Consider the following 57671-nt stretch of genomic DNA (forward strand, 5'->3'; position numbering starts at 1 on the left):
GAAGTTTTAGCACAAACCATTTGCGGTAAAACAATGGCTTACAACCCGGGGCATTGGTTTAATTCTGCGAAATTTTTGGATATAGAATACCAAACGTATGGCTGGGTGAATAGTGATAAAAATAAACCTGACTACGAGAACCATTTCCATTGGAAACACAACGATGATACTAAATGTATAACGGTATCTTACCATAAAGAGACTCAAGAATTTCTGGGCATAAACACGTTTGGAATACGTATGAAACACGAGGTTTTCGATCGCTGGCTCACCGAAAAAAGAGCTATTGATTATGTAATTCACCATTTACACGACGCTAATTTTGATCCTGAATTCTTCAAAAGATTCGAAAAAGAAATCTTAAAAATGTTTCAGAACAAATTCCAAAACGCCTAACACATAGCTTTATGAGTAGTAAAATAGACCAAAACTTATCTTTAGCAAATTCAAAACAGCTATCCACCCAACAAAAATTAGCTTCCGGTATTGGTATCCTTGGGCTTTTTATTCTCGTTTTAGCCATGTTTAATGTCAACTTCCCTAATCGCGCTATTACATTAACTCTAGCGTTAGGTCTTATGGCAACCGGTGCCATTTGGTTTGCAAACAATGCGTATTTAACAAAAAGTAAAGGCATTAAAAATGATGGCGTTTACTTTAAATCGATATCCTCGCGCGGATTGGTAGGTTGGATAACAGGTATTGCATTGACGTCGTTCTATATTGTTTTATATTTTAAACCCGTGTGGTTAGGTTTGGGTGTTGACGGCGCTTCAAACACCGGTTTGGTGGCACTTTTCGATCCATTAAGTAAATTATTAAGTGGTAACCCAGCGAGTCAATGGTTTGTTTACGGTACGCTTTACACCTTAGCCATTTTAATATTTGGCTATAAATTTCTTTTAAAGTATCGCCATAATAAATACGAACAATTGCGCACCGGATCGGTAATGTTTTTTCAACTGGCTTTTGCCTTTTTAATTCCAGAATTTATGGCGCGACTAAATTCTGATACTTTTTCGCTTCCCTATTACGATTTAAAAAACATCTGGCCGCTTAACTATTATAATTTTGAGCAGTATCGTGTCGATAATTTAATAAGTGCCGGAGATGTTGGTGTTGGCTTACTAATTTTCGGCCTTGTTTCTATTTTTGTAATCACTCCTATTTTAACTTATAAATACGGCAAACGCTGGTATTGCTCTTGGGTTTGTGGTTGTGGCGGATTAGCAGAAACAGCGGGCGATTCTTTTAGACAGTTAAGTGACAAAAGCACGTTCGCCTGGAAAGTGGAACGTTGGGTAGTACATAGTGTTCTCGTCTTTGTGGTGTTAATGACCACCGCTGTGGTCTATTCCTATTTGGGTGATGATTCCAGTAGATATTGGCTAACAAAAAATGTCTTTTTATATAGTGTCGCCGGCCTACTAACTTTGGTTTTTGCCAGTGTAATGCTCTTTAAACATAAAGAATTAGGCAAGGACGCAAAACTTGGTGCTATTGGTTATTTTGCTATTATTATCACACTGATTGCAATGCATCAATTTGGAATGCGTCTGTTCTATTTTGAAGCTGAAACATTGCGTTCTTCCTATGGATTTTTAATCGGTTCTATTTTTTCTGGGGTTATTGGCACAGGCTTCTATCCTATCTTTGGTAATCGTGTGTGGTGCCGTTTTGGGTGCCCAATGGCGGCTATTTTAGGGTTTCAACAGCGCTTATTCTCAAAATTTAGAATTACCACTAATGGCGGACAATGTATTTCTTGTGGTAATTGTTCTACGTATTGCGAAATGGGAATAGATGTTAGGGCCTACGCGCAAAAAGGAGAAAATATTGTGCGTTCAAGTTGTGTTGGTTGCGGTGTTTGCAGTGCTGTTTGTCCGCGTGGCGTTCTAAAATTAGAAAACGATTCTATGGAAGGCCGTATCAATCCTAAGACCATTTTATTAGGTAACGATGTGGATTTAATGGATTTATTAAATCAGAAATAAAATCTTAAAAACAATTGTACTTTTGCAATCCCTAATTAAAATTAAATGACCAATATAAAAGTCATCATTCCTGCTTTTAACGAGCAAGATTCGATAGCACATGTTATTAACGATATCCCGAAAACGGTGAGCGAAGTGATTGTTGTAAATAACAACTCTACAGACCAAACGGTGTTTAATGCAGAGCAAGCTGGGGCAACCGTGTTAACCGAAACCAACAAAGGCTACGGTTACGCGTGCTTAAAAGGAATGGACTATATTGCAAAGCAAGAGCAACAGCCCGATATTATCGTTTTTATGGATGGGGATTACAGCGATTACCCCGAAGAACTTATCAAACTCGTGGCACCTATTATTAATGACAATATAGATTTTGTTGTTGGTGCTCGTGTAAAAACACATAGAGAACCTAATGCAATGACTCCTCAGCAAGTTTTTGGTAATTGGCTTGCCACCAGTTTAATGTCATTGTTTTTTGGAGCTACGTTTACCGACTTGGGACCATTTAGAGCAATTAAATACACTAAACTTCTCGCTTTAAATATGGAAGATAAGACGTATGGTTGGACCGTAGAAATGCAACTTAAAGTACTAAAACAAAAGTTATCTTATATAGAGATACCGGTGCGTTACAAAGAACGTATTGGCACTTCTAAAGTATCAGGAACCTTAAAAGGAACCATTCTTGCTGGTTATAAAATACTCGGTTGGATTTTTAAATACAGTTTAAAAAAATGATAGTAAACATAATAATTATTGTTATTTATTCTATCGCTTTGCTACTTATTTTTATGTATGCCTTGGCGCAACTCAACCTATTATTCAATTACATTTCTGCGAAAAAGAAGCAAACCAAGAGTCCCAAATTAAACCTCTCTAATCCTGACGAAGTTCCTTTTGTTACCATACAATTACCCGTGTTTAATGAGTTGTATGTTATGGAACGTTTATTGAAAAACATAGCGTTAATCGACTACCCTAAAGACAAATTAGAAATACAAGTTTTAGACGACTCGACCGATGAAACGGTGGCATCCACAGCCCTTAGAATACAAATATTAAAAGATCAAGGTTTAGATATTTCACATATTACGCGAACGAGTAGACACGGTTTTAAGGCAGGTGCTTTAAAAGAAGGTTTAACAATAGCCAAAGGTGAATTAATTGCCATTTTCGATGCCGATTTCCTTCCGAAAAAAGATTGGTTAAAACGGACTATTCCCTATTTTAAAGACGCAGATATTGGCGTGGTGCAAACCCGCTGGGCACACCTTAATCGCAACTATTCCATTTTAACAAAAATTCAAGCCTTTGCTTTAGATGCGCATTTCACCTTAGAACAAGTGGGTAGAAACAGCAAAGGTCATTTTATTAATTTTAATGGAACCGCTGGTGTATGGCGTAAAACCTGCATTATAGATGCCGGGAATTGGGAAGGCGACACCCTAACCGAAGACCTTGATTTAAGTTACAGAGCGCAACTAAAAAACTGGAAATTCAAATATTTAGAAAACGTAGAAACGCTTGCCGAATTACCCGTAGTTATTAGTGCTGCGCGATCACAACAATTTCGATGGAATAAAGGCGGCGCGGAGAACTTTAGAAAAATGATGTGGAAAGTTTTAAAAAGTAAAAACATATCTTCAAAAACGAAACTTCACGGTCTACTCCATTTATTAAATAGCACGATGTTTTTAAACGTCTTTATTGTGGCTGTTTTAAGCATCCCGATGCTGTATATTAAAAACGAATACGAACACCTAAAACCCTATTTTTATGTGATGAGCTTTTTTGTAGTAAGTACCATCATCTTTTTTGTATGCTATTGGGTAATGTACAAAAACACGTATGGCAAGAGCTTTAAAAACTTTATACAATATACCGTCTTATTTTTCACGTTTTTCTCGATAGCTATGGGGTTTTCATTACATAATTCTATAGCTGTAATCGAAGGCCATTTGGGAAAAAGAAGCGACTTTGTGCGTACTCCAAAATTTAATATTAGCACGATAACAGAGACTTGGAAAGGCAACAAATACCTTAAAAAGAACCTCTCCGTTAATATCATTTTCGAGGGATTATTGATGCTGTATTTCGCTTTTGGAATGTATAGCGCCTTCGTGGTTGGAGATGGAGTTGGAGATTTTGGATTATTTCCTTTTCATTTAATGCTGTTTTTAGGATTTGGTTTTGTATTTTTTAAATCCCTAATATCTAAAGTTTAACCTAAAAGCACAAAAAACTAAGAGTAAAAAAAAGTCTATTTTGGGCGTTACCTAAAGGTCGCGCTTGCACTACTCGCTTCCCGATTACTATCGGGAGAGCTCAAACACACCGCTTAATCACTAACGCTTATGTTTCAGGATTTAAAATTACACGAGTATAAAATCCCAATTTTATTTATAGTAATAAGTACACTTTTCTATTCTACTTTCGCGTATAGTTTAGAGCGATCAGATTACTTAAAGCTCTTTACGCTCTATTCTGCTTTATTTGTGCTCTTTTATAAGTTAACCCAAATAAGTAAACGCCATTTTAAACTGTTAGTAATCGCCGCGATTGCCTTCCGTGTTATTTTTATCATTGCCATCCCCAACTTATCACAAGATTTTTATCGATTTATTTGGGATGGCCGGATGCTATTGGGCGGTTTAAACCCTTATCTATATACCCCAGAATCATTTGTAAGCATCGAGAAATTTCCTGTGGCGCAAGCGCAAGAACTTATGGCCGGAATGGGTGCTCTAAGCGCCAGCCATTTCACTAACTACCCGCCTATAAATCAGTTATGTTTTGCTATTGCGGCCCTGTTTTCTGGTAAAAGCATTTTGGGCTCGGTAGTTGTACTGAGGATACTAATAATAGCGGCAGACATAGGCGCCTTGTATTTTGGTGTTAAGCTACTAAAACGTCTTAAAATACCTATTAGTAACATCTTCTGGTATATTTTAAATCCTTTTATAATAATAGAATTAACTGGTAATTTGCATTTTGAAGGTATTATGGTTTTTTTCTTGGTATGGAGTTTATACCTATTGCATAAAAACCATTGGAAATTTGCTGCCGTTGTGATAGCCTTATCCATTTCAGTTAAATTAATGCCCCTATTATTTTTGCCTTTATTTTTTAAATGGTTTAATACCAATGAACAGTTCACTAAATTAAGTTTTTGGAAACTAATGAGTTTTTATAGTATAATTGGAGGTGTCATAGCTCTTATTTTTGTTCCTTTTTTATCTGTGGAGTTTATCTCAAATTATTCTAAAACAGTAGGGCTTTGGTTTAATAATTTTGAATTTAATGCCAGTATCTATTATTTATTTAGAGAGATTGGGTATTGGTACTCTGGTTATAATCAAATTGCTGTAATAGGGAAGCTTTTACCGGTTCTCGTATTTAGTTATGTACTGTATCTGGCTTTATTCAAAAAAAATAAATCGTTTAAAAACTTTATAAAAACGATGCTTTTTGCATTTACCGCGTACTTATTTTTAAGTACTACTGTGCATCCCTGGTATTTAACAACACTCTTATTTTTAAGTATTTTTACTAATTACAAATTTCCTTTAGTATGGAGTTTTGTTATTATCTTTAGCTATATGGCTTACGCGTCTCCTACAACTAGTGAGAATTTATGGTTAATCGGTCTGGAATATGGGGTCGTATTTTGTGCCATCCTCTGGGAGGTTTCGGCCAAAAAGAGACATATTCTTTTTAATTAAGAACAGCTTAAAATAAAGACAGATTGACTTTCGCAAATCTGTCTTTATCGCCTATATAAAAAATTAAAGCGCTTTTAAAGCTGTAATGGTTTTGGTTTCCAATCCCTCTTCATCCCCGTTTTCATCTAAAACAGTTTCGTAATCCACAGTATAAAAAACCTCAAAAGATTTCCCCACTAAAGCCTGCGATTCTAAATCGAATATGTTTAAAACGGCTTCATCAACTTTTTGAAATGTTAGCGTTCTTTCATCTCCGTCGCCATTAACAACAATAAAATTATACCCATACTCCTCGTGTCCATCGAAATCGCCTTTTACAGAATTAGTATCTTGAACACGCACTTCGTTTAAAACAAGGCTCTGTTTGTAAGTGGCAAAACTTGTTAATCCAAAAAAAGAAAGACCTAAAACTGCAAATAATAAAATGTGTTTTGTTTTCATAATTGATACATATTTAAAAGATTAAAATAAATATCGGATAGCGATTCTACCTTAAGTTCCGACAGACTTAAAACCATTTCAATCCCAGAAACAGCTGGTAAGTTAAGACTAACTATATATACGTTGTAATAATTTTTTTAGATTACATCACTTTTGTAATAAACATATCGAATACTTCAATAACGATTAGGATGATAATAATCCATGCTAATCGGCTACTTTCTTTCTGATCCAAAATGTCTTTAAAGCGTTCCAAATTTTATTTTATAATCTCAATACGATCATAAATTAAACGGTAGCGGTCTTTTAAATCAAACACTTGCTTCAAGCCCTGATTTAACTTATTTAAATCTTCATTATCCCAAGTTATATCTGGTAAATCGAAGCTATATAAGTTTTCAGAAATTTTATTTTTGATATTGAGCATTCTTCCAATAAAGCGTTTTAGCGTATTGCCAGAAATAAGGAGTTTTCCTTTTCTTTCTAAATACGAGGTGTGCGCATCTGTTTCAATTAACAAGTCTTCGGTAATCTGTGAATAGCGGTCTAGAGCCACCGTTTGCGAAATATTAAGCATTACTAAACCAATCATTTCTTTCTTTAGTTGCGGCAAAAATAAGTGATGGTAGGTCACCATCATTTTATTTGGCGTGATAAAAACGGCTATGCGTTCTTGTAGTTTATCGGCAATAGGGGTGTTATAAAATCGTTGTAAAGTTCGAAAAATAGTTTCAATCTCTTCCGTTTTGAAATTAAAAAAACGAACCATACCGTAATGAAACATATAAACATAAGCAGCGCGAGACACTGTGTAGAATAATTCGTCACTATCTTAAAAAAGCAACTGCCACGACAGCTGCTTTTTACGCTCTTTAATATTGATAGTGTTTGCTACTTGATAAGCAACAACAGTGTGCATTTTAAAATGTAAACATACGTTTCGCGGTCTTTAACTATTAATGATTTAGAAACGGACTACTCAAAGTCGTCTTCTGACTCCTCAATTATTTCAGGGTCTTGTACAGCTTCTGGATCGTTATCATCGAAGTCTTCATAATCATCCTCATCATAATTCTCCATAGTTTTAACAAGTTTAGTACTTACTTTAACTAGGTATTTTGTGTCTTCGGTAGTTACCTCTACGGCTTCAACTAATTCATTTTTAGCATTTTTAAACGAAATGATATGATCTTCGTCGTAACCATAAGGATACTTCTCTACTAATAAAGCTAAAATCTCTGGAGTTAGCTTTTTAAAGTCGACTATAACGCGTTTCAAATTGTCTCTTTTCTTTTCCATAATTACATATCTAATAAGTAGGCAAATATAAGAGGTGCGACAATTGTGGCATCACTTTCTATTATAAATTTTGGAGTATTAATATCTAATTTACCCCACGTTATTTTTTCGTTTGGAACGGCTCCAGAGTACGAACCGTAGCTTGTTGTCGAGTCACTAATCTGACAGAAATAACTCCAAAATGGTGTTTCTGGGCGCTCCATATCTTGGTATAACATTGGTACCACACAAATAGGAAAATCGCCTGCAATTCCTCCTCCAATTTGGAAGAAGCCAATCCCTTTTTGAGAATTGTTGGTGTACCACTCTGCGAGAAAAGTCATATACTCAATTCCAGATTTCACTGTACTTGCTTTTAACTCTCCTTTTAAAACGTAGCTTGCAAAAATATTCCCCATTGTACTATCTTCCCATCCTGGGCAAATAATAGGTAAATTTTTCTCGGCTGCAGCATACATCCAAGAGTCCTTTAAATCGATTTCGTAGTACTCTTCTAAAACGCCAGATAACAACATTTTATACATATACTCGTGCGGTAAGTAACGCTCTCCTTTAGCTTCGGCGTCTTTCCAGATTTTTACAATATGTTTTTGTAAACGTCTAAACGCTTCTTCTTCTGGAATACAAGTATCGGTAACACGGTTTAATCCTTTTTCTAATAAATCCCACTCGTCTTGAGGGGTTAAATCTCTATAATTTGGCACACGTTTGTAATGTGAGTGCGCAACCAAATTCATTATATCTTCTTCAAGATTTGCTCCAGTACAAGAAATAATTTGCACTTTATCTTGTCGAATCATTTCTGCAAAACTTTTACCTAATTCTGCAGTACTCATTGCGCCAGCTAGAGAAACTAGCATTTTTGCACCAGATGCTAACTGCGCTTCATACCCTTTTGCGGCATCTACTAAAGCGGCCGCATTAAAGTGTAAATAGTGTTTTTCTATAAATTGTGATATTGGTCCTTTAGTACTCATCGTCTTCGTTAAATTTTGAAGGATTATTTTTAGATTTTACTGTTTCGAATTGACTGTCATGAAAGTCGTCTAAATCATCATTTTGAAACTTATAACTTAGCATCTTATAATATAATTTTGCGGCTAAGAAATCTGAAGATTTCTCATTCTGATTAGGGCATAATTCTACAATATCGAAACCGACAACATTTTTCTCTTCGAACACTTGTTTTAAGAATTCTAACGTTTCGTACCATAATAAACCGCCTGGTTCTGGGGTTCCTGTACTTGGCATAATTGAAGGATCGAAAGCATCAAGATCGAAAGTAATAAACACATTCTCCGTCATTTGATCGATAGCCGATTCCATCCACGAATCGTTAATGGCCATTTCGTGCGCAAAGTATGTTTTTTCTTTGTCCATTACTGTGGTCTCAATATAATCCATAGAACGAATACCCACTTGAATTAAATTGGTAGTCTGACTGGCTTCATACACCGCACAGGCGTGATTGCAAGTGGAGCCTTCGTAGGTTTTACGCAAATCTGTATGGGCATCGATATGCAACACTGTTAAACTGTTATAAAAGTCTTTAAAGGCACGAATAGTACCAATAGATACAGAGTGCTCTCCGCCAAAAATAGTAACAAACTTATTTTTCTTTAAGTATTTTTTAGTTGCTTCGTGTACCGCTTCAACCATCGCTTCTGGCGAACTGTTTACCGTTACTGGTTTAGCAAGAAAAATGCCTTGTTTATAGACCTCAGTTTGCGTTTCTATGTCGTATAACTCCATATTTGCCGAAGCATCTAAAAAAGCTTCAGGACCTTTATCTGCTCCTTTTTGCCAAGTACTCGTCCCATCGTAGGGCACTGGTATTAAGACAATTTTTGCTGTTTCTAATTTTGAAAATTCTTCTGGAATTCCAGCATAAGTTTTACTTTGCATAACCTAAAATTTTAAGTAAGTCTTCACTTTTTTGTTGTTCACTAAATAACGATGTTGTAATGTTTCCATCGTCGTCTCTATCTATTAAAATGTGTTTTGGTGAAGGAATTAAACAGTGTTGTAATCCGCCAAAACCGCCTATAGATTCTTGGTAAGCTCCCGTATTAAAGAAGCCAATATATAATGGTTTTTCTTTATTGTATTTTGGTAAATAAATAGCATTCATATGTTGCTCGCTATTGTAATAATCGTCGCTATCGCAAGTTAAACCTCCTAGCAGAACGCGCTCGTAACCTTGATCCCAGCGATTAATAGGCAACATAATAAAACGTTTGTTAATTGCCCAAGTATCTGGAAGCGTGGTAATAAAAGAAGAATTAATCATATTCCATTTCTCTCTATCATTTTGCTGCTTTTGGTACAATACCTCGTAAATGGCACCACCGCTTTCACCTACAGTAAAACTACCAAACTCTGTAAATATATTGGGCACTTTAACCCCTTCTTCTGCACAAGTTAGCTTAATTTGGTTTAAAATTTCATCAATCATATACTCATAATCAAAGTCGAAGGCTAACGAGTTTTTAATAGGGAAACCACCACCAATATTTAAGCTATCTAAACTCGGACAAATCTTTTTAAGACTGGTGTACACTTTTAAACATTTCTGCAATTCGTTCCAATAATACGCGTTATCTCGTATTCCTGTATTAATAAAAAAGTGAAGCATTTTTAATTTCACTTTTTTATTGCCTTTAATCTGTTTATTGTAAAACGGAACAATATTTTTGTAACCTATCCCCAAACGCGACGTGTAAAACTCGAATTTCGGCTCTTCTTCCGAAGCAATACGGATACCAATATTATAGTTTCCTGTTACTTCTTGAGAAAGTAATTCGATTTCCTCGTAATTATCTATAATAGGAATGCAGTTTTTTTGTCCGCCGTTTATTAATCGCGCAATGTTAGTTACATATTGAGCCCTTTTAAACCCGTTACTAATAACAAATGTTTCGTCTGTAATTTTACCTTCCGCTTTAAGATTCTCGACAATATCAATATCGAAAGCCGAAGAGGTTTCTATATGTATATCGTTTTTAAGCGCCTCGTTTAAAACGTGTTTAAAGTGAGAGCTCTTTGTACAGTAACAATAGCTATATTTCCCTTTATACTCATTTTTTTCTATCGCATCGGCAAACCATTTTTTTGCCCGCTTAATATTAGTCGAGATTTGGGGTAAATAAGTGAATTTTAATGGCGTTCCATACTGTTCTACAAGTTCCATTAAATCAATATCGTGAAAACTAAGTTTGCTGTCGCTTAACGTAAATTCGTCCTGTGGAAAATCGAAGGTTTGACTTATTAAATCAATATATTTCGTGTTCATTAATTTTTTTTAAAAAATAGTTGAATTAGTTGTGTTGTGAGTTATAAAAGTATGACAATGAAGCTTCAATAAAAAGCAGAATGAGATCAAATTTTAATTTTATTTTCTGTAACAGGTACAAACGCATAATTGTGCTGGGGCGCAACAATAGAGATATGGGCAGAAGTTAGCTTTAGAATTCGGTTACTTAAACGATAAGCTGCTTTTGAATATGACTTCCTAATTTTCAAAAGCCCGAACATAGAAATACGATTCAATTTATTCAGCTAGATGCTATACAAAAGAAATACATTTTTTTCAAAAAAGAACATTTAACCATAACTTTTTTAAAAAAATTTGATCTCTGCAATATTCTATTAATCAGCTTATTAAATCAACAACTCTAAAATTAAAACTAAAATTATATCACAAAAAAAACCACAACGTTATGTTGTGGCTTTTTAGTGTATTATGCAAGAGTTTTACATCATCTTTAATGTATTTATTTCTTGTATTGTTAAGTGTTTCCAGTGACCTCTAGGAATATCTTTTTTAGTTAAATGTGCAATTTGAACACAATCAATTCTAACAATCTCATATTTTAAGCTATCGAAAATAGTATGTAAAATAGTATTTCCGGTATTTTTAATTTTTATACCAATTTCGTTTTTGTTTTTATTATCTACATAATCAACTTCTTCAACTGAAACTAATTTCCCCTCGACTTTAAAACCTTCTCTAATTTTTTTTAGATCCTCTAATTTTAGGGGCTTATCTAATTCAACTTGAAATAAACGTTCCACTCCTTTATTAGAGTTTGTAAAGCGACTCATAACGACATCATCGTTAGTAAATAACAATAACCCAGTAGAGTTTCGCCCTAAACGCCCAATAGGCTTTACGCGCGAAGCTGTTGCATTGGCTACTAAATCCATAACTGTACGCCCTTTATTCTCACTTACTGTCGTAGCAAACCCCTTAGGCTTGTTAAGTAACACGTAAGCTTTTGGCTCTGGGTTAATTCGCGCACCATCGTAACGCACTTCGTCGTCTAATTGCACTTTGTACCCCATTTCGATTACTACTTTTCCGTTTACCGAAACCAGTCCCGTAGAGATATGCATATCGGCCTCACGACGCGAGCATACTCCAGAATTTGCTATATATTTATTTAATCTAATTTCGCTAGGATTAGATGCTTTTTTTGATGGCGCTTTCGATGCCGCTTTAGGCGTTGGTTTAGCCGCTGTTTTTGACACTGGTTTAGTCGATGCTTTCTTATTTAAAGGGGCCTTTCCTCTTGTAAAACTTTTAGATTTACTCGTATTACTTCCTCGACCTGAAGCCTTTCCTTTATCATTCCCACCTTGTTTACTCATCTTGTGTTTTTTTTGCAAAGATATATTTAATAATTTTGATAACAGATTTTAAGATCTGATTATTTAAAATAGTCTATTTAAGACTAAATCTACGTCAATTAACAAAATACTAATAACGCCAGCCACAATAATTAGCTTTAACACATTATGAAGTATCACGTATTGCTTCTTTGATTGCGATCGCCACAATAAAATAAGAAATATAATAAGTAGCATTAGGCACGCATTAAAGTAGAAATACATATACCCCACTTCAAACTTATAAACCAACAAATACCCTGGAAATAAGGTTACCAAAACCAAAAAGCTTATAATATATTTTGCGATTTTCTCTCCATATTTAACGGGTACAGTGTGGTAACCCAAAGCTAAATCGCCTTTTATATTTTCTAAGTCTTTCGTGACCTCTCTAATTAAAATAATTAAAAACAAAAAGGTAGCGTGAACAAAAATTACTGTATCGAAATTTTTATAGTAGGTAAAAATGGCGAAGAATGGTGTAATTGTTAATATTGCTGAAGTAAGATTACCAATTACCGGCATCTTTTTAAGCTTATGAGAATAGAACCAAATGGCAAAAATATAAATCGAGAAAAATAGTACAGCGCGAAAAGACACGTAACTTGCCATTATTATGGCCGAAAAATTGAGCACAAAATAAAAAGACAATTTTGTATTTTGACTGACTAACTTATCTAACAGTGTTTTGTTAGGCTTATTAATTAAATCTTTTTCTGAATCGTAGAAGTTGTTTATAATATAACCACCAGCAATTACAGCCGAAGAGGCTAAAACCAACATTAATAAATTAACATCGAATAAAACAGTTTTTACGGGTATATTATGTGCAAAAATATACACTGATGCTAAGTACTGCGCTAAGACAACAATTAAAATATTATAACCACGAACAACAGAAAAAAGGCTGAAAAACTTAATTATAATGTGTTTATGCTTACGAGAAAACATACCGTAAATTTAGAAGTTATAAACCACTTCTAACTTGTAGTCTTTAAGTGCATTTTTTGCTTTTTGGATGTCTTCGGTAAAGCCTAAAATATAACCGCCACCGCCAGAACCACACAATTTCAAGTAGTAGTCATTGGTATCCAATCCCTTTTTCCAAAGGGCGTGAAATTGCTTAGGAATCATAGGTTTAAAATGGTTTAACACCACTTTAGAGAGTTGTTTTGTATTAGAAAACAAGGACTTGATATCGCCATTTAAAAAATCGTCTACACACGCATCGGTATGTTTTATAAACTGATTTTTTAACATATTACGAAACCCTTCTTGTTTCATGCTTTCCATAAAAATACTAACCATTGGCGCTGTTTCTCCAATAACACCACTATCTATTAAAAAGACCGCACCTTTACCAGACGTACTTTGTGTAGGAATACCAGTCGCTTCTATATTATCTTTAGAATTGATAAGTATTGGTAAGCTTAAGTAACTATTTAACGGGTCTAATCCTGAAGATTTTCCGTGGAAAAAAGATTCCATTTCCGAAAAGACCGTTTTCAAAATCAATAATTTTTCTCGAGTTAAATTCTCAAGAACTGTAATCTTTTTAATCGCATATTTATCATAAATAGCGGCCACTAGTGCACCACTACTTCCCACACCATAGCCTTGTGGAATAGACGAATCAAAATACATTCCTGCTTCAATATCGGCATTTAAAGCTTCAATTTCAAAAACCACTAATTCTGCATCAAGAGTAGAAAGATACGCTGCAAAACGTTTCAAATTTTTATTTGAAAGCAGTGCAACTTCAGACGTATTATGATCTGTTTTTAGCGCGCCATTATAAAAATTATAAGGTATTGACAGTCCTTTCGAATCTTTAATGATTCCGTATTCTCCGAAAAGAAGGATTTTTGAGTAAAAAAGAGGTCCTTTCATATGCTAACTAAAGATTTGGTATAGTGAATTTACAATTGTTTTGCACCAAATCCTATTTGGTCACAAATATAATGACCATTTTGACAATAAGCAACTAACTCTTTGTTAATGAATTCGTTAATTTTCACGGCCTCGTTCTCAGGGAAGAGTACGTGCACATTCGCTCCTGCATCCAAAGTAAAACCTATATTAAGGCCAGTTTCTGCTCTAAATTCCCAAATTTTATTAATAATTTCTAACGTATTCGGTTTCATCAAAATAAAGTAAGGTGTACTCGCCATCATCATAGCGTGCAGCGTTAAGGCTTCACTTTCCATTAAGGCTATAAACGCTTTTAAGTCTCCAGATTTTAAAATAGTTTTCATTGTTGTTATATTCTCCACCGCTTGTTTAAATCGGTTTTGAGCGAATGGATGATTGTGCATTAAGTTATGCCCAACCGTACTACTTACTTGTTTTTCACCTTTATCTACCAATAGAATCGTGTCGTGATAATTTTTAAATACAGAATGCACCTCCTCGGTATATTTTACGCCAAAAAGATCGGAACTTCCCTCAATTTCAGAATGTTGTCCCCAAACAACTATATCGCCCTCAATACTTCGGCAAGCACTACCAGAGCCTAAACGTGCTAAAAAAGAGGCTTTTTTATTACAATACGTTGTCGTTATCTTCGGGTTTAATAATTTCTCAACACTCATTAAGCATAACGCTAAGGCACTCATTCCTGAGGCAGAAGAAGCAATACCAGAACTATGCGGGAATGTATTTGACGTATTAATAATAAAATGATACTGTTTTAAAAACGGCACATAATCCTTAATACGTTTAAAAAACGTTTCAATTTTTGGTTTAAACGCCTCATTTTTTTCGCCTTCAAAAAACACCTCAAAAGAAAATGAGTCGTGAGTACCGTTTCTCGGTTCGAAAACAAGCTCAGTTTCGGTTTTACACGCCTCTAAAGTGAAGCTAATAGACGGATTTTCGGGTATTTGATTTTCCTTTTTACCCCAATATTTTACTAACGCAATATTACTTGGTGAGGCCCACGTCACTTTTCCTTTTTTTAAAATGGTTGGGCTATAATTGGAAATAAAATTTAATTCTATCATTAAAAAACGTTTTTGCAAATATAGTTTTTAATTCTATTTAATAATTTAGTACATTGCCTAAATAATTAAGGCTGACTTAGCTTTTACGCTATAAATAGTATAAATTTCTAATTCTCTTATCTGCGTTTTAAGTCCTTTTAATTGATAACAAATAGTTTACTAACTAGTTTACGAATCTCTCCTTAAGATTCGCACCCTCTTTTCTAGTTACGTTTTAAAAACCACTTTAATGGATAAAAAACAAAGAATTATTCTCACAATGTTAGAACTCGTTGTGGATCAAGGCGTACACGCCACACCAATGTCGCAAGTGGCTAGGGAAGCCAATGTTGCCGTAGGAACAATCTATCATTATTTTAAAAATAAAAATGAAATTATCGAAGAAATCTACTCGATGATTTGTAGGGATTTTGGTGTCGTACTAATAGCAAATATGCCTGATGAAGATTTTAAAAAGCAATACGAAGCGATATGGTTAAATATGTTTTATTACTTTACAGAAAACCCCCTTGCTTTTGAATTTATGGAACACGTAGCAGTGCCACCAATTATAACTCCGGAAATACGACTGAAAAACGTACAGCATTTTGTAAATATTAGAGATTTTATGCTTTCTGGTATTTTACAAAAAAAACTAAAAGACGTGCCTTTACGTTTAATAGTTCAGATGGCGTTTGGCACCGTCATTTCTGCGGCGCGTTTAAAATTTAAAAAGGAATTACCAATGTCGGATATTCAAGTGCGCGAGGCGCTAAAGATGTCTTGGGATTGTATTAAAATTTAAAGAAGTGCTAATAAAAAAAGAGACAACTATTCACAGCTCTAAAACAGCTCTTTTCAATAGGTAATTTATCTGCAGGGGTTTCTCTTATTATGGATGTAAAGGCGTAACTTGTTTTAACCATTATAGCAACATCCAAACCATAACCACTTAAAATAGCTTATTTAACAACTGCAGCAATGGTGCTTATTGCGCCTAGTGAACGTTCAAAAACAAGATTTTCATACTGTGTTAGCGACATACATTTTACATCCTAATTTTTCAATAGTACACCACCAATCGGCTCTATTTTTTTTAAACTTTCAAACATTTATCCTCGAAGTTAGGCAATACGCTTTTTTATAACGCTACAAGTTTTGAGCTAAAATATAGGCCCCCGTCCAAGCATTCTGAAAATTAAACCCGCCAGTAACCGCATCTATATTTAAAATCTCCCCCGAAAAGTAAAGATTAGGATGTAATTTACTTTCGTAGGTTTTAAAATCTATTTCTTTTAAATTTAAACCACCAGCGGTTACAAACTCCTCTTTAAACGTGCTTTTTCCGTCTACCATAAATTCAGCTTCGGTTAATTGATTCGTTAAAGCTTCTAATTGTTGTTTGTTTAAATCTGCCCAACGCATAACTTCGGTAATATCAGCCGCTAAAACTAACTGATACCAAAGACGTTTTGGCAAATCAAACTGAGGGAATTTATAGACTGTTTTTCTATTAAGCTCCTTTTTTATGGCTTTTAAACTCGCCATACAATCGGGAGAACTCTTACCAATAAAATTAATAGAGATAGCAAACTTATAGTCCATTTTTGCTAGTTCTAAAGCACCATAAGCAGACAATTTTAAAATAGAAGGCGCGCTCATTCCCCAATGGGTAATTAACAAAGGCCCACTAGACGCTAACGCGGTATTTTGCACCGTAATCTCTACATTTTTCACAACAACACCAGGGATGTTTTTTATCCGTTCGTCTTTAATATTAAACGTAAATAAAGACGGTACGGGAGCAGCCACGGTATGCCCTAAATATTCGAGAACTTTCCATATTTTAGGGTTACTACCCGTTGCTAAAACCACTTTCTTACAATGGTAAACGTCGTTTTTGGTTTGTATTTCCCAACCATTCTCGAGGGGCTTAAGGGTCGTTACAGGTTGATTTTTTAAGACCTCAACACCGTACTTTTCGACGTCATTTAAAAAACAATCGATTATGGTCTGTGAAGAATCGGAAACGGGAAACATTCTACCATCGTCTTCAATTTTAAGTTCTACACCTCGTTTTTCAAACCATTCTATCGTATCCCCTGTCATAAAAGTATGAAAAGGGCCTAACAGTTCTTTTTCACCTCTGGGATAATTTAAAACTAATTCTTGCGGAATAAATTCGGCGTGCGTGACATTACAACGACCACCACCAGAAATTTTAACCTTGGTTAGCACGTCTTTTCCACGCTCTAAAACGGCTATTTTTAAATGCGGATTTTTCTCTGCTGCATTTATCGCTGTAAAAAAACCAGCGGCTCCACCACCTACTATAATAATATCTTTTTCAATCATAATCTATCTGGAAAATCTCCTATAATACCATTTACTTTGTACAATTTCATTCGCGCTATCGATTCGGGTTCATTAACCGTCCATGTATTAATGGTGTAGCCTTCACCCTGCACTCGTTTTACATTATCCCTAGACAACAATGTAAAATTGGGATGTATAATTTTTGCTCCGACGGTGTTTGCAAACTCAATAGCTTCGTCTAAATTAGCTTTGGTTAAAACAGCAAGCGGAATCTTTTTATCTAATTCTGAAACGGTCTCTAATTCGTGTTTTTGAAAACTAGACACGATAAAATGTGAATAGCTCCAGTTATATTCGTGTATATATTTTTGAATGACACGAACCGTTTCGGCTGCAGTATTTTTACCTTTTAACTCAATATTGACGATACATTTTTTATCGATAACATCTAACACTTCAGTTAAACTGGAAATATAATGTTTGTCGAAAACAACCACCGATTGTAACTGTTTTAAAGTGCATTTTGAAACCTCTCCAGTAGCATTCGTATTTCTATCTAAAGTAAAATCGTGAAACACAATTAACTCACCCGAAGCGCACAAATGCACATCGAGTTCTATACCATCTACATTGCATTCTAATGCTTTTTTAAATGACGCTATGGTGTTTTCGGCAAGATAACCAGCAGCACCACGATGCCCGATTTTTAATAGTTTTGACATAATACATCCAAATTAATTGTAGGATTCTAGGTTTTTCAAAGTTAAAACTATAATAACAGTTAGATTAATAAAATGATAAAAGTTATAAGTAACACCATTTTCAACTCTTATTTTTAAAGTATAAAAAAACCGCTTTATCATTCCGTAAGAATAATAAAGAGGTTTTAAAGGCTACGATTTTTTGTTTTTAGAAGGCGATACCAAATCCAAATGAGAAGCGTAAGCCTTCTTCACTATTAAAGAAGTTGAAAGTACCCTGAACAGAATCTGCTGCAGACACCCAAAAACCACCGCCGTAATCGTTATGCCATTTATCTGAAATGTCGTTTTTAAGCCATACACGCCCCATATCTCCACCTACAAACACTCCCAATTGCAACGGTAAGGTGTTTGTTCTAAAAGAGTTGAAACTGTAACGCAAATCGGCACTACCAACTAACGAATTTTTACCCGTAAAACGCTCGGCTCTATACCCTCTTAACCCGTTTTTACTACCAATATTTGACGCTTGGTAAAACACGAGGTCGTCACCAAAACGCAGTTGTGATCGCACATCTGTTTTTAAAACTAATTTTCTGTTTTGTGAAATAGAATTATAAAACCCTAAGTCGGTGTTTAAGTACCCATACGTGTATTTTGTGTTATCTGGTTCGGTTTTAATACCTGAATTAATATTAAAAGTCATCCCACGTGTTGGTGTAATTTTATTATCGAAACTGGCATAATTATAGTTTCCTTCAAGCCCAGTAAAATAACGTCTTTCGTAGAACTCTCCAGTAGCGTCTTGCGGCATAAGAGCATCAATAAATCGATTTGATGACGTCCCGATCTCAACACCTTCAGCAATTAAATGCACGCCATAATCACTACCAAAACTCCCTCTTCTAAGCACACCAACGCTGACTTTATATATACTTTTCCTTACGCGGTTGTAATCCAAATCAAGATCATCGTCTAGATTCTCTGTTTCGTTTCCGTATCCAAAAAAGTTATTTGTAAAATTCTCGGAAGTTAATTGTCCTCCCACGTGTAAATTCCACTCCCCAAACACATTAGCATACTCACCCTCATAGTCTAAACTAAAGCCGCTAGTGGCAAAGAAATAACCACCATAAAAACGGTGCTGTTGCGCGTAGGGATTGCGTTGAAAACCTTTAACGGTGTACACATCCGAAATACCCAATAACACGCCGTCATCTGGGTTATACCCTACGTTTGGTGTAATGGTATTATTGCGGACGATATTTTTATTAAAATCGAATAAATTATTATTATAAATATCTGTAAAATTTATACGCGCCCCATTATTTTCTTCAATAGTATTAGGTTTCGATTTGTGGTCGTAAACACGCACGCGACTTCCATTTTTAATTTTGTAGACATCATTGTTTTGTCCGCCAATGATGCGTATAGGAATCAAATTATTTGCTTTTCCCGTCACTTCGAAAACATCATCATCGTCCAAACCATAAATCCATAATTCTTTCGTAATATTTTTATTAAAGGTTCTATCCAGTATTACTTCGCCCTTTTCACCACCAATAATTCTCGAAACTTTTACGTTTGTTTCTTTATTTCCACTTCTGGTGATTTCGAAATAATCATCTTTATCCGTTCCAGAAATAATAACCAATTCGTTTAAATAATCGGAATAACGTTCGGCAATATCTATAATATTATCCCGTCTTCCTTTTAAGTGCTTTTGCACGTCTAGCAACGTAGAGTCTCTAGCTTCTTCTGGAATATTTGTAAAAGCTTTGTCTATAACAGCGTCAGTAATATTTTCCTTAAGAAACTGTGCTTGCTTAATCCAAACGTCTCTATTTGATTGTTGAATAAGTACTTTATCGAGTTTAATTCCTGCGCTATTCATCCATTTGATATCTTTTAACTCCGAATCATACACTTGTAGCTGGCGTGAAGCGCCCGATAAAAAACGAACAATATCGAGCAATGCTCCGTCGAAATTTGAAAACACTTGATCTCTATCCCTAGGAATAGGTTTAAACACTTTATCACCATTTTCTTGATCGAACTGTGCCCAACGCCATTGGTCTTGGTGCCGGTCCCAATCTCCAATTAGCATATCGAATAAACGCGCTCTAATAAAGGCATTTTCGTCTATTTTATACTTTTCATCTTCCCTTACTTTTTCAATAATATCGTGAGTACTTTCAATATCGTCTGCATATCCAAAGTTACGTTCGTGGGTATAATTTTTTTCCGGACGTTCTTCAATCATATACAATTCACCACCATAATTGGTATTGTAATCACCCATGTATTTATGTTTCGGAATAAAAAACACTTTAGGGTTGGTATGGTAAATTTTTGCCGCATCAGATAAATCTGGAACTACCAAAAAGGCATACGGGTGTGCCGCAGTATAAAAGTCGAGTACTAGGTTCTCTACCTTTGTTTTCTCGAATTCATTGGCTACATACGTTTCTTTAAATAATACCGTTTGTAAATACTGCGTTGCACTTTTTCTTAACGCACGCATATTTAATTGGCGACCATCTTTAGTTTCTAACCGTAAAGATCGTGTTTGGTGCCCTCCACCAGCTCTTACAATATTTAATCCGCCATAAAGCGTATCTAAAGTGGCTACTGGAAACGCTACTTTTGTACTGTATAATTTTCTATATCTATCGCCCAAGACGGCTTTATACAACCCCGTCTTCTCAGTCTCGTCTGTAGAATACACCGATGTTTTAACGGTTTGAGGAAAAGTATCTGGCAAGGTTTCAACATCAAAAACAGCTCTTGATTTTGGTAACACTTCTTTATTAAATAATCCTACAGGCGCGCCGTTTTCTTCTTTATAGAAAGAAACCCAAACACTACCGTCTTTGTAAACCGTAAGCTTTGCAAATCCTTCTCTACCGTAAGAAAAAAGGCCATTATTACCCAATGCCACAGTTGATGCTTTCGAGCCTGCCCCAGAAACCACTTGTTTAATGCCCTCATTTTCTATGTATTGTAAATTGTGCTCGTGACCCGAAGCAAAAACAATATTATTATACTCTAAAGCCATTGTTTCAATTCTATTCATTAGCTCGTTATAACGTTCGTTAAAACGGTCTTGAATAGACACTCCTCCTTGGGTGCGCACCTGAGTTATTAACGAGGATAAAATGGGTAAAGGAAAATTACTTTGTGTAGGAAACAAATGCTTTCTAGCGCCGTAGTAGCCCCCGTGAATACCATTGGTATACATAGGGTGGTGCATTGCAAAAACAACCCGTTTATTTTGTGCTTTTTTAAGTTCGCCTTCTAACTCTTGAAAGAAACGTTCTCTAGTTTTTATCTCGCACTCGTCGTTAATAGTTGGATTCCGATTCCAGTTTTCTAAGTACCATTGCGTATCTATAACAATAAGTTGCACGTCTTCGTTAACCTCTATACTCTCCAACGGACAACCATTTTCCGGTTGAAAAGCATCTTTTCCGACGCTCTTTTCCACATACTTTTCTTCTTTTTTTAACCCCGCAACTCCACCGGCATACCAATCGTGATTTCCAGGAATAAAAATTTTAGTGCCTTTAAAATCCTCAATCGCTTTTGCCTGTGCATTTATAGCATTTTCGGCATTTTCTTCTTTGTATTTTTTTGTTTGGTCGAAACCATCTGGGTAAATATTATCGCCTAAAAACAAAACGTAATCGTCTTTAGTGTCTTTATTCTCTATCTGTTTTTTAAAAGCTTGTAGCCCAAGAGACATTCCGCCAATTGGAGATTTACCTGCATCACCAATAAGATAAAAAGCATTTTGAATTTCTTTACTAGGAAGTTGGACGTTTTTATTTTCGTCGTTTTTATATTTCACCTTTAAAGTAGCACAACCCGAAAGAACCGCTAAAGAGAGAAATGTTAGAATAAAGTTATTTTTTACCATATTATATTTTTAGTTTTCTTTTTTTAGTACTTTGGTTCAAATTTAATAATTATATATGTCGACACTAATTGAAAATACAGAAAAATTTGTATTAGAACTTTTTAAAAAAGAACTACCAAATACTTTTGTTTATCATAATTTCTCACATACGCATCGTGTCTTTAAAAGTACGAAAGAAATAATTGAAAATTCTGAAATAAATGTTAAGGACACCGAGATTTTAAAGCTTGCAGCCTTACTACATGACTGTGGCTACACAAAAACACGTGAAGGGCACGAAGAAGAAAGCGTTAAAATAGCGACCAATTATCTAAAATCTCAAGATGTCGATAGCGAAACTATTGAAGCCGTTAGCAAGTGCATAATGGCCACTAAATTTAAAGATTCTCCAAAAACAAAATTAGAAGAGATAATAAGAGATGCCGATGCTTCTCATTTTGGAAAAGATTATTTTCAAGAGGCTAGCGAATTTTTAAGAAAAGAACTCGAATTACAAAACGTAAAAAAATATACCCCTAGCGAATGGCTTGATGAAAATATAGAGGTGCTTTCTAAAAATCACCGGTATTATTCGGATTATGCTATAAGAAATTGGGCGCCTAAAAAGAATAAAAATCTAATTGATTTATTAGAAGCAAAAAACAAAAAAAAGCGCAAAGCAGACAAAGAAAAACTAAAAGCTAAATATAAAGCACAATTTAAAAATGAAAGTCCGGAGCGTGGTATACAAACGTTTTATCGCGTAGCTTTAAGAAACCATATTAAATTAAGTGATATTGCTGATACAAAAGCCAATATATTACTTTCGGTAAATGCCATTATTATTTCGGTGGTATTGGCTAATTTAATTTCAAAATTAGACTCAAATCCCTACTTAACGATTCCCACCGTAATTTTTACCTTGTTTAGTGTAACGTCTATGATACTTTCTATTATTGCAACACGCCCCAATGTAACAAGTGGAGAGTTCACAAAAGAAGATGTTGAAAATCAAGATGTAAACCTCACCTTTTTCGGTAATTTTCATAAAATGGGATTGAAAGAATTTGAATGGGCCATCTCCGAATTACTTAAGGACAAAAATTATGTGTATACCTCACTGACTAAAGATTTATATTTCTTAGGAAAAGTCTTAGATAGAAAATACCGTTTACTGCGAATTACCTATACGGTATTTATGGTCGGCATTATTGTGTCGCTCATCGCTTTTGGCATTGCCGTACAAGGAAATCCGGGCAAACGCATTCAAGATGTTTTAAAACCAGAGCAAGGTTCGGCACTAATTATTTCTAAAGATTCTACAACTAAAAGTTACTATTGGAGTTAAGCTGAAATCTCTTTCATAAGATCGTCGTACGTATAAAATATTTTATCATTTGCAGTTGTAGTACTGTATAGAATATTTACACGTATGGCTTTTAAACCTGTAACGCCTTGTAAATCTTCGAGCTCTACTATTTCTAGTTCCGTATCTAAAATAGTCTTAGACTGTAAAAATTTTATATATTCTAAATACTCATGTTCTACATCTTTTGTAGAATATACAATGGTTAATTTACCTTTTTGGGTCGCACGAATGTCTGTGCCTTTTATATTTGCTTTATCCACTCGTTTTTTTACGACCTCGTAACGCGCATTGTACGTACCATCGACATCAAACTGGCGTTCATCGGCTCTAAAACGTATAGACAAGGGCTGATTAAATACTAAAACCATTGAAGCCACATCTAAGGCAATTGGATATTTATGTTTCTTATTGTAGAAGGCATTTTCCATTTCGCACATCACTTGCAACTGCCAAAGCCTTAAATTCTTTAAATAAATTTCGTTAAAAGAATCGGTTTTGGTAATGGATTCGCCAATATACATATTGTGTTCTACCCCATCCGTTTTAAAACGCTCAAAATAATGAGGATACATTTTTTGGGCTTCTACTTGCTTTTTATCGATAATAGAAGACATATTCTTATTAATTAGCATAACGGTATCATCGTAGCTTTTTCGGTAATAATAAATAAGCCCTAAGCCGTAATCTATTTTACTAAAATAATCGGCAACATCGTCCTTCAAACTCTCATTGTTTTTTAATTGAAAACGGAATAATGGCGCTATATCATTGTTAAAGAAATCAGTTACCTCTTGCTCTGTATCGACTTTAAAATTACTTTTTAATTGTTTTTTGTATCCCTTAACTTGAAATAGCAACTGTTTATAAATGGGAAGACTTTCTACGGCATTGGCTTTTTCAATTACATTCTTAACTAAAGTTAATTGAAGCGATAAATCTTTTTGTGTCGCCAAATTTCTAGCTCCAGACGAGCCTTTTACATCAATCTGGCCATACAAAGGATATACCTGTTTAAACCTTATGGTTTTAAAAACGGCGTTCTCTTTTTTTGCATAACCATCAATTATGAATTGTCTTGCCGCTTCTTCAAATTTCCATTGTACACTAGGGTGTATCCCTGTACATTCTCGCTGAATAATGGCTTGAATTAAATTTTCCTCATCTAACTTAGAGCGTTTTACCGCCGATAAAATAAACGGCATCACATCGATAAGTTTATTAGCCGAAATACTATTTAAAACCTTAGGCTCTGGTGAGACAAGCTCTAAAACCCCCAACAGTTCTTCGCCATCGGCGATGGGTGCGAAAATAGCACTTTTAATACCTTGAGATTTTAAACTTGAAATTTGCGGTGCTTTACCTTCAGATTTTTCGTAGGCAGCATCAACATCTGAAATTGAATAATAGGTCTTGTCTTTTAATAATGCATTGAATGAATGATGACAGAATATGGTTTCGCAATCTACCTTTTTATTAGATTTTAAAAGATAACTACTAACGCTAGAGTCGTACACTTGAGTTAAAAAGCCATCTTCTTTATTATATATTGAAAAGCCTACGTTTAGATTATTCATATTAAAAAGCAATCTGAAAATAGACTGAAAATCGCCCATAAAACTGTTGCTTCTTCTTTTATTGGCACCAATTAAAGTCGATTTAATATTCGAAATGGATTGGTCTTCCGTAACATCGAAAATATTAGAAATCACAAACCCTTTGAAGATGTAACTTTGTACGGGAAACTTTTCTTTCCAAAGCGAGATATCATCAAAATTATCAAGGAGTTCATCAAAATCGGTTTGAGTTAATGGTGGTGCGCTGTCTGTTTTTAGTATTTCAGCAAAATCGGCATTATATAAAATTTTATAAATTCTTAAAACTCCATTTCGATCAGGAATTTCGTAGTACAACGGACGTTTAAAATTAATCTCATAGTGATAATATATTTTTAAAATGATTACACACGCTAAAATATAATTGTCGTTTTCAGGGTTGTTTTTTACATTCAACTTAAAATCATCTCCGGCATCTTCAACAATTTTTTTAAATCGATTGGAGGCATTAAAAATAAAATTATGCATCGGTAAAGACGCTGTTTTTATCTCGTTATTTGTAAGCACTTCACTAAAAGATTCCTGAAGAATAACACGCACCTCTTTTTGATGTGTTTTTAGTAAGCTCACATCGGTAAAACCTTCTCTTAATATAGGATATGGTTGTTGTTTTCTTAAAACGCGTTTAGCGTTTTCAGCAATGTGATAGTCCTTACTTTCTGCTAATTCTTCATAATGTTCTAGCAATTTGTTAAAACTAATTTTTAACAAAAAAGGTAACGTTATATTGTCGTTTAAATCTTTCATCTAAAAGTAAAGTTACTACTATTTTAAGTATAATTTTTTATCAGCCCCATCTTGTTTAGAAAATTCAAGGGTATGCCTTTGTCGGAATTTGTTTAACACATAACACTAAGCTCCAAAAAACACGCTTAAAATCACGGTGTCGAACCTTCGTTTAGCTTTTAGGTCGCATTAATCCCTCCTGCGCTACAGACGCGACTAATGTGCCCTCTCTAGTAAAAATATTCCCTTTCGTAAACGCTCTAGCATTGGAGGCACTCGGTGACTCTATAGAAAAGAGTAACCAATCGCTAAAATCGAAATCTCTAAAAAACCACATAGAATGATCTAAACTTGCCATTTGCGTGTTTCCAAAATGCGCCTTACTGGCGTGCGGGTTTATAGCTGTCGTTAACACACTATAATCGGAAATATAAGCGAGAATTTGCTGCTTTGTGGCGTAATCGAGATTGGTAACCTCTCCTTTTAGTTTAAACCATACATCGTTGTAAGGTGGTAAATCTTTTTTCTCTAATGGATTTAATAACACGGTAGGTTTAAATTCTATGGGGCGAACCACTTCAAGAAACTCTCGGGTTTTATTGGGCATATAACTACCGTACTGCTTCAATAATTCATTCCAACTTAACAGGTCTTCCGGTTGCTTGATATTACTTTTCATCTCTATTTGATGATTGTAACCCGATTCGGTTTTATGAAAAGAAAGAGCCATTATAAAAATAGTTTTACCATGCTGAATAGCCGTAACGCGACGCGTAGAAAAACTGCCACCATCTCTAACACGGTCTACGGTGTATTTAATAGGAACTGTTAAATCGCCAGCTTCTAAAAAATAAGCGTGTAACGAATGTAAATGCCTGTGCTCGACGGTATCGATAGCGGCATTTAATGCTTGAGCTATTACTTGACCTCCAAAAACATTGGGACTTCCCACCGTTTGGCTTACGCCTAAATAGTCGTTATTACTATCTTTTTTAAGATTTAAAAGTTCTAATAACTCGGGTAATGAATTCATAGGCTTTGTTATTTTTCCGTGCTAAGGTCTTAAAAGAAGGTTTAGTAAACAAAAATGTATAATTTTAATTTCAGTTTAATAACAACTTCGATTTAGACCAACTGATATTATTGTTCTTTGTTAAGTGCATCAGTAGATTTGTCGGCGGTAGTCTTCATCACAATAGTCCGGTATGGAAATGGTATTTCTATTCCTTCTAAATCAAAGCGTTTTTTAACACTTTCCAGCACATCGCACTTTAAATTAAACGAATCGGTATAGGTACTCGCCCACGCCCAAGCTCTAATGGTCATCGACGAATCGTTTAATTTAGTTAAGGCCACTCTAATTACAGGTTTGTCCTCCTTCTTATCTAAAAGTGTTCTATTATCAAAAATTAACGGATGATTCCCACATTCTTCTTGCAGTATTTTTTTGGCTAAATCGATATCACTATCGTAAGAAATACCAATTTCAATATGCTCGCAGCATTTAAGCTCGCCTAAATCGTAATTAATTAGTTTTTCTTTATTAATTATAGCGTTGGGAATAACAATCATTTTATTTTCATAATTTCTTATAATAGTATGTCGCAACGTTATATCGGTAACCGTACCTACCATTGTATCCGAAAGCCTTACAACATCACCTATTTTAAAAGGTTTAAATGAAATAATAAAAATTCCTCCAACTAAATTGGATAACGCTTCTTGAGATGCCACACCGGCAATTAAGGCAATAACACCTGCCCCTCCAAGAGCTGTTTGAGACACGCCTCGCAATGAAGGAAATACTAACATCACTAATAAAAAGCCTACAAAATACACACTAAATACCGCCACATACCTAATAAACTTAAAAGCTGTAGGATCCTCATTATAGAGTATTTTGTTTTTTATACTTCTCTTAAACCATAAGTTGGTGAGCGTACCTCCAATTATAGTTAACACGGCAACCATTCCTACATAAAGCACTAATTTAAAATTAGTTAAAATATAATCATAGTAATCATCACCCATAAAAACGAGACTTAATGCCAAGACGCCAAGCACAATCCAAAGGGTATTAAGAATATGTTTTATAAAAATAAACGGGCGTTCCGTTTCGCCGGGAAAGCGTTCTTTTTCCTTTTTTACCGACCATTTATGCAATACGTTCGTTATAACGCACAGCGTAATCACGCTAACAATAATGCCAATTATAGCGATAATATTGGTTTTAAATAGCTCTATTAATTCTCTCATTATTATGTATTCGTTATTTTTATTAAACCGCTCTAATCTCACGGCTAAGTTAAGTGGTTCTTACAACTTTATTCCACAAAAAAGAGCCTACAAATTAATGCAAGCTCTTTTTTTTTACTGTGTATAAGTTTTATTTCCAGCCGCCTCCTAAAGCTGTGTATAAATAGACTATAGACTGTAATTTATTATTTCTTGCATTGATTAAATCTAGTTTTGAATTTAAAGCATTTTCACGAGAACTTAAAACTTCTAAATAATTTACTAAGCCATTTTTAAGTAATTCATCTGAATAGTTAGTCGCTAAGTCGTATGCATCGAACTCTTTTTGTTTAATTTCAATCTTATCTACTGCATTTTGATACGAATACATAGCATCTGAGACTTCTTTACTCGCTTTCAAAATAGACTGTTTAAATAGAAGCCTTGACTGCTCTTGTTGTGCTTGAGCCACTTCGTGTTGTGTTTTTATCTTTCTACCATTAAAAATAGGCTGTGTTAAACCACCCACTAGAGATGCGAAAAGAGAGTTTGCATTAAATAACGTATCGAATTCTAAACTTTGCAGTCCGCCATTTGCAGATAATGTAAGCGACGGATAGAAGCTACTTCGTGCAACGTTTGTCATTTCGAAAGCACTTCGTAATTTAAACTCTGCAGCCATAACATCAGGTCTATTACTTAATAATTGCGTAGGCACTCCGGTAGCCAACTCGGTGTCTATAATTTGATCTTCTAAAGAGGAACGTTCAATATCCATAGGCATTTTACCTAAAAGAATAGCCATTGTATTTTCCAACAATCGACTTTGCGTTTTTAAATCTAACAAAATAGCTTGTGCAGTGTACAACTGTGCCTCCGTTTGCTTCACTCCAACTTCAGTAACGTTTCCAGCTTCTTTTAAAGCTTTTGTGGTTTCTAAACTACTGCTTCTATTCTCAATTGTCCTCTCGGTCACTTCAATTTGCTCGTCTAAGGCAAGCAAGCTGAAATAGGTAGACGATATATTCGAAATCAATCGTGTTTTTACGGCGTGATGTGCGGCGACTGTTTGCAAATAAGAGGCTTTAAACGACCGACTATTACTTCTTATTTTACCCCAAATATCGGCTTCCCAAGACACGTTTCCTGTAACCTCATATTGATCTTGAGAGCCACTTAAAAAAGAACCAAACTGACTATTGTTAGATAATTCTTGATGTGTGTATTTTAAATTTCCGGAAAGCGTTGGTAAAAAGCCCGCTTTTCCTTGCTTAACATAAGCTTCAGCCGCCACGATTTGCTGAATCGCCACTCTAATATCTATATTATGTGTTAGACCGCTCTCTATATAATGCGTTAACACAGGATCTGTAAACAACTCGTTCCAAGAGACGCTTGCCATAGAGACTGTATCTTGAGCTACAGCATCTATTCTATAATTTTCTTCAATATTTAACTCTGGTCGTTTGTAATCTTTGGCCACAAAACAAGATTGTAAAGTAAGCATTGTAAAAACGACAAGAGTTCCTTTTATAACTACTGTTTTCTTCATTTTAAAATTCTGTTTGGTATTAATGTGCGTCCACTTGTTGCTGCTCTGGCTTCGCCTTTGGCTTCACCACTTTTTCTTGTAACCATTGAAACAACATATATAGAATTGGGATAACGAATACCCCCAAAACGGTTCCTATTAATAATCCTCCTACGGCACCTGTACCAATCGCACGGTTACCTTCAGACCCCACACCCGAAGCAAAAACTAAGGGCATAAGACCAAATATAAAGGCCAATGATGTCATTAAAATAGGACGTAACCTCGCTTTTGCACCATCGACAGCTGAATCGAAAATTGACTCTCCGTTTTTACGGCGTTGTATCGCGAACTCAACGATTAATATGGCATTTTTGGCCAATAGTCCAATTAACATAATAAGAGCAATTTGGAAATAAATGTTATTTTCTAGCCCAGCGACTTTAGTCGTTATAAAAGCTCCAAATATCCCTAATGGTAATGATAAGATTACAGAGAATGGTAGGATAAAACTTTCGTATTGCGCACTTAAAATAAAATACACAAACACAATTACTAATATTAAAATAACCGTGGTTTGGTTTCCTGCATTTTGTTCCTCTCGTGTTAATCCAGAATACGCCGTACTAAAGTTACTTGGCAGCGACTGCGACACCTCTTCTACAGCAGCAATAGCATCTCCTGTACTAAATCCTGGATTTGTTGCACCAGTAATTTTTGTTGAATTAAACAGGTTGAAACGCGTTACCGATTGCGGACCAAAGACACGCTCTAACGATACAAATTGTGTTATTGGCGCCATCTCTCCCGAACTTGTTTTTACAAACATATTACTTAAATCCTGAACCTTAGAACGCTCGGAAGGCAATGATTGCACATACACTCTATATTGTTTTCCAAACCTTGAGAAATCGGCAGTATATATACCACCAATATACCCTTGAAGCGTATTAAAAATACTATTGATATCAACGCCGTTATTTTTCGCTAGCTCCATATTAATATCCAACTTATATTGTGGATATTTTGTACTGAACGACGATTGCGCGTATTGAAATTCTGGACGCTGCATTAAACTGGCAATAAATTCTTTATTCACTTTATCTAATCCGGCAAAGTTACCACCAGACTTGTCTAGTAAGTTAACTTCCACACCAGAAGATGTACCAAAACCGGGAATACTTGGTGGTGAGAAAAAGATAATATTTGCTTCAGGAATGGTTGAGGCAATACCAAATAAAGTTCTCGTTATGGCTTGAACAGACTCATTATCTTCGGTACGCTCACTCCAGTTCTTGAGTTTTATAAACCCTAATCCGTAGTTATTACCCGCACCGTTAATTAAACTAATACCGTTAATAGTGGTTACACTTTCTACTCCGGGAATATCTTTCACCTTTTGGTATAATAGATTATTTACTTCGGCAGTTCTATCAATGGAAGCGCCCGGAGGCAATTCCATATTAATAAATACTAATCCTCTGTCTTCATCTGGAACAAAGCCGCTTGGCGTTGTTTTTACAGCCCATAAAATACCGATTACTGACGCTATTAAAATAGCACCTGTAATCCATTTGTGTCTAAAGAGAAATCCTAAAGACTGACCGTAACGTTTTACCGTTACATCAAACCCTTTATTAAACGCAGAGTAAAAACGCTGCATAAAACCTTTCTTTTCTTCTTCTCCATGTGGTTTTAATAATAGCGCACATAACGCCGGACTTAACGTTAAAGCATTTACTGCTGAAATTAAAATGGCGACAATAAGCGTGACTCCAAACTGCTCGTAAAACACTCCCGTTGGTCCAGTAATAAAAGTTACTGGCACAAAAACTGCGGCCATTACTAAAGTAATAGATACAATAGCACCAGAAATTTCACTCATTGCCGTAATAGTAGCCTTTTGAATATCTTTTGCGCCCTCGTCAATTTTTGCGTGAACGGCTTCTACAACCACAATGGCATCATCCACTACAATACCAATCGCCAACACCAAGGCGAATAAGGTTAATAAGTTAATGGAATATCCAAATAAGTTTAAGAAGAAAAACGTACCTACAATAGACACTGGTACCGCAATTGCAGGGATAAGAGTCGATCTAAAATCTTGTAAAAAGAGAAATACTACAATAAATACCAGAATAAAAGCTTCTATTAATGTGTGTGTTACTTTTTCGACTGAAGCATTTAAAAACTCATTGGTATCGTAAGGAATAACAACATCGATTCCTTCTGGAAAATTTGTTTTTAAGTGTGCTAATTCTAATTTAACGTTTTCAATAATTTCTTGAGCATCCGATCCTTTTGTTTGATAAATCGCTAATGCCACACTCGGGTTACCATCGGTTTGAGCCGTTGTAGCATACGATTGTGCATCAAGTTCAACTTTTGCTACATCTTTTAAGCGTAAATATTCGCCGTTACCAAGTGCTTTAATAATAACGTTTTCGTATTGCGCTTCGGTTCTAAAACGACCGTCGTAACTAATTACATAAGAGAAAGCTTCCCCATTATTTTCACCAATTGTACCCGCTGCCGCCTCCTGACTTTGCTCGTTTAAAGCCTTAGAAACGTCTGAAGGTGCTAAACCATAAGCGGCCATTTTATTTGGCTGTAACCAAATACGCATCGCATAATCTTTACTACCAAATACGTTAACATTTCCGACACCGTTTACCCTTTGAAAGGCAGGAACGACATTAATTTTCAAGTAATTTTGTAAGAATACGTCGTCATAATCTTTAGAGGAACTATAAAAACTAAGGAACATTAAAGCACTAGTTTGTTGCTTTTCGGTTAAAACTCCTGTCTGTCTTACCGCTTGTGGTAATAATGGGTTTGCCCTAGCAACACGGTTCTGCACGTTTACCGCCGCAATATCTGGATCGACATCTTGACCAAAATATACCGTAATTTCGGCGGTACCGTTATTTGTTGCCGTAGACGTAATATACGTCATCCCTTCAACCCCATTAATTTGTTCTTCGATAGGAACAATAACACTCTCTAAAATCGTCGCCGCCGTTGCGCCTGGATAAGCAGCTGTTACTTTTATGGTTGGCGGTGCTATATCTGGATATTGCGTTACCGATAGAGAGGTTAGCCCTAGCACCCCCAAAATTAAAATAAGAATGGAAACTACCGCCGAAAGTACCGGTCGTGTTATAAATGTTTTTAACATTATTTCTACTTTTTTTATAATGAATTATTGAAACTCTTTTGTGATGGGTTTTGCTATGCTGTCAAAATTCACCATTTTTGGCTGTATAGGCATACCACTTCTTAGCTTACCAATACCTTTAACAACTATGGTTTCATTTGCTTTAATCCCAGAGTCTACAATGTATAAACTACCCGCTTTTGCTTTAATAGTAATCGCTTGCGCTGTAGCCGTATTATCATCTTCAACTTTATACACAAAAATGCCTTCTTGTTGTTCGAAAGTAGCCTCTTGCGGTACCACGACGACATCTTCAAAGACGGTGGGCACTTTAATAATTCCGCTATTACCATTGGTTAATAATCCATTGTCATTTTTAAATAGAGCACGGAAAGAAATAGTTCCTGAATTGGGATTAATTTGAGAGTTTATGGTTTCTATCGTTCCTTTTTGATCATATTCATATCCATTCGCCAAGATTAAAGTCACTTTTGGAAAGTTCTTTATTTTATCAGCTTTAGAGGCGCCTTCAGCACTTTGAAGAAAATTTAAATACGCTTTCTCATTCATAGAGTAATAAGCGTAAACATTACTAACATCAGACACCGTAGTTAACGGTTGTTGATCATTTGGACTGACCAAAGACCCTTTTCGCAATCTAACGCTACCTACATAACCATCTACCGGGCTTTTTATAGTACCATAACTAATAGTTGCTGCAATACCACTATAGCCGCTTTTTGCTTGTGCTAACTTTGCCTTTGCCGTTTCTAATTGTACTGCACTAATAATATTTTTTGCTACCAAAGGTTTTAACTTATCTACCTCTACCTGGGCCGCATTTACATTCGCTTTTGCTGCAGCAGCGTCTTGGTTCATAGATTGTGTTTCTAACTTAAAAAGCAGCTGTCCTTTTTTTACTTTCTGACCTTCGTCTACGAAAACGCCGGTGATATATCCTGATATTTTTGCACGCACTTCACTATTTGTAAGCCCCTCAATACTTGTGGGGTAGGATTTATAAGTGGTCACGGTTTGCAACGGCAATTTTACGACCGGTAACGACAGTGCTGGTCTTGATGCAGCAGCACCGCCTTTTGCAGCATCCTTCCCACAGGACATCACTAACAATAAAGCTATAAGTGGGATTGAATTTTTAAAGAGTGTTTTCATAATTTTATAATCTACAATTGATTTTTATACTGTTCTATTTCTTTTATTTTCTTTAAATATCCATCGCGTAAATGCGCTAAATACTCTTGATATATTCTAACTAATGATTCTTCTTTTTTAAATTTCTTAGGATTATTTATTTTGTTGTACGCTGTAACTTTATTAATGATGTATAACTCTTGTTCAAACAACTCTGTATGTCTTTCCATTGCTGTTTTTACATAAAACTCAGACATCCGGAAATAGCGTTTGCGTTCGCCAAATTTGGTATAATACGCTACGTAATGAAGATTTACCAAAATCTTAAGATTATTGGACACCGAACTTTTACTGGCTTGATGTACTCTAATAATATCTTCGAAGGTTAACCCTTCTTCTGACGATAAAAGTAAAGTGGTATAAATTCTAGCTGCTAATGGTGTAAGATGCAAGCGCTTTTCAATTAATAAACCAACCTCTTCGGTTAGTAAATCGTCTTTATTTAACACTTTTTTCATAATGCAATTCTTTATTTGAAATGCAAATATACTATTAGTTCGTAACAATACGAACTAATAGTGTTTAAAATTGTGTTATATTTTATTCCAGACTTTTAACTATACTTTTCTTTCAAAAAAAGGAGTACCTAATAATACTACGATTATCTCGGTACGAGCCGCGGTTCCTTCTTCTGTTCTCGAATTAAATAGATACCTATTAAGATTAATATCCCCCCGAAAACATACCACAAAGAGAATTCCTCACCATCTATTAACCCCCAAATAACAGCAACTATAGGTAACAAGTAGGTTACTGTGCTGGCAAATACTGGCGATGTATTCTGAATAAGCTTGTAATATAACAGCATTGCAACGGCAGTACCTAGAACGGTAAGTATCGCTAAGTAACCCATTGCCTCAGTCGATTCTGGGGTAATTTGGAAACGGGTAAAAAAGCCCGTTCCTAATAAAATTAGAAAAGAAGGCAGCATCCAAATAGTAAAAATGCCTCCAGAGAGCGGCATAGAAGGCACGTGTTGTAGTTTTTCTTTTATAATTAATGCTGCCAGCCCATAACAAGCCGTAGCTAAAACAACCAATAAGGCGTAACCTAATTGAGAATCGGCTGTACTAGATTCTGAGAAATACATTAACGTCGCAGCGCCCGAAAAACCAATAACGGCGCCAAGCACTTGTATTGTTTTACTGCGAATTCCAAAAAATAAAAAGCCTAAAACCAGTACGAAAACCGGCACTAAAGAATCTAAAATACCCGCTAGCGAACTACTTACTTGTGTTTGTGCCAACGGAAATAAAAACATTGGTAAAAAATTACCAAAAAAGCCAGCCGTAGCAATCCAAAACAGTGTGTTTTTATCCATTCTGCGTAATGCAGGAACTCCAATGACCGCCATAATTAACCCCGAAACGCCAACGCGAATAGCACCAATTTCGTATGGTGTAAACGCAATTAAAGATTTCTTTATTAAAATAAACGAACTGCCCCAAGTAAGTGCAATGATTATTAATAAAAACCAGCGATTTTCGAATGCTTTCCCCATAAATGTATTCTCAAGTATAGCTGTTTTAACAGACTTACAAATTAATTTATCTTTTTCCGTTGTGTAAAGACATCAAATTACTCCGTCGTTTTAAACTCTGCTATTTTAGCGATGGTTACAGCAACGAGATCTCTCATTTTCGTCAGATAATCTCGTGTAATTAATCCTAAAGATTCTTCGTTGACGAACTTTTCTTTTTGAAATTCTTTATTGTAATTATTTATTTTATCAACAAGGGTAATTTGTTTTTCAAGCGCATCCATATAGATTTCTAAAAATTTTATCTGAAAATATTTAGACACTTTAAAATAACGTTTCCTATCCCCTGGTTTGGTGTAATATTCTATATATCTTAACTGAAGAAGTACTTTTATATTTACCGAAATAGAACTCTTGCTAGCTTCAATGGATTCTTTTATCTCATCGAAAGTCAACCCGTCGTAAGACGTCATCGTTAGCAAGGCATAAATACGCGATGCTAACGGCGATAAGCCCGCCCGTTCTTCAATACCCATTCCGATATCTTCGATAAGTTCTTTATGTTGTATTGAGGCTGCTTTCATATTCAAATTTTTTACAAAGCTACAATTAGTTCACAACATAATGAACTCATTCTTAAAATACAAAATGCTAATAGGCTTTATTCCTATATATAAGATGAACCACAATGATTAATGCAGACAAAACAATCCCTAAAACAGAAACACCAACCCACGCGTAGTGCTGCCAAGCGAAAGCACCTAAGACCGTACCTAGAGCTCCGCCAATAAAAAACCCGACCATATAAATAGTGTTTACACGATTACGGGCTTCTGGGTTTTTTGAGAAAATGATGTTTTGATTGGTTATGTGTAACCCTTGTAAACCTAAATCGACCACAATAACACCAATGACTAGGCCAATTAAAGACTGAGCGGAAACCAAAAACACAAACCAAGAAACGAGAATTAAAATAGCACTAACCATTATAATTTTATTCTTACTGACTTTGTCATTCATTTTACCAACAACAGTTGCTCCTAAAGCACCGGCAATTCCAAACAGCCCAAAAACGCCTGTTACACCACTACCGTAACCAAAGGAATCCTCCATTAAAAATACGAGCGTTGTCCAAAAGGCACTTAACCCCGCAAAAGCTAAAGCACCTCTTAAGGCTGCTACGCGTAAAGCGGGTTCTGTTTTAAAATAAAACCAAAGTGATTTCATTAAGCTGGCATAACTATCTTTGTAGGTCGGCTTCATTTTTGGAAGTTTATAGGCTAGCAAAACGAATAAAACAACCATCAGTAGCGCTGCTGCATAGTACATAATGCGCCAACCAAATTGCGCTCCAACTAAGCCACTAATTACGCGACTTCCTAAAATCCCAATTAATAAACCACTCATTACGATACCTATTGCCCGCCCGCGACCTTTATCGTCTGATAATGCTGCTGCCATAGGCACAAATAACTGCGGAATAGCAGAGGTAAAACCAATTAAAAAACTACTCGCTATTAATAGAAATAACGTATTAGATAAACCTGCCGCGACTAAAGCCAGAACCATTACAAAAAAATCTACTCTTAATATTTTTTTATTAGATATTTTATCGCCGAGCGGAATAATAAACAACAACCCAAAGGCGTAACCCAATTGCGTAGATAATGCAACATTGCTAACCGCAGAATCAGAGACGTTGAATGTAACGGCCATTTGATGCAATAATGGTTGATTATAATACAAATTAGCAACGATTAACCCTGCCGATGTGCTCATTAAATATAAAACGGAATTCGTTAGTTTTGGTGACATTCTTAAAGTTGATGTTTACTATTTTTAACCTTAAAACAAAGGTGCAAAGTTATCAAAAAAAGGTGCATTTCGCTTAAATAATGCCCTATCGAAACAAAACATCCTTTTAATTGCAAGAATTAAAAGGATGCCTATACTATTTGCATCACGACATCTTTAGGATATCTGAGTGCTCTAGTTTCTATTTTGCCTATAGAGTGAACTTATAAACTTAAAATATCTGCATAGTGCTGTAAGTCTACTTCTACTGGTGTAATAGAATCAAACTCATTTGTACCGCTGTTATAAGTATAATCTGCAGACCATTCTTTTTGATTCGCTACCATCTCTTTAATAGACTCTACAACATAGGTAATTTCCTTGTTAGACATTGTTGGATGAATAGATAAACGTACCCAACCTGGCTTCTCGGTTAAATTTTTCGCTTCAATTTGTGCAATAATTTCGCTAGAACTAGCAGCGTTAATACCACATAAATAATGCGCATACGTACTAGCGCAAGACCAACCACCACGCACTTGAATTCCGAAACGGTCGTTTAATAAACGTACCGCTAAATTGTAATGCATATGGTCTATATTGAAAGACACACAACCAATTTGCTTTTGGTGTCTTGTCCCTAACACCGTTAATTCATTGATATCTTCAACCCCATCATAAAAAGACTTTAAAAGTTCGTCTTCACGTTCTTTCATTTTATCGACATTCATTTTCTCTTTTAGATTAATAACAAGAGCCGCTCTTATTACTTGAATAATACCTGGCGTCCCACCGTCTTCTCTAGTTTCTGGATCTTCCACATATTTAAATTCCCCTGAAGGTTTTGTCCACTTTACGTTTCCACCACCTGGATTATCAGGAATTTCTCTTTGGTGTATATTTTTATTGTATACTAAAACACCACAACTTCCCGGACCACCTAAAAATTTATGAGGAGAAAAGAAAATAGCATCTAGACACTCATCCTCATTTTCTGGGTGCATATTAATGTTTACATACGGCGCCGAGGCCGCAAAATCTACGAAACAAAGTCCGCCATACTCATGCATTATTTTAGCCAATTCTTGGTACGGAGAAATAATACCCGTAACATTAGAACACGCTGTAAACGCACCAATTAGATACTTACGATCGCTATATTTTTTGATTTCATTTTCTAAGACTTCGGTCGCTACCAATCCTTTATCGTCTGGAGGAAGGATAACAACATCGGCTTCTGTTTCAAACCAACACACTTGATTAGAGTGGTGTTCCATATGTGTTATAAATACTACTGGTCTATCCGCCTCTAAAACGGGTGCGCCGCTAAGGTTTGCTGGTAATAACTTAAGGATGCGTAGTAACTTATTTAAAGCACCCGTCATCCCTGTTCCTGTGGTTACTAATACATCCTCTTCTGAAGCGTTAACGTGTTGTTTAATCACGTTACGCGCTTCATGATATAAGTATGTTGTCGCCTTACCACTTTCACTTGAAAAAGAGTGTGTATTCGCCATCATTGGCCCCACTTTTTCACAGATTACATTTTCAATAGGTTGGTATAATCTTCCACTAGCAATCCAATCGGCATACAACATATTTTGTTTACCATACAGAGATTTAAACGTGGCATCGTTACCTATTACACCAGCTCTGAAGGGTTTAAAATAGGCTTCTAAATCTAACGTGGTGTCTTGTTTATTAAGTGTATCTGTTTTCATAATGTGTTATTCTGTAATTTTTAATAAGCGCAATAAAACTGCTGTATTTTATACTAAAAAGACCATTACCTATTTTGCTATAGGTAATAGTCTTGTAATTTGATTTAAAACTTACTGACTCCGTCTTGCAACCAAGCGTAATACTCATCGGCATCGAACATAAACCCTACAGGCTCATTAACAGTTTCGCCCTCGTGATCTATGATAGCATAGAAAGGTTGCGTATTTGTTTTAAACTTAATCGTTTGGAATTCGCTCCATTTTTGTCCGATGTACTTTAATTGTTTTCCCGGTTTTAATTGCGATTCCACAATTTCATCTTCTTCCAGTTTACGTTTATCATCAACGTACAATGAAATGAGTACTATCTCGTTTTTTAATACGTTGAGCACTCTATCGTCTACCCAAACGTTTTGTTCCATCTTACGACAGTTTACACAAGCCCATCCTGTAAAATCTAGCATAATTGGCTTGTTTACTTTCTTAGCATAAGCAACACCCTTATCGTAATCGTTAAATGCTAAAATTTGATGTGGTGCTAATAAATGGCCGCCTTCTGGTAACTCTTGTAATACCGCTGCCGCACCGCCACCAGTTTTAGAATTCCCTACACCGTAAGGAGACTCAGCATAATCTAATGGTGGTGGAAACGCACTAATAATTTTTAATGGCGCACCCCATAATCCAGGAATCATATAAATGGTAAAGGTTAAAACAATTAAACCTAAGCTTAAACGTCCTACTGATATGTGTGTTAAAGGTGAATCGTGAGGTAATTTAATTTTACCAAAAAGATATAAGGCTAACGTACCAAATACAGCGATCCAAATCGCAATAAAGACTTCACGCTCTAAAATATGAAGTTGTAACACTAAATCGGCTTGAGATAAAAATTTAAAAGCTAATGCTAACTCTAAAAATCCAAGTACCACTTTTACTGTATTTAACCAACCACCAGATTTTGGTAGTGAATTTAACCATCCTGGGAACGCTGCAAATAAAGCAAAGGGTAATGCTATAGCTAATGAAAAACCAAACATCCCAATAATAGGTGCTATACCTCCTTTTGAAGCCGCCTCGACTAATAAAGTCCCGACAATGGGTCCTGTACAAGAGAAGGATACAATTGCTAATGCTAAAGCCATAAAGAAAATACCAATTAAACCACCACGGCTCGCCTGAGCATCAACTTTATTCGCCCATTTGTTAGGTAACATAATTTCGAATGCGCCCAAGAATGATAATGCAAATACTATTAATAGGATGAAGAAAATAACATTAAACCACACATTGGTTGCCAATGCATTTAAAGACTCCGCACCAAAAATAGCCGTTACTGCCGTTCCTAATACTAAATAAATAACGATAATACACAGTCCGTATATAATTGCATTTTTAATTCCTTTTGCTTTGTTTTTACTCTGTTTCGTAAAGAAACTCACTGTCATAGGAATCATTGGGAACACACACGGGGTTAACAATGCCGCAAATCCTGATAGAAACGCGATAAAGAAAATACCAAATAACCCTTTAATTTTCCCATCGTTTGACTCCGTTTTCGCTGTTGTATCTTTTAGCGCTTTACTCTTTACTGCTGGCGTTAACGTTTCTGCTTTTAGAAAACTCTCAGTTACCGCAGTTGCGTTAGTAAGATCAAATTCTAAATCTAAATATTCAGGCGGTAAACAACGTGTATCGTCGCAAACCATAAACTCGACTTCTCCTTTAACAAGAGAAAGTTCTTTGTTTAGTATTTTTATGCGCTGTCTAAAAGACGCTTTATTCGCAAAGAATTTAATACGCATATTAAAAACAGGATCGTCTATAGTAACGCCTTCTTCTTCTAATACTTTATTTATTAATTCAAAAGAATCTTCTGTATCGAATGTAAATGTTGTTGGTATTGGTCCATCTTCAGGGACGTTTTGAGAATACAAATGCCAACCGCTCTCTATAGTTGCATTGGCCACCAAAAAGTACTCGGTATCAGAAATCTTCTCAACAGAAGTGTTCCATTTTACGGGATCGTAAATTTGTGAGAAGGCATTGAAGCCGATGGCTAATGCTAAAATTAAAATAAAGTGCTTCATTTTCTTTTGTTTTAAAATGCTGTTATTTTCAGCGCTATAAACATCTTTACTATACAACATTACCTTAATAAGCAATTTGGTAATGCGACATAAAGATGCGGTTATTATTAATTTTCTGGACTAAAGATGATTTCATAAGATTTTGCATTTTTAAGTGCTCTTTTCGTGAATTCCGTCACCTCTTTTGCCGTTATTTTGTTTGCTATATTTTCAAAGTTTTTCGGATTATCCATATTGTAACCTTCTCTGAAATAATTTAATAACAATCGCATATCGTGACTATTATAGTTTTCTTGCTGTTGCTTTTCTTTTAAATAATTCGTTACCGTTTTATCTAAATCCGACTGCGTAATAACACCGTTGGCAATTTTATTTAATTCTTCATAAACGATAGCTACCAGAGTTTCTACTTTATCCGGGTTACAATCAAATTGTATCGCGATTAAGATCTCTTCTTTTGGACGTTTAGACACGTTAGCATATAAACTAACGCCATACGTTCCACCTTCCGTTTCTCTTAAAGTGGCATTGTATCTTAAATTTAAAATCCCAACTAACGTTTTTGCTAGCAATTCATTTTTTAAAGAGTGTTTAAAATTATTCTTAAACGCAATTTTAACCGAACTTTTTGGATCTTCCATTTCTAATAACACTTCCTGCTTAATGGTGTTCGATTTCCATTCAGCTGTATTATCAATCCATTTTTCTTGTACTGCTGAAGTAGGAATACTTGCAACATAGTTTTCTAATAACGGTTTTAAAGCCGCTTTAGAAACATCTCCAACAATAAAGAACTCAAAATCTGAAGCATTTTTGTAACGCTCTAGATAAATATTTTTTATTTCATCAAAATTTAAATCCGCTACAAAGCTAGCATTTATCAATCGTTTTTTAGGATTATTTTCGCCATAAAGTGCAACAATTAAACGGTCTTGCATTTTAGAATTTAAATCTTCACTACGTCTTACAACATAATTCTCTAGCTGTCCTTTAAACACTTTGTAAGCATTTTCATCGAAACGCGGATTTACAAAACGCAAATATACCATTTGTAATAGAGTTTCCACATCTTTTGTGATTGCAGAACCGTAAATAGATTCTGATAAATCTAAAATCTCGATTCCTGTAGAGGCGGTTTTACCGGTAAGCACTTTATCTAAATCGGTTGCCGAATAGTCTCCTAACCCTGATTGTTGCACTACTGTATTTGCATATTTAGCAGAGGCCAAATGCGCGTCTTTTATTAATGACAATCCACCGTAGCTAATAGCTTCTAATTTAACGTCGTTTTTATTTTTATCGGCAAATTTATAGTGTACCGTTATACCGTTACTTAACTTAAAAGTTGTCGCGTCTATAGCATCGTTTCTTATTTCAGAAATAATAGATCCTGGTTTTATTTCGGCATCAGAAATTAAGGTCTTTCCTGAAAACGTATCCGAATACGCCGTTAACGTATTATCTTTCTCTACGCTACTTAAAATATCTAACGTTTGTTGTTTCGTTAAATTGTTGTCACCTTCAACACCTGTTACAATAATAAATCTATTGTTTTCAGTGTATAATGTTTTCATTTTAGTATGAATATCTTCTGTAGTCAAATTCGCAAAAATATTTTCCATAATAGGGAATTGTTTCGCGATATCAATCATTTCGATATTCTCTAAATAATTCTGCTGTATACCATAAACAATCGCTTCGTGCGATTTATCGTTCTCACGACTGATTAATGTCGTGTAGTAGTTTTCTATCTGAACAATGGTACGATCCATTTCCGCTTGCGTGAATCCAAACTTTACCGCTCTATTAATTTCTGTAACCACCGCCTTAAACGCTTCTTGTTGCTCATTCGCTTTTGGAGAAATACTTAAGGTTAATGCATTTGTTGTACGTGAATTTTTAGCATACGTAATACTTGCATTTACGAAAGGAGATTTAGGATCTTGAGACACTTCTTTAATACGATCTCTAAACATCGTCGTAATCATATTCTCTAGTAGGAAACTTTTTAAATCACTAGTCGTATTGTACGCTTTTACTTTTGGATGTCTAATACCAAACTCTATGCGTGCCGTTGTAACTTCCTTATCCTTAGCTAAGATGTAAAGGAGTTCGTCATTATCAGGAATCGTTATAACCTCACGCTTTTTAGGCTTTTTAATAGCTGGTATCTCCGAAAACAATGCTTTTATTTTAGCTTCAATTACCTTAACATCAACATCTCCTATTACAGCGATCGCTTGTAAATCTGTTCTATACCAATCGTGGTAAAAATCGCGAAGGGTTTTATATTCGAAATTTTCCACCGTATCCATTAAGCCAATAGGCATACGTTCTGCATATTTTGTATTGTTGAATAACACTGGTAAGCTCTGCTGAAAAATACGCATACTTCCCGACTGGCGTGTACGCCATTCTTCTTTAATAACACCGCGCTCAGCATCAATTTCTTCATCAGTTAACGCCAACGCATTACACCAATCGTGTAAAACAAGTAAACACGTATCTATTAATTCTGGACGCGTTGGGATATTATTCATATTATAAACCGTTTCGTCAAAAGCCGTAAACGCGTTGATGTCTTGACCAAAAACGGCCCCTTCTTTTTGAAGCGTATTTAAAACAGCTTTGCCTTCAAAATTCTCTGTTCCATTAAACGCCATATGTTCTAAAAAATGCGCTAAACCTTGTTGGTTATCGTTTTCTAAAACAGATCCTACATTCTGAATAATATAATAACTGGCCGCATTTTTAGTGACGTCCGTATCATAGATATAATAGGTTAAACCATTATCTAACACTCCTTTTTTAATTTTGGTGTTAACTGGTAATAATGGATCTTGTTGTGCATTTTGAGCAAACAATTGGAAACAAAATAAGAATAGAAATAAAGTGGTAAAATGCCGCATATTTTTTTGAGTTATGGTTTTGTTATTACTTAGTGGTATGATGCTATTTTTAAGTCTTACCCTTATACTTATTTTGCTTTTGTGATAATTTTAAGAGTTGCAACCACAAAACACGTCCAAATGTTAATGTAAAACTGTTGCTGATATACTATAGAATCACGTCATAATTGGGATGAATAGGTTTGCGTTTAACAGCAAAACGCATAAAAAAGCCAGAACAACGATAGGTTCTGGCTTTTTTTTTAAATACAAAAGAGTCTTAAGTGTGTTCTTCAACTAATTCAAACAACTATATATCTAAAGAATTAAATAGATCTTTTAAACCCTCTTCTGAAGGTCTAGGAGCATCATAACTAACAATGTTTCCTTCTTTATCTAATAAAATGAAACGTGGAATACCAAAAATGTAATAATCCGTCATAAACTTAGATTCCGTAGCATTATCTGCTAATAATTGAACGCCATCTAATGCTTTGGTTTCAATCATTTTTCTCCATTTTGCTTTATCTTTCTGATTGTCGACCGAGATACTTAAGAACGTAATGTTTTTATCTTTAAACGCCTCTTCAACTTTAGCTAAATAGGGCATCTCGTAGATACAAGGCACACACCAAGTGGCCCAAACATCTATATAAACATAACTTCCTTTAAAATCTGAAAGCGAAGAGGTCCCGCCTTTATAATTTACGTAATCGGTAAATTCTGGGGAAGGCAATCCTTTACCTAACTTAGAATTAATTTCTAATTGTTGTTCGTGCTGGGCAACCATACCCGTTTTAAACTCTTCGATTTTCTTTTTCTCGTCTGCTACAAAAGTGGAATCTAAAAGCGCTTCTTTGTTATCTAATGTCGCATAAAACGTAGTCATAAAAGCGTCTGTACGCACGTTAAAATCGGTTTCTTCGGCACCCAGATATTCCTTATAATCTTTACCAAACAATGAACTTAAATGTCCCGTTTTAAATTTTATAAAGTTATTTTCTTCGGCACCTTTACCCTTAAAGGTTAAGGTTTCTTGAATGTTAGACGCATCGAAACTCATATTAAGATCCATATCATTTTGCAAATACACTTCAAAAACTTTATCGTAAACCGTGTTATAATTAACGGGGTTTTCTAGCTTTAAAGTATCTCTAAAGTTTCCGTTTTCGTCAACGTCTATAATAACCGACTTAGAGCTTACCGGATTAAACAAGCGCAAGTTTATGCTATCGTTAGGGTTTTCTACTGTACCATATAAAACCGCGTAGTCCTTTTTAGGCACTTCTTTATTGCACGATACCATAAGGCTAACTAGTGCAATTAGTATTAAATTTCTCATATTGAACTTTTTTTTAAATTTTAATTTGGAATTAATATCCTTGATTTTGAATAACGGTGTTATTACCTATAATAACTTGCGATGGAATTGGTAAGATAAAACGATTGGTAACTAAAGAGGGTTTTACAGTTGTCGCGTCAAGATTTCCTAATCTATCGTAACGGATAACATCGAATAAAGGCTCTCCGTTTTCATAAAAAAGCTCCAATAGTTTCTCTTGTCTTATGTCTTCTAACAATGTGTTTTGATCTACAAATGTTTTAGGGGTAATAGTAACACGATTTCTAATCTCGTTTACACTTGCTAAGGCCGCAGTTAAATCGCCACCAACACGTCTCGCTTCCGCCTCTGCGTGTACTAAGTAAATCTCGCCTAAACGCAAATGATATATCGTGTTGTTTTCTGAAGCTGCATTAGCTACAAAAGGGTATTTTGCCTGATCGTTATCACCGTGTGTGTCATCAGAATAAGCAAAACTAAATCTCGGATCGAAGTTCCCCCCTGCTCCTGCTAAATCGCCATCTGTTGCTGTTCCTACTTGCGCATCGGCAGTAGCCTTTAAGGTTTCGCTATAGGTCGTGTTTTTAATTAGTGCCATATTGCTTCCCCCTTCTGCACCTGGTCCCGCAAATGGTGCAAAAAGAACCTCGTCGCTAAGAAATCTCTTATTAAAAATTTCTGAGTATTGTGGTTCTAACATATAGTCTTCTGAGTTATTAATAACTTCGAATGCTAAGGTTGCTGCCGTATCGTAATTACCCCTATATAATTCCACCTTAGATAATAACGCTTTTGATGCTAAAGTACCGGCGTAGAAATGATCGATAAATGTAGGGCCATTAGTGACTGCAAATTCTAAATCTGATACAATTAAGGTATATACCTCTTGCACCGTGTTTCTAGGATTAGCTTCAATATCTGTTGCAAATTCTGTTCTAACCACAACGCCATAAACAGAATTTACATCGTAAAACTCACCAAAATAACGCAGTAAATTAAAGTAAGCAAAAGCACGTTGAAACTTAGCTTCGGACAACATCTCTGCTTTGCGTGTTTCTGAAATACCAATAGCATCTCCAGCTTCTAAGCCTTCAATTAAAAAGTTACTTAGGCTAATTATTTTATAATGTCCATTATACAGGTTCGCTAAAAACGGGTTGCTTACCGGTACTTCGTTGGTATTAAAACCTGTGCCTCCGCTTAAGGTTCCACTTATTCTTCCCTCATTGCCGTAGGCCGCTAAGTATAAAGGAAAAGAGTTTACATTAAATTCACGACCTAAATCATACACGCCGTTTAAAACTTGTTGTGCAGAAGTCGCGTCTCTAATAGTGTTATCTGGAGTTAATTTATTGAGGGGTTTAACGTCATCTATACTACAACTGGATACCACAACAAATAGTGATAAACACACTAAGCTTTTAAATATTCTAATATATGTTTTCATCTTTGTTTTGTTTTTTAAAATTGAAGTTGTACACCTAAAGAGAATGATTTTGATAACGGATAAGGATCTTCACTATTAGTCTGACTCGCTATATCCGAACGCTCTGAGAATGTTTCTGGATCCATGCCTGGCCACTTTGTCCAAGTAAATAAGTTCGTTGCAGAAAGCACAATACTCGCGTGATCGAAACCTAATTTGTTTAAGACTGTTTTATCGAAAGCGTAACGTAATTGCACACTTTTTAATCTTAAATAAGAGGTGTCGTATAAGTACTTATCTGAGGTTCTACTACTTTGAGAGGGATCGAAATAAAGCGCTCTTGCGTATCGTGCCTCTGGATTATCTGGGGTCCACGTATTTAAACCGTATTCGCTATATTTATTCTCCCCTAAAAGATTTAAGGATCCAAAAGGGATGTTATCCCAAGTTCTTTCTCCGCCTACTGAATACTGCATTAACGCAGTCATACTGAAATTTTTGTAGGTGAACGTATTCGAAATCCCTCCGAAAAAGTCGGGTTGAATAGTACCAATAACTGTTCTATCTTCTATTGATATCTCGCCATCACCATTTAAATCTTCATACATATAATCTCCGGCAGAGGTAGACATCTGATCATATAATCCTTCTGGTGATGCCGCATTAAGTGCATCAACCTCATCTTGCGATTGGAAAATTTTAACCACTTTATAACCTTTAATGGTTCCTACGGGTTCTCCTTCTATAAAATAATCTAATAAAAATTGATTAATATTTGAACCTTGTAATTTTACTAATTTGTTTCTGTTTAAACTCCAATTAACATTAGCAGACCACGTAAAGTTATCGTTTCTAACAATATCGCCACCTAAACTAACCTCAACCCCTTTATTTTCGATATCTATAAAATTCGACGTGTAGCGTAAGCCTCCTAATTCGTAAGGAATTGGAGTGTTAACTAAAGCGCCTTCCGTTTTACGGTTATACACATCTATTCCTCCACGTAAACGTGAGTTAAAGAATTCGTAATCTAAACCTACATTATACTCTGATGTTTCTTCCCAAGCGACCCCTTTATTTGGAAAATCGTCGCTGGGTACTACCGCAGAATTACCATTATAAATATCGTCTGAATTGGACTCTAAAAATAATTCGTAAGCATAATCTGGTAAGTTTGTAGACCCAACACGACCAGCACTTAATCTTAATTTAAGAGTATTAATAGCTTCAACATCCATCAGGAAGTTCTCGTTCATCATATTCCATCCTAAAGATAATGATGGGAAATTAGCTGATTTATTTTGAGGTCCAAATTTAGACGAGGCATCTCTCCTCCAGTTAATAGTTGCATTATATAAGTTACTGTATCGGTACGTTACACGAGATAATAAGGAATTCAATCCTGTTTCTACACGGTAATCGGTGTAAGCGCCAATAGACTCTGCCGAACTTCCGTTAATTAAAAAATCGTCGTCCGGGAAACCTACATAAAACATACTGGAATAGTCTGAATTACGACGCTCCCATGCAGCACCTGCTAAAACCGTAAAATGGTGATCTGAAAAATTAAACGCATAATCTGCCGTTAAGTTTGTTGTTAAATTAGAACTCAAGGTTTGCGTCTCACTTAATAACGATTGATTGGGAAAGATTACAAAATCTGTTTGCGCCACTTTGGGAATAAAAGAGCTGTTATCTGCATAAAAAATAGCAGCATTAATATCTGCTTTTATTTTCAAATCCTTTATAGGCTCAACTTCAAGGTATGTATTCCCAATAAAGTTATACCCTTTATTATTCGTTTTGTTTTGCAAACGCATTAATGGATTTGGTTCGTAAGTTTGAAAACCATTAGCAAAATCCGCTTGACCTAACAACTCCCCATTATCGTCATAAACAGGCAAATCTGGCCGTGCTCTAGCGATAGAACTATTTACAGTGTATTGTCCAAAAACATCTTCTTCCCCAGATTTCGTGTTAGAGTGACTGAAATTTAGTGCCCCTCCAATTTTTATATAAGTGTTTACATCTGTATCAAGAGACGACGCAAAAGTGTATTGCTTAATACCGTCTTGTCGTGTCAATCCTTCTTGGTCTATAAAGGCTAAGCTTAAAGAATAGTTGCTTTTATCACTACCTCCAGAAACGCCTATGTTAGCTTGCTTTGTAATAGCTAAACTTCTAAACACCTCATTACTCCAATCCGTATCGGCCGCTCCAAAATAATCATCTCTTAAGCCGTCGTAACTCACTTGAAACGTATTAAAATCGATATCTACATTTCCTATGTTTGCTAAATCGAAAGCAAAGAAAGGATCCATTTGCCCTGCGTTCATAGCGCTAACGGTGTTACTTATTAAAGTATCGTAAAATTGACGGTATTCTTTAGCATTCAACACATCAACCGTATTAATAGGCTGCGCTAATGTTGTAGAATACGATAAGTTAACTTTGGCATCTTGGTTACGTTTTCCTTTATTAGTTTCAATAATAATAACACCATTGGCTCCACGAGACCCATAGATAGAGGTTGCTGCCACATCTTTTAAAACATTAAAACTTTTAATATCGTTAGGGTTTAACGTTAATAATGGATTCGCTGCTCCTAAATTTGTATTATCTGAATTAAAAGGAAAACCATCGATTACAATTAAAGGTTGGTTTGACCCGGAAGACAACGGAGATGTAATCCCTCTAATATTTAAGTTTACTGGCGATCCCGGACGTCCAGAAGATTGAGACACCTGAACTCCCTTTACTAATCCTCCAAGAGCGCGATCGAATCCTACCGACCCTGTTGCAGCTTGCACCACTTGTTTGGTATCTATAGTAGAGACTGCTCCTGTAACATTTTCTTTTTTTTGTTGACCATAACCAATAATGACCACTTCGTCCAATTGACTTAAATCTTCATCCATTTCAAGATCGATAGTTAAATCTTCGCCTATTATAACTCGTTCCGTTTTATAACCTAATGAGGAAAACACTAACACTTGACCTGGTGCATCGATCGCTACTTTATATTTACCATAAAAATCACTAATAGTTCCTTTATTGGTCCCTTCTAAAATAACAGTAACACCAACCATTGGCATTCCCGTAGCATCTATAATCGTACCGGTAACTTCTAGTTGCTGCTTTTTTATTAAGACGTTGATCGCTGTTTCTGGATCCGATTTTTTTAGTACAATTTGATTACCCAGAATATGGTAAGAAATATTTAAATCATTTAAAAACTGACTTAAAACATCAACGATCTGAAGGTTATCGACATTTAAAGAGACTTTCTGGTTACTATCAAGTTCCTTACTGTTGTAAAAAAATAAAAAATCCGTCTGATTTTCAATTTGTTGTAACACTTGAGATAAGGTTACTTGATTTTCGCTTAAGGTCACTTTATTATTTTGACCGTAACTGTTATAAGCACTGACTTGCGCTAGGCTTAAAAACAAAAAGAGGAGTGTGAATTTCATCTTTAAGTGGGATTGGTTCAAAATGCAAGATATCACATTTTTAATTCGTTGTTTTTTCATAAGTTTACATCGATTTAATTGGTTAACAATGGAGATTGATTACTGGTTATTTATGGGGAAGATGTTGACGCATCTTCCTTTTTTTTAAATTTTTTAATTAGGTTTTGTAATGGTAACTACGCCGTTTTTCAGCGTATAATTAAATGCTTTGTACGTCTGAAATGTATTTAATACCTGATCTATAGTTTCGGTAGTAAAAGTCGCAGTAATGATAATAGTATTTAAAGCAGCGTAATTATTATGAATCGTTACGTTAAACTTACGCTCTAACTTATTTGTAATCACACCAAAAGAATCATCTATAAAAACAAGCTTTCCTTTTACCCAAGCCACATATTTTTCTGTGTTAATTGTTTCGGTCTCTAACCTGTTGTTATTAAAATACACACGTTGGTTAGGACTTAAAATTACAGAATTATTGCCTGTTAATTTATTATGTGCCGCCACTTTACCTTCCATTAAAACAGTGTAGGTTTTATGGTCTTCACTATAAGACGTTACATTAAACGCGGTACCTAATACTTCAACATCCATATCTTGAGTGTTTACTATAAACGGGTGCATTTTATCTTTTGCTACCTTAAAAAAAGCTTCACCATCTAAAAATACCGTTCTCTTTTTTTCGCCCTTAATAAAACGCACGGGGTACGTTAACTCAGACCCTGCATTTAAGGTTACTTTAGAACCGTCAGATAATGTTATTCCAAATGTTTTTCCATACGGTACTATTAAGGTATTATAACTTAAAAGCTCTTCGGCGTTCTCAGTATTCGTATACACCAATTGGTTGTCTTTTTGTTCAGACACTTTTTTACCGGAGGCATTTAAAATAAACGTTTCCACATCATTCTTCACAACTTGAACCGTTCCATCTTCCAATTGTAATGTTATTTCTGGTGCTACTTTTACACTTGTAATAGTACTCGTCGCCGTATAATCGTAAACCGAATACCCAAGAAAAGACAACCCAATTAAAATGGCAGCGTATTTCAATACATTAACGAGACCTTTAGATTTCGTAGACGTTGTTTTATCTATCTTTGCACTTACCTTTTTAAAAGCTTTAACCTCATCAATAGTAATATGAGTGGCATTCAAATCATTATTCAACAATAAAAATTGCTTGAATTTTTTTTGATTTTTTGGTTTTACTAACCAGATTTTCAATACTTCTAATTCTTTTGGAGAGATAGAGTCGTTGATATATTTAACAATTATATGTTTCAATTTTTTTGCTTAATTTATAACTATGATGCTGTATTCGTTATTTACCCTTAAAAAATTTAACTTTATTTTTTAATATTGTTAACTTCGGCACCAATTTTATTCACTTTTAATGGACGATAAAAGTCTAATAACACAAATTAGAAAAGGTAATACGTTAGCTTTTAAGCAGCTTTTTGACAAGCACTACCGTCCGTTATGCGTTTATGCGATAAATTTTACCAATAGTAAAGACACGGCCGAAGAAATTGTTCAAATTGTTTTTGTCGATTTCTGGAACAAACGCGATATAATAAACGTGCACACCTCTTTAAAGAGCTATTTGTACAAAATGGCGTACCATCAATTTTTAATGTCGCTGCGTAAAAAGAACAAAGAAACAACGGTTCTTGAAGAATTAAAATATAAATTACTACAGGACAACAACTCACCAACAGCCCAAGAATTAGAACATAAATACACGCGTTTACAGTCTATTATCAACGACTTACCCGAACGCTGTCAAGATGTGTTGAAGCTAAAAATGGAAGGCTTAAAATACAAAGAGATTGCAGAAACGCTTAATTTATCTGTAAAAACGGTAGAATCCCAAATGCGAATTGCCTTCATTAAAATTAGAGACGCCTACAAAGATGACTTCGTGCTCTTTTTAACTTTTATTGACAATTAAAAAATGAAACGCGAGGCTTTAAATCCCTTCTATATCGCAAAAAATTAGTTCTGAAACGGTAAAGGCAATCTTCAACTGTTTACTTACAAAACACTAATCCACCTACCTAATCTTTCAACGCAAAAACAGAAGCGTTTAGAGCCCACTTTAGAAGTGTCAAAAATATAGAACTTTTGCTTTTTAGACGGACTACTCTTTTTGCTTAATCCTAAAATCCTACAACTTTTGCACTTGATCCGTAACAGTTAGGAATGCTCCCAAATGGCGTTACTCTCCAAGAATATGGTGTACTACTTGAAGACTCCATAATTAACAATAACAAAATCACAAACATTATAAAACCAAAAAAAGCTTCTCGTAAAAACGAAAAGCTCTTTATTCTTTTGTTGTGCGGGCGGGGAGACTCGAACTCCCACACCTCGCGGCACTAGATCCTAAGTCTAGCGTGTCTACCAATTCCACCACGCCCGCAAAAGATAACCTACCTATTCGGTAAGCGAGTGCAAATATAAACAAATGTTTCAATATTCAAACAAGAGTTTATAATAAAATTGCATCTCTTTTTGTACTTTTACGTAAATCCAAAAAATATAGTATGCAAAATATAAAATCTTATGTGGCCGAGCATAAAGATAGATTCTTATCAGAACTCATCGAATTACTTAAAATGCCATCTATTAGTGCCGATTCTGCTTATAAAAAAGACGTCATTACCACAGCAAATAGCGTTTTAAAAAGCTTAAAAGAAGCAGGTTGCGATACCGTAGAACTTTGCGAAACCGAAGGCTACCCTATTATTTACGGAGAAAAAATAATAGATAAAAATTTGCCAACGGTTTTAGTGTACGGTCATTACGATGTGCAACCACCAGATCCTATCGACTTATGGACGTCCCCACCATTCGAGCCGGTTATTAAAAAAACCGATATACATCCCGAAGGTGCTATTTTCGCTCGTGGAGCTTGCGACGATAAAGGACAAATGTACATGCACGTTAAGGCGATGGAGTTTATGACGCGTACCAACCAATTACCTTGTAACGTAAAGTTTATGATAGAAGGTGAAGAGGAGGTGGGGAGTGTAAACCTTGCTAAATTTGTAAAAACGAACCAAGAAAAACTTAAAAACGATGTTATCCTTATTAGTGATACCGGAATGATCGCTAAAGATGTACCGTCTATTACAACTGGGTTACGTGGCTTAAGTTATGTAGAAGTTGAAGTTACCGGACCAAACAGAGATTTACATTCTGGTCTTTATGGTGGTGCCGTAGCAAATCCAATAAATGTATTAACTAAAATGATTGCCCAGTTACAAGACGAAAACAATCATATTACCATTCCTGGGTTTTACGATAATGTCGAAGAGCTCTCTAAAGCCGAGCGCGCACAAATGGCTAAAGCACCGTTTTCTTTAGACAATTATAAAAAAGCACTAGATATCGACGCTGTTTATGGTGAAGCCGGTTACACCACCAACGAGCGTAACTCTATTCGCCCAACGCTAGACGTTAACGGTATTTGGGGAGGTTACACTGGCGAAGGAGCGAAAACAGTTATCGCAAGTAAAGCGTATGCAAAAATCTCTATGCGTTTAGTACCAAACCAAGATTGGGAAAACATTACTGAATTGTTTAAAAAACACTTCGAAAGCATAGCGCCAGAAGGTGTTAAAGTAAAAGTAACGCCGCATCACGGGGGGCAAGGTTATGTTACGCCAATCGATAGCGTGGGCTACCAAGCAGCCAGTAAAGCGTACGAGGCGACATTCGGAAAAACCCCAATTCCACAACGCAGCGGGGGTAGTATTCCAATTGTTGCGCTTTTCGAACAAGAGTTAAAAAGTAAAACTATTTTAATGGGCTTCGGTTTAGATAGCGATGCCATACACTCACCAAACGAACATTTTGGGGTTTGGAACTACTTAAAAGGTATCGAAACCATACCGTTTTTCTTTAAACATTTTACAGAATTACACAAGTAATTACAGACATTAGTACACTAAGCCGCTTAATTTTTAAGCGGCTTTTTTTATGTCTTTTAGTTTAAAATCCTTCATAATAAGTTGGGCGTTCCCCTATCGGGTCGGGTCTTCACGACTCGCTTCCCGAAAAAAAATCGGGAGAGCTCAAACAGATCGCTCAACCCCTAACGCAGTTTAATTCTTAAAAAACAGACTCTACATTTGTAGAATAGTATTATTTGTTCTACATTTGTAGAGAACATTCTAAACGTGTAGAATCATGCAACTTACCAAGACCGAAGAAGAATTAATGAACCATCTCTGGAGATTAGACACCGCCTTTATGAAAGATTTGCTAGAGGCCTACCCAGAACCAAAACCTGCCACCACCACAATAGCAACCCTTTTAAAACGAATGACCGACAAAAAATTTATACATTATAAACGCCTCGGGAATTCTAGAGAATATTACCCACTGGTTAAAAAGAAAGATTATTTTTCGAAACAGGTAAACACCTTAATTAAAAACTTTTTTAACGAAAGCAGTGCGCAATTTGCTTCTTTTTTTACCAAAGAAACAAACCTATCAAAGCAAGAATTACAAGAATTACGCGCCATTATCGATAGCGAAATACAAAACAAATAGTCAAATATTATGGTACTATTACTTTTAAAATCTACAGCCTGTCTAGCCATTTTTATCGTATTCTATACATTGGTTTTAGAAAAAGAAACAATGCACACCTTTAAACGCTTTTATTTATTAGGCGCTTTGGTATTGTCTATAGCTATTCCTTTTATAACCTTTACAGAATATCTAACTGTCGAGACCATAGTTCCTGCACTCACCACTACAGGGCTAAAAAATGCAGTGGGATTTCAAGAGCAAAACACCATAGAATCTATAAACTATATCCCCTATATTCTCTGGATACTCTACGGAGTAGGTGTTTTGGTATTCGGATTAAAGTTTAGTGTCAACTTGTTTAAAATAAGACAACGTATTGCCAACAACCCAAAACACAAAACAAAACACATTACCAATGTGCTTGTAGAAGATGCCGTTACCCCACACACCTTTTTAAATTATATTTTCTTTAATAAAACGACTTTCGAAAACACCGGGATTCCTCAAGAAATAAAATTACACGAAGAAACGCACGCACTACAAAAACACACTATCGATATTTTATGCATTGAGTTGCTTTTAGTCTTCTTTTGGTTTAATCCGTTGTTGTACAGTATTAAAAGAGCCATTAAACTCAATCACGAATTCCTAGCCGATGCAGGCGTTTTAAAACGCGGCGTCCCCGCATTAACTTATCAAAACTTATTACTCGCATTCTCATCAGGTGCGCATTATAACCCGTTGGCAAATGCCATAAACTATTCATTAATCAAAAAACGATTTACAGTTATGAAAACACAAACACCACAACACGCAAAATGGCTAAAAAGCCTTTTAATGCTGCCGTTATTGGGCGGTTTACTCTTTAGCTTCAGCAGTACCAAAACGATTAAAAAAGAAAGCCTTTTACCCGTGGCGAGTACTGCGCAAATCAATAGTAAGGCAGAAAATAAGGCAACAAGCTTAAATGCAAATCAAGAAACTTTAATCACCATAAACGGTATTGCTTGTGACGAATGCCTTTTTAATTTTTCAAAAAAGGCTATCAAAAACATCCTTATCGGCACAACGACAAACGACAAAATAACGAGTTTTAGAATAAAGTTTTCCGGAAAACCGACAGAGACAGTAAAAAGATCAAGAACAATAAATAAGGTAGCAAAAGAATATCTAGAAGAGGCAATGATTGGTAAAATGGTACAGATTTTCGATATCAGGGCTGGTAAAAAAGTGTTTCCGCCCGTAATCATCACTATTGTAGATAAAAATGATCCCAATCACACACCTTCACCAAAAGTAAAAAAAGGAGAACATTCTATTCTTCCACCGCCTGCACCACCGATGCCTCCAAAAGTAAAAAAAGGCGCGGTTTCTAATATTTCGCCACCGCCACCACCAGCGCATTATAAAACAGGCTTTTTAAAGATTAAGGGAGAAGAGCACTATTTCGTAACCCTTAACAACAAAACAAAGTACTACAACCGCTGGGGAATAGAAGTGGATGATAAAGGCGATGAAGTAAACGGTTCTCGTCGTGTTTCTGGCGATAAAGTGGTGCCAGGTCAATACTTAACAAAAATATATAAAAACGATAAGGTAGTGAGTGAATTTAAAAAAACGTGGCGAGACCACAAAATGGATTTTCCTGAGATGCCAAAACTAAAATCGCCAGAAGAAAACATAAAAGAAATGGCCGATAAAAACGCCTCTTTTTACTTTAACGGCGCCCCAATAACTGCTGAAAAAGCAATAGAAATTGTAACAGCACAACGTAATATTAATATGTCGTCGCAAACTAATAACGGGGTATCTGTGGTACATTTATCAAATACAGCGATGACGATTATAAATGGCGAGATGATTGAAGACAAAAATTAAACTACTCAAAAACAGAACCACAGAAGAGGCCTCTATTAATAAACGTCAGTTTAAAGAACAATACTTCAAACTGACGTTTTATAATTTAAGGACATTTACAACTCCATTAGAGTTTCTTAACATATTGGGTAATAATTACAATTTGTTGCCCGTCTACTTTTCCTTCAATATATTCGGCATTTTCATGATCTAAAGAAATACGTCTCACCGCAGTTCCTTGTTTCGCAACTATACTTGAGCCTTTTACTTTTAAATCTTTAATTAAAACGACAGAATCTCCTGTTTCTAAAATCACACCATTAACATCGCGGTGTATTATTTTATCAGCGTCATCTTCGCCTTCACCCGTAGCTTGTGCCAATTTTAAAACCTCATCTTCAAGATACATCATGTCTAATAAATCTTGAGGCCAACCTTCTTTTCGTAATCTTGACAACATTCTCCAAGCCATCGCTTGCACCGGTTGGTGTTCACTCCACATACTATCGTTTAAACATCTCCAATGGTTCGCTTCGGTTTGCTCCGGATCTTCAATTTGAGTTAAACAAGTTTTACAAACCGTTAACGAATGTTCTAAACTTTTATCTTTTATTGGTTCTAGCGTATAGATTTCTAAATGCTCTGTGTTGCCACATAATTCACACTTATTATCTGCTCTTTTACTTAATTCTCTATCTAAACTCATAGTCGTATATTATTGGGTAAAAGTAAGCATATTTATTGAATGGCTACACCTCTAAGCTAGAAGCTATAAGCCAAATTCGTGTCGCACTTTTTTAGTGAGACCCCTTAGTATTAAATCGTAGGAATTATCGATAAGCTCAAATATAAATTGCGGTTGCAAATCGTTGTTATTGAGGGATACCGAATTCCAATGCTTTTTACTCATATGGTAGCCTGGCGTTATACTCTCGTAGTCTGCTCTTAGCGTTTCGGCATAGTCGGGATTACATTTTAAATTTAAAAAAGGAGCGCCTTTTTCCCAAGTCTCTAAACTGGTTAACAGAAACATTTTACCCGCAACTTTAAAGACTAAAGTCGACGCATCAAACGGAAAATGCTCCGTAACCTGAGGTTTTTCTAGACAATAACGTCTAATGTCTTCGATATTCATAAATAGAAGTTGCTTTTATATTATGTGAGATAGTAAAAAAAATGAATTTATAGT

The 57671-nt window shown here is 35.4% G+C and carries 43 protein-coding genes and 1 tRNA gene (1 of these 44 running past the window's edge); 11 read left to right on the plus strand and 33 right to left on the minus strand.

Annotation, left to right across the window (positions count from 1 at the left end):
• From ES676_RS02680 to ES676_RS02700, 5 genes are all read left to right on the plus strand, one after another.
• Nucleotides 1-396, plus strand: the final stretch of a protein-coding gene (locus ES676_RS02680) for an NAD(P)/FAD-dependent oxidoreductase (protein ID WP_148368489.1). 909 nt of this gene lie to the left of the window's left edge; the window shows 396 of its 1305 coding nt (coding positions 910-1305); its start codon lies off the left edge, out of view; its stop codon occupies nt 394-396.
• Between the two features lie 11 nt (nt 397-407).
• Nucleotides 408-1994 (plus strand): 4Fe-4S binding protein, encoded by a 1587-nt coding sequence (locus tag ES676_RS02685; RefSeq protein ID WP_148368490.1) that lies wholly within the window; start codon nt 408-410, stop codon nt 1992-1994.
• 45 nt (nt 1995-2039) lie between these two features.
• On the plus strand, nt 2040-2732 hold the full coding sequence (locus ES676_RS02690) for a glycosyltransferase family 2 protein (RefSeq protein WP_148368491.1): 693 nt from the start codon (nt 2040-2042) through the stop codon (nt 2730-2732).
• Nucleotides 2729-4219, plus strand: coding sequence for a cellulose synthase family protein (locus ES676_RS02695; protein ID WP_148368492.1), 1491 nt, complete (start codon nt 2729-2731; stop codon nt 4217-4219). Before ES676_RS02690 ends, ES676_RS02695 begins: the two co-directional genes overlap by 4 nt.
• Before the next feature lie 129 nt (nt 4220-4348).
• Nucleotides 4349-5716 (plus strand): mannosyltransferase, encoded by a 1368-nt coding sequence (locus ES676_RS02700; protein WP_148368493.1) that lies wholly within the window; start codon nt 4349-4351, stop codon nt 5714-5716.
• Between the two features lie 63 nt (nt 5717-5779).
• Here ES676_RS02700 and ES676_RS02705 read toward each other — a convergent pair whose 3' ends face one another.
• The 10 genes from ES676_RS02705 to mvaD all read right to left on the minus strand — a co-directional run bounded on the left by ES676_RS02705 (nt 5780) and on the right by mvaD (nt 15126).
• On the minus strand, nt 5780-6157 hold the full coding sequence (locus ES676_RS02705; RefSeq protein WP_148368494.1) for a hypothetical protein: 378 nt from the start codon (nt 6155-6157) through the stop codon (nt 5780-5782).
• A gap of 259 nt (nt 6158-6416) precedes the next feature.
• Nucleotides 6417-6965: an RMD1 family protein gene (locus ES676_RS02710; RefSeq protein ID WP_246130282.1), complete on the minus strand. Its 549-nt coding sequence runs from the start codon at nt 6963-6965 to the stop codon at nt 6417-6419.
• A 167-nt stretch (nt 6966-7132) separates the two neighbouring features.
• Nucleotides 7133-7456, minus strand: a complete 324-nt coding sequence (locus ES676_RS02715) for a hypothetical protein (protein WP_148368495.1) — start codon at nt 7454-7456, stop codon at nt 7133-7135.
• A gap of 2 nt (nt 7457-7458) precedes the next feature.
• Nucleotides 7459-8433, minus strand: coding sequence for a deoxyhypusine synthase family protein (locus ES676_RS02720; protein WP_148368496.1), 975 nt, complete (start codon nt 8431-8433; stop codon nt 7459-7461).
• The gene (speB, locus tag ES676_RS02725) at nt 8423-9361 is read right to left on the minus strand and encodes an agmatinase (RefSeq protein ID WP_148368497.1); all 939 of its coding nucleotides are present in this window, start codon (nt 9359-9361) and stop codon (nt 8423-8425) included. Before speB ends, ES676_RS02720 begins: the two co-directional genes overlap by 11 nt.
• Nucleotides 9351-10748, minus strand: a complete 1398-nt coding sequence (locus ES676_RS02730) for a type III PLP-dependent enzyme domain-containing protein (RefSeq protein ID WP_148368498.1) — start codon at nt 10746-10748, stop codon at nt 9351-9353. The genes speB and ES676_RS02730 overlap by 11 nt, the downstream gene beginning before the upstream one ends.
• Before the next feature lie 461 nt (nt 10749-11209).
• Nucleotides 11210-12106: a pseudouridine synthase gene (locus ES676_RS02735; RefSeq protein ID WP_148368499.1), complete on the minus strand. Its 897-nt coding sequence runs from the start codon at nt 12104-12106 to the stop codon at nt 11210-11212.
• Between the two features lie 63 nt (nt 12107-12169).
• Complete coding sequence (locus ES676_RS02740; RefSeq protein ID WP_148368500.1) at nt 12170-13075, minus strand: geranylgeranylglycerol-phosphate geranylgeranyltransferase; 906 nt, start codon at nt 13073-13075, stop codon at nt 12170-12172.
• A 9-nt stretch (nt 13076-13084) separates the two neighbouring features.
• Nucleotides 13085-14014 (minus strand): mevalonate kinase family protein, encoded by a 930-nt coding sequence (locus ES676_RS02745; protein WP_148368501.1) that lies wholly within the window; start codon nt 14012-14014, stop codon nt 13085-13087.
• A 29-nt stretch (nt 14015-14043) separates the two neighbouring features.
• Nucleotides 14044-15126 carry a diphosphomevalonate decarboxylase gene (gene mvaD / locus ES676_RS02750; protein ID WP_148368502.1) on the minus strand — a complete coding sequence of 361 codons (1083 nt, stop codon included), beginning with the start codon at nt 15124-15126 and terminating at the stop codon, nt 14044-14046.
• Nucleotides 15127-15355: 229 nt separating this feature from the next.
• Here mvaD and ES676_RS02755 point away from each other — a divergent pair, with 229 nt between their 5' ends.
• Nucleotides 15356-15910: a TetR/AcrR family transcriptional regulator gene (locus ES676_RS02755; protein ID WP_148368503.1), complete on the plus strand. Its 555-nt coding sequence runs from the start codon at nt 15356-15358 to the stop codon at nt 15908-15910.
• 344 nt (nt 15911-16254) lie between these two features.
• On the opposite strand, the gene ES676_RS02760 is transcribed toward ES676_RS02755, so the two are convergent.
• The 3 genes from ES676_RS02760 to ES676_RS02770 form a co-directional block, all read right to left on the minus strand.
• Nucleotides 16255-17460 carry a BaiN/RdsA family NAD(P)/FAD-dependent oxidoreductase gene (locus tag ES676_RS02760; protein ID WP_148368504.1) on the minus strand — a complete coding sequence of 402 codons (1206 nt, stop codon included), beginning with the start codon at nt 17458-17460 and terminating at the stop codon, nt 16255-16257.
• Nucleotides 17457-18143 (minus strand): glycerophosphodiester phosphodiesterase, encoded by a 687-nt coding sequence (locus tag ES676_RS02765; protein ID WP_148368505.1) that lies wholly within the window; start codon nt 18141-18143, stop codon nt 17457-17459. The genes ES676_RS02760 and ES676_RS02765 overlap by 4 nt, the downstream gene beginning before the upstream one ends.
• A 187-nt stretch (nt 18144-18330) precedes the next feature.
• A complete protein-coding gene (locus ES676_RS02770) occupies nt 18331-22041 on the minus strand; it encodes a metallophosphoesterase (RefSeq protein ID WP_148368506.1) in 3711 nt (1236 codons plus the stop codon).
• 55 nt (nt 22042-22096) lie between these two features.
• On the opposite strand from ES676_RS02770, the gene ES676_RS02775 reads away from it, so the two are divergent.
• Complete coding sequence (locus ES676_RS02775) at nt 22097-23368, plus strand: Pycsar system effector family protein (RefSeq protein ID WP_148368507.1); 1272 nt, start codon at nt 22097-22099, stop codon at nt 23366-23368.
• On the opposite strand, the gene ES676_RS02780 is transcribed toward ES676_RS02775, so the two are convergent.
• The 17 genes from ES676_RS02780 to ES676_RS02860 form a co-directional block, all read right to left on the minus strand.
• Entirely contained in the window at nt 23365-25749 is a 2385-nt protein-coding gene (locus ES676_RS02780; RefSeq protein ID WP_148368508.1) for a GAF domain-containing protein, read from the minus strand. The two genes, ES676_RS02775 and ES676_RS02780, sit on opposite strands and share 4 nt — an antisense overlap.
• Nucleotides 25750-25900: 151 nt before the next feature.
• On the minus strand, nt 25901-26761 hold the full coding sequence (locus tag ES676_RS02785; RefSeq protein ID WP_148368509.1) for an acyl-CoA thioesterase: 861 nt from the start codon (nt 26759-26761) through the stop codon (nt 25901-25903).
• A 107-nt stretch (nt 26762-26868) separates the two neighbouring features.
• Entirely contained in the window at nt 26869-27984 is a 1116-nt protein-coding gene (locus ES676_RS02790; protein ID WP_148368510.1) for a mechanosensitive ion channel family protein, read from the minus strand.
• 130 nt (nt 27985-28114) lie between these two features.
• Complete coding sequence (locus tag ES676_RS02795; protein ID WP_170234410.1) at nt 28115-29515, minus strand: efflux transporter outer membrane subunit; 1401 nt, start codon at nt 29513-29515, stop codon at nt 28115-28117.
• 19 nt (nt 29516-29534) lie between these two features.
• Entirely contained in the window at nt 29535-32675 is a 3141-nt protein-coding gene (locus ES676_RS02800; protein WP_148368511.1) for an efflux RND transporter permease subunit, read from the minus strand.
• 24 nt (nt 32676-32699) lie between these two features.
• Nucleotides 32700-33827 (minus strand): efflux RND transporter periplasmic adaptor subunit, encoded by a 1128-nt coding sequence (locus ES676_RS02805; RefSeq protein WP_148368512.1) that lies wholly within the window; start codon nt 33825-33827, stop codon nt 32700-32702.
• An 11-nt stretch (nt 33828-33838) separates the two neighbouring features.
• Nucleotides 33839-34324 (minus strand): GbsR/MarR family transcriptional regulator, encoded by a 486-nt coding sequence (locus ES676_RS02810; RefSeq protein WP_148368513.1) that lies wholly within the window; start codon nt 34322-34324, stop codon nt 33839-33841.
• 143 nt (nt 34325-34467) lie between these two features.
• Nucleotides 34468-35367 carry a DMT family transporter gene (locus tag ES676_RS02815; protein WP_148368514.1) on the minus strand — a complete coding sequence of 300 codons (900 nt, stop codon included), beginning with the start codon at nt 35365-35367 and terminating at the stop codon, nt 34468-34470.
• A gap of 77 nt (nt 35368-35444) precedes the next feature.
• The gene (locus tag ES676_RS02820; RefSeq protein WP_148368515.1) at nt 35445-35930 is read right to left on the minus strand and encodes a GbsR/MarR family transcriptional regulator; all 486 of its coding nucleotides are present in this window, start codon (nt 35928-35930) and stop codon (nt 35445-35447) included.
• 67 nt (nt 35931-35997) lie between these two features.
• Complete coding sequence (locus tag ES676_RS02825) at nt 35998-37161, minus strand: MFS transporter (RefSeq protein ID WP_148368516.1); 1164 nt, start codon at nt 37159-37161, stop codon at nt 35998-36000.
• Nucleotides 37162-37364: 203 nt separating this feature from the next.
• The gene (locus tag ES676_RS02830; RefSeq protein WP_148368517.1) at nt 37365-38861 is read right to left on the minus strand and encodes an aminotransferase class V-fold PLP-dependent enzyme; all 1497 of its coding nucleotides are present in this window, start codon (nt 38859-38861) and stop codon (nt 37365-37367) included.
• A gap of 104 nt (nt 38862-38965) precedes the next feature.
• Nucleotides 38966-40951, minus strand: coding sequence for a protein-disulfide reductase DsbD family protein (locus tag ES676_RS02835; RefSeq protein WP_148368518.1), 1986 nt, complete (start codon nt 40949-40951; stop codon nt 38966-38968).
• Between the two features lie 107 nt (nt 40952-41058).
• Entirely contained in the window at nt 41059-43860 is a 2802-nt protein-coding gene (locus tag ES676_RS02840; protein WP_148368519.1) for a M16 family metallopeptidase, read from the minus strand.
• Nucleotides 43861-44149: 289 nt separating this feature from the next.
• A complete protein-coding gene (locus ES676_RS02845; protein WP_148368520.1) occupies nt 44150-45181 on the minus strand; it encodes a TlpA family protein disulfide reductase in 1032 nt (343 codons plus the stop codon).
• Between the two features lie 31 nt (nt 45182-45212).
• A complete protein-coding gene (locus ES676_RS02850) occupies nt 45213-46628 on the minus strand; it encodes a RagB/SusD family nutrient uptake outer membrane protein (RefSeq protein ID WP_148368521.1) in 1416 nt (471 codons plus the stop codon).
• A 14-nt stretch (nt 46629-46642) separates the two neighbouring features.
• On the minus strand, nt 46643-50080 hold the full coding sequence (locus tag ES676_RS02855; protein WP_246130284.1) for a TonB-dependent receptor: 3438 nt from the start codon (nt 50078-50080) through the stop codon (nt 46643-46645).
• Nucleotides 50081-50233: 153 nt separating this feature from the next.
• Nucleotides 50234-51367, minus strand: coding sequence for a FecR family protein (locus ES676_RS02860; protein ID WP_148368523.1), 1134 nt, complete (start codon nt 51365-51367; stop codon nt 50234-50236).
• Between the two features lie 109 nt (nt 51368-51476).
• Between ES676_RS02860 and ES676_RS02865 the strand changes: the two genes are divergently transcribed.
• Nucleotides 51477-52034 (plus strand): RNA polymerase sigma factor, encoded by a 558-nt coding sequence (locus ES676_RS02865; protein WP_148368524.1) that lies wholly within the window; start codon nt 51477-51479, stop codon nt 52032-52034.
• 389 nt (nt 52035-52423) lie between these two features.
• Here the strand turns inward: ES676_RS02865 and ES676_RS02870 are convergent.
• Nucleotides 52424-52505: transfer RNA gene (locus ES676_RS02870), tRNA-Leu, on the minus strand.
• Between the two features lie 124 nt (nt 52506-52629).
• Between ES676_RS02870 and ES676_RS02875 the strand changes: the two genes are divergently transcribed.
• The 3 genes from ES676_RS02875 (at nt 52630) to ES676_RS02885 (ending at nt 56503) form a co-directional block, all read left to right on the plus strand.
• Nucleotides 52630-54018: a dipeptidase gene (locus ES676_RS02875; protein WP_148368525.1), complete on the plus strand. Its 1389-nt coding sequence runs from the start codon at nt 52630-52632 to the stop codon at nt 54016-54018.
• A 259-nt stretch (nt 54019-54277) separates the two neighbouring features.
• Entirely contained in the window at nt 54278-54643 is a 366-nt protein-coding gene (locus ES676_RS02880; protein WP_211357877.1) for a BlaI/MecI/CopY family transcriptional regulator, read from the plus strand.
• A 9-nt stretch (nt 54644-54652) separates the two neighbouring features.
• Nucleotides 54653-56503: a M56 family metallopeptidase gene (locus ES676_RS02885; RefSeq protein WP_148368527.1), complete on the plus strand. Its 1851-nt coding sequence runs from the start codon at nt 54653-54655 to the stop codon at nt 56501-56503.
• Between the two features lie 106 nt (nt 56504-56609).
• Here the strand turns inward: ES676_RS02885 and ES676_RS02890 are convergent, their stop codons facing one another.
• Nucleotides 56610-57188, minus strand: a complete 579-nt coding sequence (locus tag ES676_RS02890; protein WP_148368528.1) for a PhnA domain-containing protein — start codon at nt 57186-57188, stop codon at nt 56610-56612.
• A gap of 63 nt (nt 57189-57251) precedes the next feature.
• Nucleotides 57252-57617, minus strand: coding sequence for an MmcQ/YjbR family DNA-binding protein (locus ES676_RS02895; protein WP_148368529.1), 366 nt, complete (start codon nt 57615-57617; stop codon nt 57252-57254).
• Nucleotides 57618-57671 lie beyond the last annotated feature (54 nt).

It is taken from the genome of Bizionia saleffrena (assembly GCF_008086175.1).
GTDB classification, from domain to species: domain Bacteria; phylum Bacteroidota; class Bacteroidia; order Flavobacteriales; family Flavobacteriaceae; genus Bizionia; species Bizionia saleffrena.

Excerpts from the sequence above, each read along its gene's own strand:
- ES676_RS02890 (WP_148368528.1), bottom strand. The coding sequence starts at position 57,188 with ATGAGTTTAGATAGAGAATTAAGTAAAAGAGCAGATAATAAGTGTGAA.
- ES676_RS02735 (WP_148368499.1), bottom strand. The coding sequence starts at position 12,106 with ATGAGTAAACAAGGTGGGAATGATAAAGGAAAGGCTTCAGGTCGAGGA.
- ES676_RS02855 (WP_246130284.1), bottom strand. The coding sequence starts at position 50,080 with ATGAAATTCACACTCCTCTTTTTGTTTTTAAGCCTAGCGCAAGTCAGT.
- ES676_RS02730 (WP_148368498.1), bottom strand. The coding sequence starts at position 10,748 with ATGAACACGAAATATATTGATTTAATAAGTCAAACCTTCGATTTTCCA.
- ES676_RS02835 (WP_148368518.1), bottom strand. The coding sequence starts at position 40,951 with ATGAAGCACTTTATTTTAATTTTAGCATTAGCCATCGGCTTCAATGCC.
- ES676_RS02865 (WP_148368524.1), top strand. The coding sequence starts at position 51,477 with ATGGACGATAAAAGTCTAATAACACAAATTAGAAAAGGTAATACGTTA.
- ES676_RS02740 (WP_148368500.1), bottom strand. The coding sequence starts at position 13,075 with ATGTTTTCTCGTAAGCATAAACACATTATAATTAAGTTTTTCAGCCTT.
- ES676_RS02720 (WP_148368496.1), bottom strand. The coding sequence starts at position 8,433 with ATGAGTACTAAAGGACCAATATCACAATTTATAGAAAAACACTATTTA.
- ES676_RS02695 (WP_148368492.1), top strand. The coding sequence starts at position 2,729 with ATGATAGTAAACATAATAATTATTGTTATTTATTCTATCGCTTTGCTA.
- ES676_RS02765 (WP_148368505.1), bottom strand. The coding sequence starts at position 18,143 with ATGTCAAAACTATTAAAAATCGGGCATCGTGGTGCTGCTGGTTATCTT.
- ES676_RS02845 (WP_148368520.1), bottom strand. The coding sequence starts at position 45,181 with ATGAGAAATTTAATACTAATTGCACTAGTTAGCCTTATGGTATCGTGC.
- ES676_RS02800 (WP_148368511.1), bottom strand. The coding sequence starts at position 32,675 with ATGTTAAAAACATTTATAACACGACCGGTACTTTCGGCGGTAGTTTCC.
- ES676_RS02840 (WP_148368519.1), bottom strand. The coding sequence starts at position 43,860 with ATGCGGCATTTTACCACTTTATTTCTATTCTTATTTTGTTTCCAATTG.
- ES676_RS02790 (WP_148368510.1), bottom strand. The coding sequence starts at position 27,984 with ATGAGAGAATTAATAGAGCTATTTAAAACCAATATTATCGCTATAATT.
- ES676_RS02690 (WP_148368491.1), top strand. The coding sequence starts at position 2,040 with ATGACCAATATAAAAGTCATCATTCCTGCTTTTAACGAGCAAGATTCG.
- ES676_RS02885 (WP_148368527.1), top strand. The coding sequence starts at position 54,653 with ATGGTACTATTACTTTTAAAATCTACAGCCTGTCTAGCCATTTTTATC.
- ES676_RS02850 (WP_148368521.1), bottom strand. The coding sequence starts at position 46,628 with ATGAAAACATATATTAGAATATTTAAAAGCTTAGTGTGTTTATCACTA.
- ES676_RS02795 (WP_170234410.1), bottom strand. The coding sequence starts at position 29,515 with ATGAAGAAAACAGTAGTTATAAAAGGAACTCTTGTCGTTTTTACAATG.
- ES676_RS02815 (WP_148368514.1), bottom strand. The coding sequence starts at position 35,367 with ATGGGGAAAGCATTCGAAAATCGCTGGTTTTTATTAATAATCATTGCA.
- ES676_RS02875 (WP_148368525.1), top strand. The coding sequence starts at position 52,630 with ATGCAAAATATAAAATCTTATGTGGCCGAGCATAAAGATAGATTCTTA.
- ES676_RS02895 (WP_148368529.1), bottom strand. The coding sequence starts at position 57,617 with ATGAATATCGAAGACATTAGACGTTATTGTCTAGAAAAACCTCAGGTT.
- ES676_RS02825 (WP_148368516.1), bottom strand. The coding sequence starts at position 37,161 with ATGTCACCAAAACTAACGAATTCCGTTTTATATTTAATGAGCACATCG.
- ES676_RS02775 (WP_148368507.1), top strand. The coding sequence starts at position 22,097 with ATGTCGACACTAATTGAAAATACAGAAAAATTTGTATTAGAACTTTTT.
- ES676_RS02780 (WP_148368508.1), bottom strand. The coding sequence starts at position 25,749 with ATGAAAGATTTAAACGACAATATAACGTTACCTTTTTTGTTAAAAATT.
- speB (WP_148368497.1), bottom strand. The coding sequence starts at position 9,361 with ATGCAAAGTAAAACTTATGCTGGAATTCCAGAAGAATTTTCAAAATTA.
- ES676_RS02810 (WP_148368513.1), bottom strand. The coding sequence starts at position 34,324 with ATGAAAAAAGTGTTAAATAAAGACGATTTACTAACCGAAGAGGTTGGT.
- ES676_RS02755 (WP_148368503.1), top strand. The coding sequence starts at position 15,356 with ATGGATAAAAAACAAAGAATTATTCTCACAATGTTAGAACTCGTTGTG.
- ES676_RS02785 (WP_148368509.1), bottom strand. The coding sequence starts at position 26,761 with ATGAATTCATTACCCGAGTTATTAGAACTTTTAAATCTTAAAAAAGAT.
- ES676_RS02715 (WP_148368495.1), bottom strand. The coding sequence starts at position 7,456 with ATGGAAAAGAAAAGAGACAATTTGAAACGCGTTATAGTCGACTTTAAA.
- ES676_RS02805 (WP_148368512.1), bottom strand. The coding sequence starts at position 33,827 with ATGAAAACACTCTTTAAAAATTCAATCCCACTTATAGCTTTATTGTTA.
- ES676_RS02830 (WP_148368517.1), bottom strand. The coding sequence starts at position 38,861 with ATGAAAACAGATACACTTAATAAACAAGACACCACGTTAGATTTAGAA.
- ES676_RS02700 (WP_148368493.1), top strand. The coding sequence starts at position 4,349 with ATGTTTCAGGATTTAAAATTACACGAGTATAAAATCCCAATTTTATTT.
- ES676_RS02760 (WP_148368504.1), bottom strand. The coding sequence starts at position 17,460 with ATGATTGAAAAAGATATTATTATAGTAGGTGGTGGAGCCGCTGGTTTT.
- mvaD (WP_148368502.1), bottom strand. The coding sequence starts at position 15,126 with ATGATAGAATTAAATTTTATTTCCAATTATAGCCCAACCATTTTAAAA.
- ES676_RS02685 (WP_148368490.1), top strand. The coding sequence starts at position 408 with ATGAGTAGTAAAATAGACCAAAACTTATCTTTAGCAAATTCAAAACAG.
- ES676_RS02770 (WP_148368506.1), bottom strand. The coding sequence starts at position 22,041 with ATGGTAAAAAATAACTTTATTCTAACATTTCTCTCTTTAGCGGTTCTT.
- ES676_RS02820 (WP_148368515.1), bottom strand. The coding sequence starts at position 35,930 with ATGAAAGCAGCCTCAATACAACATAAAGAACTTATCGAAGATATCGGA.
- ES676_RS02745 (WP_148368501.1), bottom strand. The coding sequence starts at position 14,014 with ATGAAAGGACCTCTTTTTTACTCAAAAATCCTTCTTTTCGGAGAATAC.
- ES676_RS02705 (WP_148368494.1), bottom strand. The coding sequence starts at position 6,157 with ATGAAAACAAAACACATTTTATTATTTGCAGTTTTAGGTCTTTCTTTT.
- ES676_RS02880 (WP_211357877.1), top strand. The coding sequence starts at position 54,278 with ATGCAACTTACCAAGACCGAAGAAGAATTAATGAACCATCTCTGGAGA.